This window comes from Acinetobacter johnsonii (assembly GCF_048551975.1).
Taxonomy (GTDB): Bacteria; Pseudomonadota; Gammaproteobacteria; order Pseudomonadales; family Moraxellaceae; genus Acinetobacter; species Acinetobacter johnsonii_A.
The window spans coordinates 57,672-115,342 of record NZ_JBIMCF010000004.1; the positions used below are offsets into that span (position 1 = coordinate 57,672).

Sequence of the window (57,671 nt, forward strand, 5' to 3'; positions counted from 1 at the left end):
TAAATAAAGCGCCGATTGTGGCGCTTTATTTGAGTCGATCAAGTTTTAACTGTATTGAGACTTCAGCTCTCCAATTGCGTGTATTCGACGTTCAATCAGCATTTCACCAATATCAGGGCCTTTGATATCCGCAGGCAGGTCTTGTGCTTTGATATTTCGCACCACATCCATCACCTTTAAAATATATGCAGACTGTGGGTATTCACGATCTTCAAGCCCTAAACGACCACGTGAGTCACATTCACAAGCTTGTACAAAGGCTTCAACCCGTTCTGGACGACGTAGTACATCTAAGCGTTGCAGCAAGCGCCACAAAGTGCCTGGTTTTAAGGTCAGGGCTTGATGACATTTCAAATGTTCTTTACAGACCGTAATTGCGAGCTGCTTCATCTGCGTTGGGACTTTTAGACGCTCACACACTTCTGTCACAGGCTTGACCCCACGTTCTTCATGCATGATATGACGCGGTAGTTCGTCCACAGGTGTCAAAGCTTTGCCTAAGTCATGTACTAAAACAGCAAAACGAACATCCAGTGCGTAGTTGGCACGACATGCTTGCTGCAATGACATCATGGTATGAATACCACAGTCAATTTCTGGGTGATACTCAGGACGCTGTGGAATACCATAAAGTGCCGCGATTTCTGGAAAAAGTACTTTTAAAGCACCACAGCGACGTAGCACTTCAAAGTATTCATCGGCATGATCTTCCATCAGAGCACGTGAGGTTTCTTTCCAAACGCGTTCAGGAGTCAGTGCCTTTAGTTCACCCGAGTCTGCGAGTTGCTGCATTAGTGCCAACGTTTCTTCGGCCACCGTAAATCCTAGGGTTTTATAACGTGCAGCAAATCGTGCAACACGCAGGACACGTAGTGGGTCTTCTACGAAAGCATCAGAAACATGCCTTAAAACACGGAGCTCTAAATCGCGTTGGCCGCCATAGGGGTCATACAGAGTGCCTTCATCATCCATGGCAATAGCATTGATGGTGAGGTCGCGTCGAATTAAATCTTGTTCTAAGGTAACGGTAGTGTCGGTATAAAACTCAAAGCCATGATACCCATGCCCTGACTTACGTTCAGTACGGGCAAGCGCATATTCATCTTTGGTTTCAGGATGTAAAAAAACAGGAAAATCTTTACCTACAGGTTGGAAACCCTTGGCAAGCAGTTGTTCAGGCGTTGCGCCGACAACTACATAATCTTTTTCGTGATAGGGGTGACCCAGAAGCTGATCTCGGACCGCACCGCCTACTAAATAAACTTGCATGAAAAAACCTCTATTCTTGCAGTCATCATGCTACAGAATAGAGGTTTTCTCAAGTCACAAGATACGAGTATAACGACAAACAATTATTCGCCGTTTTTCTCCGCTTCTTGAATTTCCGCTACAGTCAGCGCAGTCATATTCACTAAACGACGTGTTGTTGCTGTCGGTGTCAAAATATGAACTGGTTTCGCTGCGCCAAGTAGGATAGGGCCGATGGTGACATTATTACCTGAAGTTGATTTCAACAGGTTAAATGAAATGTTGGCTGCATCCAAGTTTGGCATGATCAATAGATTCGCAGAACCTTTGAAGCGCGAGTTTGAGTATGCAAAGTTACGGATGTTTTCATCCAATGCCGCGTCCGCATGCATTTCACCTTCAACTTCAAGTTCTGGCGCGATTTGCGTCAAAATCTCAAACACTTTACGCATTTTTTGTGCGCTTGGGTCGGTCTGGTCTGAACCGAAGCTTGAGTGAGATAGTAGCGCTACACGTGGTGTCATACCAAAACGACGCACTTCTTCAGCGGCTAAAATAGTCATTTCAGCCAGTTGTTCAGCCGTTGGATTACGGTTGATGTAAGTGTCAGCAATGAACAGGTTGCGGTCTTCAAGCATTAAAGCATTCAATGTAAAGAAAGAGTTGTGACCTTCTTTTTTACCTATGATGTTTTTAACGAAGTCTAAGTGAATGTCATAGCTTGAATACGTACCACATAGCATACCGTCTGCTTTACCATGTTTCACTAACATCGATGCGATCAAGGTTGAACGACGACGTGCTTCACGTTGCGCATATTCAGGTGTTACACCTTTACGCTGCATAAGCGTGTAGTAGTCATCTGCAAACAATTCGTAGTCAGGATTTTTTTCTTGATCGACAATCGTGATGTTCACACCATGTTCAAGACGTAAGCCTAACTTTTTAATGTTTGCTTCAATAACCGCAGTACGACCGACTAAAATTGGTTTTGCAAGATCTTCATCGACCGCAATTTGTACTGCACGAAGTACGCGTAGGTCTTCACCTTCAGCATAAGCGATACGTTTCGGATCAGATTTTGCTTGAGCAAAAATAGGTTTCATCATCAGTGCTGAGTTATAAACAAACTCAGAAAGACGTTGACGGTATGCAGAGAAGTCTTGAATTGGACGACTAGCAACACCTGAATCCATGGCTGCTTGTGCAACAGCAGGTGCAATTTCTAAAATCAGACGCTGATCAAGTGGGCGTGGAATTAAGTAATCACGACCAAAGGATGCAGATTTTTCACCATAAGATGCCGCATCTGCTTCAATGTGTGCCATACGCGCAATCGCATAGACACATGCAATTTTCATCTCTTCATTGATAGTGGTTGCGCCTACATCAAGAGCACCACGGAAAATGTAAGGGAAGCAAAGTGCGTTGTTCACTTGGTTTGGATAATCTGAACGACCTGTCGCCATGATTACGTCATCACGAACTTCGTGTGCATGTTCAGGCAGAATTTCAGGATCTGGGTTGGCAAGTGCGAAAATAATTGGATCTTTCGCCATCATCTTAACCATTTCTTTGGTTAAGATGCCCGCAGCAGATAAACCGAGGAACATGTCTGCGCCTGCAATCACGTCAGCCAGTTGAGTGCCTTCAACATCTTGTACATAACGTTTTTTAGAGTCGTCTAGACCTTCACGTTTTGTTGTAAGTAGACCTCGTGAGTCTGCAACAATAATATTTTCTTTTTTTGCACCAATGGCACAAAGTAAATCTAGGCAAGACAGAGCTGCAGCACCTGCGCCTGAAGCGACGATTTTAATTTCTTCAATTTTTTTGCCGTTCAATTGCAAAGCATTCAGTAAAGCAGATCCAACGATAATGGATGTGCCATGCTGATCATCGTGGAACACAGGGATATTCATACGTTCACGAAGTTTTTGTTCAATATAGAAGCATTCTGGTGCCTTGATGTCTTCAAGGTTGATACCACCAAAAGTCGGTTCTAATGCAGCAATAATATCGACAATTTTGTCAGGATCATTTTCTGCAATTTCGATGTCAAATACATCAACACCTGCGAATTTTTTAAATAAAACGCCTTTACCTTCCATGACAGGTTTAGACGCAAGTGGACCAATATTACCTAGACCTAAAACGGCGGTACCATTTGTGATTACAGCAACAAGGTTCCCACGTGCAGTATAAAGCGCTGCTTTTGAAGGATCTTTTTCAATTTCAAGACATGGTGCTGCGACACCAGGTGAATACGCCAAGGCTAAATCGTGTTGGTTGACCAGCTGCTTGCTAGGTGTAACGCTAATTTTCCCTGGGGTTGGGAATTCGTGATAATACAAAGCTTGCTGTTTTAATGATTGATCGTCCATCTGAATCTCTTTGTAGCGTGGGTTAGCCAGCGGAGCTGGTAGTTTTTAGTAGACAAGACCGAATATACCATTAGTTGCTGGTATATCCCAGTGATAGCTGGTGCTTTTTAAGCAAACTTAGAGCTAAAACAGTCTGATTTATATTGAGTATGTATACGAGGGTGTGTCGAGATGATCTCTTAAATATTGGGTAGCATCGAGCTGAGGAAGAGGTTTGGAAAATAAATAACCTTGCGCGATATCACATTCTAAGTTTTGTAGGTAACTCAGTTGTTGTTCGGTCTCAATTCCTTCCGCCACCACGGTCATACCCATGGCTTTCCCCATGGCAATCATGGCGCTCACAATCGCTTCTTGTTTGCAGTGTCCAATTTTTGAAATGAAGCTTCGATCAATTTTTAAAGTATCGATAGGGAAGTCTGTCAGATAAGACAGTGATGAATAACCTGTACCAAAGTCATCTAAAGAAATATGAATGCCACGCAATTTGATGGTTTCAAGGAGGTTTTTCACTGCTTCTGAGTTTTCAACCAAAGTGGATTCTGTAATTTCTAATTCGAGGCTACTACCACTGATTTTATATCGATCAAGGGCTTCATCTAAGTCCTTTAAAAGCTGTCCACGTTGTAATTGTTGGGCAACCACATTGACCGAAACACAGATATTATCAAAACCCAATTTATTCCATTCTTTGATTTGCTTAGCGGTTTGTAAAATTACAATGCGACCAATATCTGAAATCAAGCTGGTTTTTTCTGCCATCGGAATGAAGAGACCCGGCGGCACGATGCCTTTGGTTGGGTGATTCCAGCGTACCAACGCCTCAAAACCATAAATTTTCTGATCGTGAAAGTTGATTTTGGGTTGGTAATAAACCACCAACTCATTGTTTTGTATCGCTAGTCTTAAATCACGCTCTAAATAAATTACTTCTTCTAATGCAACGGTATTACTCAAGCTGTAGAACTTGGTCGCATTTCCACCTAAACGTTTTGCTTCACTGAGTGCTTGTTCTGCACAGTTGTTTAAGTAGTCCAGTTGACGACCATGTTCAGGGTACTGCGAAATCCCCATTGAAAGCGTAATAATATGTTCTTGACCAAAAATATCAAAAGGTAGACTAAAGGCTTTGTTAATGCGGTCGATATGTTCCTGAACGGAGGGGCGAATATGAGAGACCTCATATACAATTGCAAAATCGTCACCATTTAAGTGAGCCACCATCAAGGCTTCAGCATTGGTTAAACGAAGGCGCTGGGCAACTTGGCGAAGCAGTTCATCTCCGCCATTATTGCTTAAGAATTCATTCAATGGGCGGAAACGGTCAATATTGAGTCGAATAATCGCCAGTTGTTTAATGCTGTCTTGTTGAGAAACCAAGTACTGATGAAGCTGATAGTTATAGTAAAAACGGTTGGGTAAATCGGTCAGCGTATCGTAGTTTTCTAAATAGGAAAGACGCTGTTCTTGCAATTTACGTTCGGTTAAATCGGACACGATACCAATATAATGCGTGACACGATCTTGCTCATCGGTAATGGCATTCAGATGCATCCAAATACACAGCTCTTTGCCTGACAGGAACTTTTCATTAAGTTCACCGTCGTATTCGCCTTTTTTTAGAAGCTGTCCAATGATTTGGTTATGTGTGCTGCGTTGATGCGACTTATAGTTCGCAACAATATCAAACAGATGCTTGCCATTAATTTGTACAGCCTCAAAACCAGCCAAACGCTCAAAGAACGGATTTACGTCGATATAACGCAGGTCTTCATCTAAGATGAAAATCCCTTGTTCAGCTTGTCCAAATACGCTCGCTGCTAGTCGAAGACGTTCTTGGTTACTTTTTTCATGCTGAATATCGCGTCGAATACCAACCATTTGTAACGGTTTATGACTGATCGGATCGCGAGCAATGACGCGTCCCGTGTCATGTACCCAGTACCATTTCCCGTTATTGTGTTGCACACGGTAAGTGGCTTCATAGCGGTCTGAATGACCCCGTAAATGAATTTTCATTGCAGATTTAAACAGGGCAATGTCATTTGGATGAATTAGGCACTGAAGCTGAAGTTGATGCTCTGTGGAATTTTTAAGTACTTTTTCTTGTTTGTGATTGGTTAGGGAAATGAGCCGATCTTTAATATTCCAATCCCAAGGACGAATACCTGAAATTTCATGGGCAAGCGAAAGGTTTTCTTGCTTATTTTTTAAGTCTTTATTGATTTGATTTACGTCAAAGGTTCGTTCACGTACTTTTTGCTCAAGCAATTGATTATTCAGTTGTAACTGTTGTTCAATTTCTTTGGATTTATTCACTTCGTTTTGTAGCTGTTTGCATAAATCATCGGTCCAAGCGATTTGTTTTTCAGCTTCTTTTTTCAGCTCTCGATTTTTAATTGAGAGACGTGATAAGTGCTGATTAATACGGTTGGTGGCATTGGCACAGAGCAAAATCACAATCAGAATAAAGTTCACAGCAAGGTGAAAAAGAGTGTGATTGGCATCGAAGTTGATAAATTGCGAGAGGACATAAGGGGTGATAGATGGAATAAAAACCAAACAAAAATAATTGATGCGCTGCGTTAAATAGGTGAGGCAAACGGTCTGTGTGACAATCACTAAAAGTGCAGATAAGAGTAGGGCATTTGTATAGTTAAAATTGCCAGATAGGCTGGGTAAGTAGTAGTAGATACAGACGACGCCTGCTGCAACCAAAAGACCAATACTTAAACAGATGCTTTGAATCCAGCGGTGTGCATGTTTGGCAGAGTGATTTTTCGGGTTGAAATACACGGTGTTCACGAGCCAAAAAATGCTGAGAATAAACTCAGAAACAAAGAACCATAGGTTAAAATAAAAAGAATCTTGAGAAAAATTATAGTGATATGCACAGAAAATGTAAAAATTTAGAATCAGTAAACTACTGATGAGGAAACGAAGATGGCTAATGGAATGCGATATTTGCGCAGTCTGCAAGTGCCGATCAAGATTTTCTGTAGAAATATCTGGCATGAATCGCGAAACCTTATTTTTTTTATGACCCAATGGCGTTGTGTTGTGTCTTTTTTCAAATTTAAATACATTGTGTAAAACACAATCAATTTATATTTTGATATAAGTCAAGGGTAATATTGTTGTACATAACAATCAATATATTAACAGAACAAAAGGGTGACTCGGCTGTTTATTTGATTTAAATCACTAAATTGTAGTTGAGGATCGACAAAGCGACGACTGGTGCTGTCTCAGTTCGTAATACACGCTCACCAATACACCAGCTGATAAAACCGTGCTCATTGGCTGTTGTAATTTCAGCATCACTTAAACCACCTTCAGGTCCAATGAGGAGAGTAATGTTTGGTGTCGCATTCGCCAATACATCGAGTTTTTCTTTATTCGGGGCAAGTACAAGTCGCGTCGCAGGTAATTCAGATGCGAGCCATTTGTCTAAGTTGACTGGAGCATGGATAGTGGGAACAATGTTCATGCCACATTGTTCGCATGCCGCGATAGCAATTCCTTGCCAATGATCAATCTTCTTTTGGTCGCGGTCATATTTCAAACGCATTTCACAGCGTTCAGAGGTCAACAGTTGAATCTCTGAGACACCCAGTTCGACTGCTTTTTGAATCGCATAATCCATACGATCACCTTTACTCATGACTTGTCCGAGTAGGATGCGAATAGCAGGAGTGCGATTGGTTGGGTTAAAAGCAGTGACCTGAACTGATGCTGACTTTTTAGCAACGTCACTTAAGGTCACTTCATATTCGCCGCCTTGTCCATTAAACAAGGTAGCCGTTTCACCGACTTGAGCGCGTAAAACTTTGACCCAATGATGAAACACTGTTTCAGTCAGTTCGACAGTGTGATCAACATTGAGTTCTGCTTCCATAAAAAAACGAGGCATTCGGTTTTACTCTCAAATAGGGTGAATCTAGTTTAATTGCTTATGCTAAACCGAGGTCTAGTACAAGCTGACGGGTAGGGTCAGTCGTGTTCATGGTGTAGAAGTGCAAACTCGGTGCGCCACCTGCAATCAGGCGTTCGCAAAGTTTCACAATCACTTCATGACCAAATGCTTTAATACTTGCAGTATCGTCACCATAAGTTGCCAACTGTTTACGAATCCAACGTGGAATCTCAGCGCCTGTACCATCTGCAAAGCGAATCAAGTTGCTGGCATTGGTAATTGGCATAATGCCCGGTGCAACAGGAATGTTCACACCTTCTTTTTGAATGCGATCTACAAAATAGAAGTAAGCATCAGGATTAAAGAAGAACTGCGTTAAACCCGCATTGGCACCTGCATTGGCTTTGTCGCAGAAACGTTGAATGTCTAAATCAAAGCTTTCTGCTTGTGGATGCATTTCAGGGTAAGCGGCAACTTCAATATGGAAGTGATCGCCTGAATGCTCACGAATAAAGCGCACGAGGTCTGTTGCGTATGGCAACTCCCCTAAACCGACTTGTCCAGAAGGTAAATCACCACGTAAAGCGACAATACGGTCAATGCCTTGATCTTTGTAGATATCGAGTAATTCAGCAATACGTGCTTTGTCATCGCCAATACAAGATAAGTGCGGTGCAACTGGTGTACCTTTACCGTTGAATTCGGCAATTGCAGCAAGGGTACGCTCACGGGTAGAACCACCAGCACCATAAGTAATCGAGAAAAACTCTGGGTTTAATAACTGAAGTTCTTGGTGTACTACTTTAAGTTTTTCTGCGCCAGCATCAGTTTTGGTTGGGAAAAACTCAAAAGAAATGGGAACTTTTTTGCTCATCATCAAATCCTTTTTTATAAATGCTATTTTTTGTGTTTGCCCTCATCCCACCCTTCTCCCAGAGGGAGAAGGGGATTCATTACATTGAATAGAGATAACAAGATTTCACTGCTAACATCATTCGGTAATGAAAGTCTCTCCTAACAGGAGAGGTTAGGAGAGGTTAGGAGAGGTTTGCAACTTAGTATTTATAAGCGTCAGATTTGAACGGACCTTCAACAGCTACACCTAAGTAGTCTGCTTGTTCTTGAGTCAATTGAGTCAAGACACCACCAAAACCAGCAACCATTGCCGCAGCAACTTCTTCATCTAATTTCTTAGGAAGAAGTTCTACACGAATCGCCGCTTGTTTTTGATCTTCTGGAAGATCAGCAAATTTTTCAGCGAACAAGTGCATTTGACCCAATACTTGGTTAGCAAATGAACCATCCATGATACGTGATGGGTGACCCGTTGCATTACCAAGGTTAACCAGACGACCTTCAGAAAGAAGAATCAAGTAGTCGCTATCATTTTCAGAACGATAAACTTGGTGAACTTGTGGCTTCACTTCAACCCACTTGTAACCACGTAAGTAGTTGGTGTCGATTTCAGTGTCAAAGTGACCGATGTTACATACCACAGCGCCTGCTTTTAATGAATCAAGCATTGCAGCATCACACACGTGGTAGTTACCTGTTGTTGTTACGATCAGGTCAGTATTTTGAAGAAGGTCTGCATTTACATCTTCTTTTTTACCAGTCTGTACGCCATTTTTGTATGGAGATACAACTTCGTAACCGTCCATGCATGCTTGCATCGCACAGATTGGATCGACTTCAGTCACACGTACAATCATGCCTTCTTGGCGAAGTGATTGCGCAGAACCTTTACCTACGTCACCGTAACCGATCACAAGCGCACGACGACCAGATAAAAGCATATCTGTACCGCGTTTGATGGCATCATTTAGTGAGTGGCGGCAACCGTATTTGTTGTCATTTTTAGACTTCGTTACTGAATCGTTGACGTTGATTGCAGGAACTTTCAAAGTGCCGTCACGAAGCATTTCATACAGACGTTGAACACCTGTAGTCGTTTCTTCAGTTACGCCGTGAATTTTTGCAATCACTTCAGGGTATTTTTCATGAACAAGGAGGGTTAAATCACCACCATCATCCAAAATCATGTTGGCATCCCAAGGTGTGCCATTTACATTGATTTGTTGTTCAAGACACCACATGTATTCTTCTTCAGTTTCGCCTTTCCAAGCAAACACAGGAATGCCTGCAGCAGCAATTGCAGCAGCAGCATGGTCTTGAGTTGAGAAGATGTTACATGAAGTCCAGCGAACTTCTGCGCCTAATTCAACCAGTGTTTCAATAAGAACAGCTGTTTGAATAGTCATGTGGATACAGCCGAGAATTTTCGCGCCTGCCAGTGGTTTTGCAGCAGCATAGCGTTTACGCAAACCCATTAGAGCTGGCATTTCAGCTTCAGCAAGTTTAATTTCTTTACGGCCGTAGTCAGCGAGTGAAATATCAGCAACTTTGTAATCTGTAAATGAAGCAGTAACCGCGTTCATCACGATCTCCTAATATAAAAAATTGATCATTCAGTTCGCGGATGCCGTTGTTGATTCAAAAAGGATTTGAACCGGATCGTCGAGCCTAGCGATTTCACATTTATATACCTGTGAAAAAGTCGCAGCATCCCTCGACTAGCGAAGTATTGTACTTGGAAATTGATTCAGTTCCAACGATGTTTTGTTTATTATGAATACAATCATCTTTTTCGAATTGTGTTATGGCCGTGAATATCCCTGAATCCTTAATGAACCTTGAAGCTAATGGCGGTATTTATGCGGTATGGATGCTACTCCAGCATTTATATATCGATGCGGATATTGAACAGTTGATTGAGGTCTGTGGTTACGATGAAGAAAACGGAACGACAACCATTAGCTTGGCAGTCGGATTAAAGAAATTTGGCTTTGATGTTCAATTTTATACTGATGAAGACTCAGAGCTTCAAGCACAAGAAAAATTGAGTTATGCAGAAGCTGAGCAACTAAAGCTGCCAGTTTTAGCGGCCATCAATTACCAACAAATTCAACAGGCATTTGAGCAAAATAAATTTATCATTGTCTATTACGATACTTTAGAAGGCGTCGGAAACCATTCACTGGTTTATTCTATAGATGAGCAGGAAATCTGTTTCTTTGATAGTTTTGATGCGATGCCTGCATCTGTATTTGAACGGCAACGTCAAGTCGAGGGCATCTGCCGACAAGTGATCGTGCTTGATCATTCAAGCGCTCGTATGGAAACAGCACAATAAACATGAAAAGGATGCATTAAATGAAAAAAATCCTTGGACTATGTGTGTTCATCTCTATGCAGATCAGTGCGAATGACAGCACGGGTTTTGTGGCAACGGGCGGTGTGCAATATCTGAAAAATCCAAAAATCAGTATGCAAAGTGAAGATTTGTTTATCAGTAAAAACATTATTCGGGTGAATTACCAATTTAAAAATCTTACAACTCAAGATATTACGGAAACTGTTTTATTTCCTTTGCCGCGTGTGGGCAGTTCGCGTGAAAGTGATTTTGCGCATACCGAACAATTGATTGAAAGCTTTAAAGTACAAGCCAATGCACAAAAGATTCAGCCAGAAACGCATGTGCGTGCATTTTTACCCGCTTTAACAGCAAGTGGTGACTTCAATTCCAATCGTGACGTCGTTGATGTGACTGCGGGCTTAAAAAAATGTGGTTTTTCAGATCGAGATTTGATGTATCCGTGGTTATTGCAACAAGACTCTACGCTTAATCAGCGTTTGTATCGTTGTCAGGACAAAACAGTGCAGCAGCTTTTAAAGCCCTATCAGGCGGATGATGAAATTTATTGGGAATCACAAATCATTTATAGCTGGCAGCAGAAGTTTAAGGCGAATGCGCTGACCTATGTACAACATGAGTATATGCCATTGGTCGGTGGTTCGGTCTCTTTATATCCTGAAGAGGATGAAAAAACCTATTGTATGGATCAAAACTTCAAAGCGGGTTTGAAAAAAGCCAAGTCGCAATATGCACCTTATCAAGCTTTGGGCTATATCTTAAAAACGGGTGCAAATTGGGCGAAACCTATTCAAAGTTTTAAACTGACCATTGAGCGTGACCCGAATGAGCTGGTTTCATTTTGTTGGAAGAGTCAGGTGAAAAAGATCACTTCGACACAATTTCAAATAACAGAAAAGAATTTTGTGCCGAAGCAGGATTTAGATATTATTTTTGTGCGTAAGTTTTAAGTCTAATTTTTGGGGCGTTCTTTTGTTTCGGCAAAAGAACCAAAAACATTTTTCATCCGAAAAATCTGGTTACTTTCTGAATGTAGAGCGCCTTTTGTTGCAAAACAGTCTATTTTAAAGGCGACTACTTCGTCTTACGCGGCAAATAAAAGCATTGCTTTTATTCTTACTTAGGTTGTGGATGACCCTATGGCGTATCGAATGAAATTTTAAAAATGCCAGTCAGTTTATTCACTAACTGGCATGACATCAAAGGATGGGCTTTTTATTTTATTCCTGTTCTGCGGCATCTGCCTTGTCGTGCCAGTATTTGGCTTTTACTTCATCTGCATCGATACCTAATGCATTTTCATAAATGAAGGCCAAATCACGCATGGCTTGAGCTTCACCCAGTTCCGCTGCTTGTTGTACCAGTTCAATTGACTTAGCGACATCTTTTTCAACCACATCGCCCCGACGGTAAAAACCAGCTAACTCTAATATTGCAGTAGGGTGTTTGAGTTCAGCGGCTTGTTTTAACCAGTGATGTGCATGTCCAAAGTAGGTTTCAGCTTCGCTTGGATCTTCTTCGCGAAGTTCTTTGGCATAAAAAGCATAACCTTCACCCAGCCAATACATGGCTTCTACATGACCCAATGCTGCTGCTTTGAGCGCCCATTCTTCTGCAAGCGTAATGTCATCTTCATTTTCACTTTGCATATACAGTTCAGCAAGTTCAAATTGAGCGTCACTATTACCTGTTGTTGCAAGGTTGACCAATTCAGCAGGAATTTTAGGAGATTTAGGCATACAGATAACCAAAGATTTAAACTGTGGATAGCCTAATGCTTTCAAGTGAAAAAGCCAATCTGAAGATTGGCTTTTAGGTTCAGATCAGGTGCAAAGTTAGGCTGAATATAAATAAGAGTAAAACTGAAACAGCAATATTCTTAATTTTTTGTTCAAAATAACTCAAGCAAAGTCCAACAAACAACGTGGCGAAAGTAATCACGCCCACCCAATAACTGATTTCAGTGCTCCAATGTCCTTGTGTTAAGCAAATGAGCAAAGAAACAATTAGGAGTAACCAACCCACAGTGGTTGCTAAGCGTGTTTGCTGAAGTGTCAGTTCTTTAGCAAAGATTTGCTTTTGGTGCTTAGACATACTGCTGGCAAGTGAAAAAAAACCTAAGGTCGCTAAAGTCCAAATGATCAGAAACCAAATCATGCTTTGGCCTCCTGAATAGCTACTTTCACTTTTTTGTTCGGCAAACCTTGATGTTTTTTCACTTTGTCATAAGCGAAATAGAAAATCACTGCCATTAACCACATGGCTAAATCAACCGATGCAATCGTCCATTGACCCTGCGCGATGCTGTTCCACAAAGCTTGACCGCCTGTCATCAAGTTGACCACTGGCAGCAGGGCGAAAGCGAGTGTTGCCAATAAAAGTAAGTCTAACCATGCTTGGCGGTGGGTACGGAAAGTGGCATATATCAAAGTGAGTAACCATACGGTAAAGAAGCTACGGATCTCCCAGTTTAGACGCATTTCTACATCTGCAGGAATGAAACGGTTGGCATAAAAATATGCCGCGCAGGCCAAAGGCAAACCAATAATGGCTGCAATATTCAGGACTTCCACCAGTCGGAAACCAAACGATTTATAGCCTTGTTTCTGCTGTTGGGGAGCACGTTTTACACACCAAAGAATCAGACCTGTAGCGACCATGAGCGTACCTAAAATACCCGAACAGAATAGCAACCAACGAAGAGCCAAATCGATGCCGCGAGCTTCGTGTAAGACGGTGACCACGTTATAGATGCCACTTGGAATAGATGGGTTTTTTATCCGTATATTTTTATCCGTTTCATCTTGACCCGTGACCCCATTGTAGTTGATGGTTGCATATACATTGCGATGCGCGACGCTTTCAGCACGCAAGGCACGTAACTCAATTTTGGCTTGGTCTGTATTGGGTGAAATAATGCTAATCGAAGCAATTGGATTGTCTTTCCACTGTTGTTGTACCGCTGCCATAATTGGCGCTAAGTCTGTCAGTGGGGCAGGGTGGAGTTCGGGTTTTGAACGTTCCTCATCACGACCTTTTATGTGTTCACCTCGTTGCTGTCCGCGTTCTCCACGATCCGCTCTTTCACCTTCGCGTTGACTTCGATCTTCGCGCTGCACATCTTCAGCTTTTTGGGGCTGCTCAATCATACTGGCCTGTTGGTCACGTAAAAACTGTTGTCGATTTTCATAAGCTTGGTTAATCCCCCAAGGCATTAACATAAACATGAGTAGGAGTAAGCCACTAAAGGTAATCATTAGATGAAAAGGCAATGCAAAGACAGCGGTTGCATTGTGTGCATCTAGCCATGAACGCTGACCTTTGCCAGAGCGAAAGGTAAAGAAATCTTTAAAGATTTTTTTATGGGTAATGATTCCGCTAACAATTGCGACGAACATGAACATGGTGGCAATCCCGACCAACCAACGCGTCCACAGACGCGGTAAACCGTACAATTCAAAATGGAAACGGTACAGGAATCCACCACCACGCGTATCTCGCGGTTCAATCACTTCACCAGTCGCACTGTCTAAAGTGATGCGTGTTCCACCACGACGTGCTTTCGGGTCTTCACCAACGGCACGAATAGTCACTTCAGTTGTGGTTTGGCGTGAGTTTGGTAGCTGAATGTTCCAACTGCCTGCATCTGGGTGGTTTTTCTGTAAATAGTTTAGCGCGATCTGCATCTGTTGCACTTGAGACTGCGCAGGGACAGATTGATGTGTTTCTGGTTTCATCCAAGTTGAAATTTCATTTTGGAAAAAACTTAGGGTTCCAGTCACAAAAATTGCATACAGCAGCCACCCTAAAATGAGACTGGCCCATGTATGCAACCATGACATGGATTGGCGCGGTCCTTCCGCTTTTTGATCAACACGCATTGAAAAACTATCCTAAAAATTTGAGTAGGGCATAAAGTGCAATACATGGCACAGCAATGCCGAGCGTTGCTTTTAAGGTTTTTTGAACCATAAAGACCCAAATAAAGGCAACACAGTTAAGACAAAATGCAATGAGGGTGGCGCTCATGGCCGCATTCACAGGATTTGCAATAAAGATTTTGGCAATCGTTAATGCAGAGAGCGCAGCAAGGAGATAACCTCCAAGCAAGGCAAGTGCAAATCGGTACATCACCATCAGACGGTAGTTAAGTGGTGTGTCGACTTTCTTCTTTTTGGTTGGTTTCGGACGAACTTTTTCCGAATCAATCAAGGCATCAATTTGGGTGGTGCTATTCATGGAAGAGAGTTGGTGCATTAGTAAACAATATTGCAAATGATAACAATTATTATTTAAATAAAATAGATGGTAACTTTATTTATTTTTTCTGTAACGGTAAGTGAGTTTGGTGAACAGAAAAATTTGGATTGTAGTCTCTACCTTTTTAAATCGATTTGATTCTTATTGTTATTTCTCTAAGGAATGGCTACATAGTGTTACCAAATCACGTTATACGCTGTTTTGATCTGCGTTAGTTTCATAGTCAATACTTGGGCGAATTTGGAGGAAAAGATGGCTGCTTTTATTAATGCCGAACAGGCAAAAATTATGTCCAACCAAGCGTATTTAGATATTGAAGTCTATAAATTACGTTTAGCTTCACTCATTGAGGAGAGTGCGAAACAGGGAAATACTGCAGTATTTACAGTTCTGCCAAAACATTTACCCTTAGAAGATATTCGTCATCTTTCAGCAGAACTGACCCAACTGGGCTATCAAGTCCGTTTAGAAGTAGAAGAGTTCTATTACCGTTTAAACGTGTATTGGATTTAAAACTTCGCTTTGATGTCTTGGTTTATATTGTGTGGATAAAATAAAAGCCCGTAGACGGACTTTTATTTTTTAGGATTTTCGAAAACCGATGAAAGGTTATATAGCTGAATACTTAATTTATTATCACACCTAAAACCATAGGAAATGAGGTTTTACAGATGTTTCCATGTGCTAGTGTTTTTAGAATTTAGCTATAGTTGAATATCGGAAGCCTTAGTATTGTAAGGATTCTTTAAATCTAGTGTCTGTTCAAGCTCATGATCAAAAATATCGGTGAGCATACTGTCGAAGCGTTGAGCATTGTAATGAATCAACTGATCGGCTTCCTCAGGGTTGATGAATCCTGTTTCAAGTGCGTGTTGGATATGTGATTCAAAATCTAAGCCTTCAAATTGTCCTTTAGACTCCGCTTTTTTAAACTTCGTCCATAGTGGATCAATCTTTAATGCTGCTTGGAAGGCATTTTCCATACGCCCAAAGACATCATTTGGATCGGTATTGTAAAAAACATGCTGCTTCAGTTGTTCACGGAAAGGATTATTTTCCATGATCGCACGTCCTAATTGTGTTTTTAACTGATCATTTGGTTGCTGGGCAACACGACCAAAGGGGAAACAGATGAACTTGACTACGCAAGCTGCGGCTAGCATAGGAAAGTTTGCAAATAGCCCATCAAATGCATTCTGAATTTGGACAAATGCTTTTTCTAAAGCAAGTTGAGCATGTTGTTGTTCTGCTTCACTACGGTGTCCTTTTTCATAAAACTTCAAAATAGCGGTCGCGATAAATAGATGGGCATGAATGTCGGCTAAACGCCCTGAAAGCATTTCTTTGCGTTTAATATCGCCTGCAAGTAAGCCTAAACAAAGGTCTGCGGTTAAAGCGAAGTTGGCACTGAAACGGTTAATGGTTTTGTAAAAAGGACGTGAGAAAGCATCTGTCTGTGCTGAAGCATCTGAAGGGCCACCGAATATGCCATAACTGAATGAACGTGCTGCGCGGTTAAAAGTATAAGCTAAATGTTTAAAAAGTAGCGTGTCGAAAGGCGCTACAGCTGCCTTTGTATCTTCTGCTTGGAGGAGTTGGAGCTCTTCATATAAATAAGGATGACAGCGCATTGAGCCTTGACCAAAGATCATTAATGAACGGCTTAAAATATTGGCCCCTTCAACGGTAATTGAAATGGGGATGGCCTGATAATTCAGTGCTAAAAAATTGCGCGGCCCCATTTGTACTGCCCGTCCGCCAACGACATCCATCCCATGATTGACAATTTTACGCATGGTTTCGGTGGCATAGTATTTGGCCATAGCTGTCATAACAGCAGGTTTTCCACCTTCATTTAAACCACAGGTCACCATGTAGCGAAAAGCTTCTAACATATATGCACCACTGGCAATATCACTGGTGGCTTCTTGCACGCCTTCAAAATGTCCCACAGAAATTTTAAACTGTTGGCGGACTTTGGCAAAAGCACCGACGCTTAAATAGGCCATTTCAGCAGAAGCAGTGGAGAGCGCAGGTAGGGAAATACCGCGACCTACGGCTAAGCACTCCATCAGCATGCGCCAACCTTTACCTGCATTTTCCACCCCACCAATAATCCAGTCGAGTGGGATAAAAACATCTTTTCCATCGACCGTGCCATTCATAAAGGGTGAACTAGGATTATGGCGTGCACCGACTTGGACACCTGCATGGCTGGCAGGTAATAAGGCGCAGGTGATACCGTATTCAGTTTTGCTTGCATCGCCTAAGAGTCCATCAGGGTCATAAAGTTTAAAAGCGAGACCAATCACAGTTGCAATAGGTGCCAGAGTAATCCAGCGTTTTGAAAAGTTCATACGTAAACCGAGTATTTCTCGGCCTTCAAACATGCCATAACAGACCACGCCTGTATCAGGTATTGCACCTGCGTCTGAACCAGCCTCGGGACTGGTTAAACCAAAGCAGGGGATTTCTTCACCTTTGGCGAGTCCCGGTAGATAGCGTTGTTTTTGTTCCTCAGTTCCATAATGTAAAAGCAATTCACCTGGGCCTAAAGAGTTAGGCACCATACAACTGACGGCAGTGGTTAGGGAACGTGAAGAAATTTTGCTCATGATGCGGCTTTGTGCAAAGGAGCTAAAGGCACGACCGCCGTATTCTTTGGGAATAATTAAGCCCAAAAAGCCTTGTTCTTTGATGTATTGCCATGCTTCAACAGGAAGATCTTTTAAGTGGTGATGAATTTCCCACTCATTGAGTAAACCACAAAGGTGTTCAACTTCATGATCTAAGAAGGATTGCTCTTCAGCAGACAATGTTGGGTAGACATAACCATCAAATTTTTTCCAGTCAGGCGCACCCATAAATAATTCTTTTTCCCACCAACTGGTGCCAGCATCTAATGCTTCACGCTCGGTACTGCTCATACTCGGCATGGCTTTGGCTAAAGTTTTATAGGCAGGTTGAGTGATTAAAGACTTGCGTAATGGATCAATAACCACAATCAGGCTGAGAATAATTAAGGGCAGACCTAGAAGTAATGACCACGGACTGATAAAAATAGCAGCGAAGAGGGACGTAAAAATAATGATTGCAGTTGCCATTAAGCGACTGAGTTCAAAATAAAAAATAGCCCAGAGGATACAGATTAAAAACAGAATGGCGAAAATGAAACCCATTGAAACCTCCCGTTGTTTACACCGTGAGGTCAGTCATACGTTTTATAGAATTCCACGGAAAATAAGGCAAAAACGTAGACTAAAAAGGTGTAATAAAATGAATTTGATGTGATGTGTAGCATCACGATTATTTTAGACTTTGAATTAGATTAGGATGTTTATTGAACAATGACTGTGTTAGAAATGTATGAATACGTAATTGAAAAATATAAAGAACGAAGATCGTAATAAAAAAAGCCCTCATATGAGGGCTTTTAATTTTTGCGTTTTAACTGTTTAACACGAAAGAAAATTAAGCTTCAATCGTTTGAACAGCAATCTTTTTCGCAGGATCTGCTTTGCGACGTACTGCTGGTACAGGTTCACCATAGTATTGGCGGTCAGCGAAGTAGCTTGACCGAACCATCGGTGCTGCCCAAATATTTCTAAAACCCAACTTTTGACCGTGCGCAGTGTAGCGTTCAAATTCTTCTGGTGTAACGAAGCGGTCAATCGGCGCATGCTCTTTTGAAGGCTGTAAATACTGACCAATTGTTACATAGTCAACGCCGTGTGCATGCAAATCATCTAAAAGTGAAATGACTTCTTCTTCAGTTTCACCAATACCGACCATCAAACCACATTTGGTTGGAACGTCAGGGCAATATTCTTTAAACATTTTCAACAGATTTAAAGAGTGTTGGTAGTCTGAACCTGGACGCATCGCTTTGTATAAACGCGGCACAGTTTCAATGTTGTGGTTAAATACATCAGGTGGACACTCAGTCATAATGCGAAGCGCAATGTCCATACGACCACGGAAGTCAGGTACCAAAATCTCAAGTAAAGTATTCGGGCTTAATGCACGTGCTTCTTTAATACAGTCAACAAAGTGTTGTGCGCCACCGTCAAGTAAGTCATCACGGTCTACAGACGTAATCACGGCATATTTTAAACCTAAGTTTGAAATTGTTTCAGCCATGTGACGTGGTTCGTCTGCATCAAGTGCATTAGGACGGCCATGTGCCACATCGCAGAAAGGACAACGACGTGTACAAATGTCACCCATAATCATAAAGGTTGCAGTACCGCCACCAAAACATTCAGGTAGGTTTGGACATGCAGCTTCTTCACAAACGGTATGCAGTTTTTGTTCACGTAGGGTTGATTTAATGCGTTGCACTTCTTCGGGTGCTGCCATTTTCACGCGAATCCAATCTGGCTTGCGTGGCGTTTCAACCGTAGGAATAACTTTTACAGGTATACGCGCGACCTTTTCTGCGCCACGAAGTTTGATACCCTGCTCAGGTTTACGGTTTTCAGACATATTCAACTATTCCACTGTTTTTGACGGGGGAGATGCTAAAAATAGCAGTATTAGTATAGCGGAAATGCGAATTGATAGGGCGGAAATACTATTCATTTGCTAAATGTGGTTATCACTTAATATATGTAAGCTAAATACAGCAAATTGCCTGCAATTACGTCATAATATGCCCAAGATAAGTAATAAGTTTTTGAAGAAGGAGCGTTGAATGCCACGTAAAAAAGAGGTCGTTGGTGGAACTTTCGTTAAGTACGATGCGGTCGTTCTAGGTTCAGGCCCTGCGGGTGAAGGCGCGGCAATGAAACTTGCCAAATCTGGAAAGCGTGTTGCGATTGTGGATGTGCGTGAGCAGCTCGGTGGTAACTGTACCCACGTGGGGACCATTCCAAGTAAAGCTTTACGTCAAACGGTATCGAGTATTATCCGTTATCGCCGTGATCCAATGTTTAAAAAAATGGGTGACTGGCGTCAGTTTACTATGAAGCAAGTGCTTCAAAATGCACATAAAGTGATTCAACAACAGGTTGATACACACTCACGTTTTTATGACCGCAATAAAATTGATATTTACCATGGTCGTGCTTACGTTCAAGACCAAAATACGGTTTTAGTATTTAGCCCTGAAGGCATCAAAGAAACGATCATGTGCAAACAAATCGTGATCGCAACGGGTAGCCGTCCATACCGTCCTGCGGCGCTTGATTTTAACCATCCACGTGTATTTGATTCGGACAAAATTTTAGACCTTGATTATTCGATCCAAAAAATCATCATTTATGGTGCAGGTGTGATTGGCTGTGAATATGCGTCTATATTCATTGGACTAGATCACAAAGTTGACTTGATTAATACACAGCATAAATTGCTGAGTTATCTAGACGATGAAATTTCTGATGCTTTGTCTTATCACTTACGTCAACAAGGTGTGTTGATTCGCCATAATGAGCAGATTGATCATCTTGAAACCTATGATGATCACGTGGTGCTACATTTGCAAAGTGGTAAGAAAATTAAAGCAGATGCTATTTTGTGGTGTAACGGTCGTTCTGGCAATACGGATGGCTTAGGCTTAGAAAATGTGGGTATTACGCCAAACAGCCGTGGACAAATTACCGTCAATGATCAATATCAAACCGAAGTGGAAAATATTTACGCTGCGGGTGATGTAATTGGTTGGCCTTCACTGGCTTCTGCTGCATATGACCAAGGTCGTTGCGCAGGTGCAAACATGAGCGGTGAAGTGGGTGTAGAGCCTGTGGTTGATATTCCGACAGGAATTTATACCATTCCAGAAATTTCTTCGATTGGTAAAACTGAACAAGAGTTAACCGAAGAAAAAATTCCATATGAAGTCGGTCAGGCTTCTTTTCGTCATTTGGCGCGTGCGCAAATTACAGGTGACACAGTGGGTGAATTGAAAATTTTATTCCACCGTGAAACTTTGGAAGTGCTGGGTGTACATTGTTTTGGTAATAACGCTTCGGAAATTATTCATATTGGTCAAGCGGTAATGAATAGTCCAAACAATACCATCAATTATTTCGTAGAAACGACCTTTAACTATCCAACGATGGCTGAAGCATATCGTGTAGCGACCTTAAATGGTATGAATCGTTTGTTCTAATTTTTATACTCTTTTCAGAGGCCTGTAAGTTTAGACTTGCAGGTTTTTTTATATCTAAAATTGCTATTTTTTAATTGCAGGCATATGTAAATGCCTAAAACCTTTTAACGATTTGTGCGGTGGTAGGTGAGTGCAGCAAGTAAGGGGGAGGGAGCAACTTTGCTTATGAGATACAGGTAATTTTGTGGAAACCATATTTCTTAGCGTAGAACATGGAGAGAATGACCAGTGATACGGCATAGCAGATATTTTTAGACATAAAAAAAACCAACAAAGTTGGCTTTTTGAATTGGGCTGCGACGTGAAATCAGTTACAGGATGAACTGATGTAAGAAGTAGGCAGAAATCATCATGCCTAACACAAAAAACATGCACGAATAGGCGTCAAGCTGATAACGCTTTTCTAATTGATGTTCAACATGCTGTATATTTTCTTCTTGCATAATTTTCATGGAAGTTTTTATTCCGATTTAATTATCGTTAAAATCCTATTGCATGTTTGTATTTTTAACATAAAAAAATGCTTAAATAAAGTACTAATTAAAAATAATCAGATCACCACTATACATAATCACTTAAATATTCAAGCTTATGCTGAATTAACTCAGAAGCCAGTAGCTACCAATAAATAACTATTTGAAAGTCATAGAATTTAGGATTTTATTATTCATGGTTAAAATAAAATAATTGAATTTAAGACTGTGGATAAATGTGCTTTTAAATGAATTTAAAATAGCAAGAGATAATAAAATATGTGGATAAATTTTATACAAATGAATTCAAATTAAAATAAAACGTATTTATATAAATAAAGAAGCCAACGCAACCTATACATTGATCTTGAATGGTTTAAGTTGGCTTATTCTTATAAGTTATTGATTTAATGAATAAATATTGGCTTGAATCCAAATATTGCCGCGAATGTATTGTCCGATATTAAAGTTGGCGTACTCTGGGTTTTTAGTGGCAATACGAATCAGTGTCGCAGGTTGGTTGTCTTCATGAATCAAGGCAACATCAAGCAGAGTGTAGTCTTGTTCCATAAATTGCATGCTGGTTTTGCCAACAATATTCCCTTGGAACCATGCTTCATCTTCCTGACCGATCTTTTCGCCATACAAATAAGCAACCATTTTTGAAAAATCGACAGTCACAGGTTCTTTGTCATCATCCGACTTTGGTTCCCACGCATCAATCTGTTCTTGTAGGTTTGCAGGAGCAATGCCATTGTTTGCTGCCAAAATATCGTTCAAGGCACGATGATGTTTAATCGATGCAGGGTCATCAACCACCAGTTGCTCGTGTTCTGCGACTGCTTCTAGTTCATACGCCCATGCATTGAGATGTACAATATAGGTTTGGTCTTTTTGGTATTGAGCATGATTGACGCTATATAAGCTGTCATAAGCGTAGACGATGCTGTTATTACCTAAGTTTAAACGTAAAACGGCTTGTGTATTGGATTGACCACGAATGATGCGTTCAACCACAGCAGACACTTTATAGGGGCTATTAAAGCTTGGAAATGCAGTTTTAACGGCTTTAGGTTTATTGTCTTCAACCGCGATGACTTGAGTCAATTGAACAGCTGCTTGACTTGGGCCTTGAATGAGCCAGCAACCCGCATCCATATCTTGTTCATTCTGGCATAAACCCATCGGCATGATTGGTGCATTTAAAGCTAAACCTAACCATTTAGGGACATCTTGTGCAGGGTTATCGGTGAGTAAATTCCAATGCTCGACGTGGCTACCAAAGTTTTGGTCATCAATGGTGATTATTTCTGGACTATTTTGATTGTTCATATGCACGATTGAATGAGGTTATATATCCCTATTAAATCGAGGGTTATTTCTATATTTCAAGTCCTATATTTTATTTTTACTGGAAAATCATCAAAAAAGACTAAAGCCTTACTTTATTTGACAGATAAAAGATCAAAGTATTTCCTTCTGATACTTAAAAAGTATCAAGCAAACTTTGTATAGGAAGTTTTGAGCGGTTTTATCTATTATGCTCAAGCACTGAGTTTGTTAGACTAAGGCAGTTTCTTTTGTTTATGGATGTGCAGTGCTGCCATTTAAACTCTGGGTCGATGCAGATGCATTGCCTAAAATTTTACGTGAAGTGATTTTACGTGCTTCAGATCGTTATCAGCTTGAAGTGACCTTTGTGGCCAATCAAAATGTCGGGATTACGCCTTCCGTTCGTATAAATTCAATTCAAGTAATGAGTGGGGCCGATGCCGCGGATAAAGAAATCATCGAACGCATGAAAGAGAATGATATTGTGATGACACAAGACATTCCGCTAGCGGCGCAGGTGATTGAAAAGGGTGGAATCGCAATTCACCCACGTGGTGAAATCTATACTACCGCTAATGTCAAAGCGCGCCTACATTTACGTGATTTTATGGATTCATTACGTGGTGCAGGTGTAAACACGGGTGGGCCACCGCCTATTTCTGAGCGTGATAAACGAGAATTTTCTAGTTCTTTAGACCAAACCATTCAAAAGCAAAAACGCAAAACTGCCATTTAGCATCGAGCTGATTATGTCTTCTAAAGCCAATCTGATGGCAACCTATGGATTATTGGTTTTTATTTGGTCCACAACGCCTTTAGCGATTGTGTGGAGTGTGACCGATTTACATATGCTGTGGGCGTTGGTATTACGTTTTTTCATTGCGCTGCCTTTGGCGATTTGTTTGTTATTGGTCTTAAAGCGACAGTTCCCCACCGATAAAGTCGCTTGGCATAGTTATTTGGCCGGTTCTTTTAGCTTGATTGGCTCGCAGTTTTTCACCTATGTGGCGACCAATTATATTAGTTCAGGCATGATTGCATTGATGTTTGGCTTAGCTCCGATTATGGCTGGTCTGATCGGACGTTTTTACTTTAAGACCTATTTGAGTGCGATGCAGTGGCTTGGGATGTGTCTTGCACTGCTAGGACTTTCGATAATTTGCCTTGCAGGTACAGCACAGCATGTCCATCCGTTTGGGATTGGACTGATGTTACTGAGTGTATTTTCTTATGCAGCCTCTATTTTCTGGGTGAAAAAAGTCAATGCGAATATTGAACCCGTTGCACAAGCGACAGGTTCAATTTTGGTGTCGACATTGGCGGCTATATGTATTGTGCCATTTATTTGGCAGCATGCACCGCAGCAAATTCCCGATTTGAAAACTTGTTTGGCTCTGCTATATACGGTCATCATGGCGTCATTGATTGCGATGTTCTGTTACTTTAAATTGGTACAGAAAATTCAACCTACGACTTTATCGCTGACTACTGTAATGACGCCGATGATTGCTTTATTTATAGGTGCTGTGCTGAATCAAGAAAAACTTTCGATGATGGTGATTTTGGGTGCAGTGGTTTTATTGTCAGGTTTGTTCGTTTACTTTTATAAAGATCTTCAGGCAAGTCGTAAACTTGCCCAAAAGTTAAAAAGCCAAAAGTAGTCCAAGGTTTTGGCATTAATGATCTTCGACCGTCAAAGAAATACAGTCGGCCAGTTTGACACGATCTTGCGGGTGCAAGGTAATAAAGTATGCTCCCGTGCGGCACTTGCCATTTTCCTCTTCATTGCTGTACACCACCTGCGCAATCGCTGCAATATGGAAGAAGTTTTCAGGATGGCTCAAGGTTAAGTGGATATAGGTACCATCTTGAATTTGTTTTTCACTATAAAAACTCAAACCACTTTCTGAAAAGTTCACATGTTCAGGCGTAGGTAACATGGTTTGTACAATTGTGTCGTACAAAGAGCCCGTGATCAGGTTTAATTTCTGGTTAAATAGGGATAAGATTCGAGCAATTTGTTGATCTTTTTCAGATAATTGTTCTAATTCGTAGTTTAGTGCATGATCAAATTGATCTAATTCTGCGAGTAGTAGAAAATAGCGCGGTAAAACAAAATTAGGATCGTAAGGGTCATTCAGGGCAACATCATCAGAAATGATCTGATAGTTAATTCTCAAGGCCGCATCGATTCGTGACATCACACGACGTTCTGTTTGAGCGTTTTGATGCTGTAAATTTTCCATAATTATGACCTCGGACTAGATGGTATGTTTAAACCAATCTCGCTGTATATAGGGTTGAGATATACTCGCGCACGGCGTAGCAACCACTTTATTTCTTTTATTGCACTGGTTTCGATGATCGGTCTAACACTGGGTGTGGCTGTACTTATTACAGTCTTATCTGTAATGAATGGTTTCGACCGAGAGCTGAAAACACGTGTACTTGGAATGATACCTCAAGCCACTGTTTCTTCAACACAAATCTTAACAGATTGGCCTGAACTTGCAAAAAAAATTGAGACAAAAGAACACGTCACAGGCGTAGCACCGTTTACTCAATTACAGGGCATGCTTACGGCACAAGGCCAAGTGGCTGGAATTATGGTCACGGGGATCGAACCTCAATATGAAAAAAAGGTTTCGATTATCCAAGATCACATGGTTGAAGGCGGTATTGATAACTTAAAAAAAGGTGAGTTTGGTATTGTTCTAGGCAAACAAATGACCGATGCCTTAGGTTTAGGGTTAAATGATAGTGTGACTTTGGTTTTACCTGAGGCAACACCATCACCAGCGGGTGTGGTGCCGCGTTTTAAACGTTTCAAAATTGTGGGTATTTTCAGCATTGGTGCTGAGGTCGATTCGATGATGGGCTACATTGCCTTGAATGATGCATCAACTTTGTTACGCTTACCTGATGGTGCGCAAGGCATTCGCTTGAAATTGGATGATATTTTTGCAGCACCTAAAGTGGCTGATGAAATTGTCATGGATCTACCAAGCGGTTTTTATGCTTCGAATTGGACCTATACTCACGGCAATTTGTTTAGTGCGATCCAAATGGAAAAGGCCATGGTGAGCTTATTACTCTTCCTGATTGTCTTGGTGGCTGCATTTAATATTGTGTCATCCTTGGTGATGGTTGTGACCGATAAAAAATCGGATATTGCCATATTACGTACTCTTGGCGCCTCACCTGCGACCATTACTCGTATTTTTATGGTTCAGGGCACGATTATTGGTGTGATTGGGACGGTATCAGGCGCGATTCTCGGCATTGTTTTCGCCTCTGGAATTAGTGGTTTTGTGGGTTGGTTAAACAATGTGATGGGACTTCATTTGTTTGATGCCTACTTTATCAATTACTTACCATCGTATCTAAGATGGCAAGATGTATTAACCATTGTGTCACTGTCTTTAGTTTTAAGTTTCCTTGCAACAATTTATCCTGCAATGCGTGCTGCAAAAATTCAACCTGCGGAGGCATTACGTTATGAGTAAAATTGTTTTAGAAGCGCAAAATATTGAAAAACATTTTACCGATGGTAAGTCGACTGTTGAGGTGATTAAAGGTCTCTCTCTACAAGTTAAAGCAGGTGAATTTGTCTCGATTGTGGGGTCGAGTGGTTCGGGTAAAAGTACTTTGTTACATGTCTTAGGTGGTTTAGACCGTCCGAGTTCGGGCCAAGTGTTTTTGCAGGGTAGTCGTTTTGACAGTTTGAATGAAGCTGAGCGTGGTTATTTACGTAACCAACACTTAGGTTTTGTTTACCAGTTCCATCATCTGTTGCCTGAGTTCACTGCTTTGGAAAATGTGGCAATGCCATTGATGTTACGTCAAGGCACCAACTTTAAAGATGTACAAAAGCAAGCTGAATATTTACTCGAACGAGTTGGATTGACGCATCGTTTAACCCATAAACCGGGTGAGCTTTCAGGTGGGGAACGTCAACGGGTTGCATTAGCGCGTGCATTGGTGGCCAAGCCAGCATTAATGATGGCGGATGAACCGACAGGCAACTTAGATCGGAAAACAGCAAGCAAAATTTTTGAGCTGCTGATGGATTTACGTCAGGAGTTCAATATGGCGATGTTGATCGTGACACATGATGAACAACTGGCTCAGTCCGCCGATTCTATTTTGCATATGCAAGATGGTCTTTGGGTCAATGACTAGGCTGAGTGCCAACAAAAATATGAGATAAAGCCACTATCTATTGAAGCCCACTTCGGTGGGCTTTATTATGGCTCCAATAAAAAAATAACTGAATAAAAGAATGAAGTTTTTATATGCTGCTGCTTGGATTGTAGGAATTGCATTGATGGGACAGACCGTCCCCATTCTAAATCATCTTTTTTACCCAGCGCTGATTTTGGTCATCTTCCTTTTGCCTTTACAGCTTTTTCTCTTTAAGCACAAACATGCCCTTATTTTACAGTTTATATGTGGATTGATTTATTCCATGTTGTTTTTAACTGCGGGATATCATTATGCACAATCGGCTTTGCAACAGCGTCTAGCCTATAAAGAAACAAAAGTTGAAGATGCTGAAGTTATTGTTTATATAGAAAAAATTAACCAACTGGGTGCTGAGACTATTCAGCAAGAAATACAGGTCTTGAACCGACATGTGAAACCAGTGCAATGGTTGAGTTTTCAAAAAAGGATCTCAGATCAACAAGAGGTCTTGGAACTTGGGAAATACTACCGACTGACAGGAGAAATTCGTCCTGCGCATAGTTATGCGGTGCAAGGTGTATTTGATGTTGAGCAGTGGTATCTGCAACGTAATCTCATGTCGGGTTTTAAACTCAAGCACATACAACCCTTGTCTGAGTCAGAAATTTCTGCATTAGGCTATACCCATCATTTAAGAAAACAGCAGGGTGTACTCAATAAATTTCAACTGGGTATAGAACATCAGCGATTAAACATTCGTCATTTTATTTATAACCAGCCTTTAAGTCATAGGGGGCTAATTCTAGCGCTCCTGACTGGGGATGAAAGTTTCTTAGATAAGGAGACAACAGCACTTTTTCAGCGCTTTGGCATTAGCCATTTATTAGCGATTTCTGGGCCACATGTGCTGATCTTTGCCGTGATGCTGTGTTGGCTATTACAAAAGGTGCTGAATCGTTATTGGCCACAGATTTTTCTAAAAATCCCACGACCTTATGCATTGTTACTGCCATTTTGTTGCTGCGTATTGCTATATTGTGCCTTTGTTGGTTTTGAGATTCCTGCACTTCGTACTTTACTCAGTTGTTTCTGTTTAAGTGTGTTGATTTTGCTCAGACAGAAAATTTCAGCTTTGACGTTACTGTTATTGAGTGCATCAGTCCTTTTACTGTTTGATCCTTTTTCAATTCTATCAGCTGCCTTTTGGTTGTCCTATGGTGCTTGCTTTGTGCTTTTACGCATTTATCAAATCACTATTCGGCTCGATTTGACTCGCCCGCAGTCTTGGCAGAAAAAACTCATTTTTAGCCTAAAACTTTTGGTTGAGTCGCAGTGGAAAATATTTGTGGCTTTGATGCCTTTGGTGATTATTTTCTTCAAGCAAGTCTCATGGGTGAGCCCGATCAGTAACCTTGTGGCTATTCCACTAATCAGTTTACTGGTTGTACCACTGGAGGTTTTGGCAGCATTTGCTTTTTATCTTTTTGAACCGCTGAGCAGCCTTTTGTTTCAGTTGGCAGATTGGGTGCTGGTATTTTTATTGGGCATACTCAATGTACTGGATGCGCTACTACCGATTAAGTTGTATCCGATTGCGCTCAATACTTGGCAAGTCATTTTACTGATTATGCTCTTAATCATTGTTTTTATGCCCAAACCGAGTCTACCAAAATCATGGCTCGTGCTAGGTTTGCTTCCTTTGCTGGGGTTCAGTAGCCAAAACAGTCCTTTTGAGTTGATCGTACTGGATGTCGGTCAGGGACAAGCAGTGTATATGCAACATGGGCAACAGCATGCCCTGATTGATGTTGGTGGTTCCTATGATGAATCGAAGTTTAGCGTTGCTAAGCAGATTATTCAGCCCTTTTTATCGCAGCAAGGCGTGAGCCAATTAGATCAGCTGATACTTACACATTTGGATCAAGATCATAGTGGAAGTTATGCCACATTAAAAAATGAGTTGTCGATCAATCAAGTTTACTCTAATCAGCAATTGGATGTGGCAACGACGTCAAACTTTAACTATTGCCAACAAGGTCAGATCTGGCGCTGGTCTGAACGAGTAGAAATCAAAATTTTGTCACCGAAAGCCAATCAATTTACACAAGTGCCGTATCAGCAAAATGAGCTATCTTGTGTGGTGTATATACAGGTGAAGGATGTACAGCCTTATCAGTATTTTCTGATTATGGGCGATGCTGGGTGGCAAACCGAGTTTCAATTATTACAAGATTATCCGGACTTAAAAGTTGATGTATTGGTCTTGGGGCATCATGGCAGTCGACATAGTTCAGCCTATGCGTTTTTAAAACATTATCAACCGAAATTAGCAATTGCCTCAACAGGGTTCAATAACCGTTATGGGCATCCAAGTTCAGTAACGCAAGCCCGCTTGAAAGCTTTAAATATCGCACTCTTAACAACAGCAGAGCAAGGTAGTATTGGTTTTATTGCGCAGCCTACAGGGTTTATTGAACTGACGACACAACGTCAGACTCGACAGTGGTTGCAGTCGAATGAATCTGTTGTTCCATACGCAGTTGCTCTAAACGCGTCACAGCCTCATTAAAAGGGAGGTTATACAGTGTTCGAAGCTCAGGATTGGCTTTAAAGCGCTTATAGGTCCAGTGATAATGCTCTGGGTGACGACGAATCAGATCTTCAATGGCTTGGTGAATGACGAAGGTGCCGTCATTGGCTGTACCTTGATAAATACTTTCGCTCATTTCTTCAATGTACATTTCAAAGCCATCGTCATTACGAATAGCATAGAGTAGTAAAGCCTTGGCTTTGGTTTTTTGAATCAGTTTGGCGCTCAGGTTGCTTGAAGCTAAAGGAAAGCCAAAATAAGGAATCATTTCCCCGCCTTGTTTTGGGGTGTGATCAGGTAGAATTACGGTCGTACCCCCTTGTTTTAGTGCCTTAAAAATTTGGCGCACCCCAGATTCATCGGTAGGTACAAGGTGAGCGCCTTCACGACTGCGCGCCTCACGAACAAATAAGTCAGCACCGGGGTCCTTGACCGGTTTATACATAATGGTCATTTCAGTAAATTGGGCAACATAACTATTCATAATTTCCCATGTGCCAAAATGAGGTACGATTAAGACTAAACCTTTCTGAGCAGCAAGTGCTTCATGTATAAGATGCTCACCATACACTTTTTGAATGCGTTCAATATTTTTCTGATTGCTTGAACCCCAAATACTAAAAAACTCAAAATAGGTGGTCAGTTCATTACGCACTGCTTGCTTCGCAATTATTTCACGTCCCTCATCACTCAGCTCAGGCAGTGCAATTTTTAAGTTGAGTCTGAGAGCATCATTGTTTTTACTGATTTTTAAAAGATTGACTAAGCCTGCTAAGACTTTAGCAAAAAAACGTGCAAATTTAATAGGTTGTTTGCTTACAAAACGCAGTAAACGATAAGTCGAGTTTTGCTCTTGTGCTTTAGTCATTCTTTAGAGTCAATGGGACATGTGGATGAAAACATAAAATATTATAGGCTAAAACAAACGGTTTCGACAGTTTTCTACAAATCAGTGTATATAATGAGGGCAATTTTATTCAAGTTTGGATTGTTATATGTCCGATTGGCCACCAAAACCAGAAAATGAAACGCTGAAACAAAAGCCTTTACATGAACAGCCGACAGGAAACGAATGGAAACTTTTAGAGAAAGCAGTTTTAGCTTCCGTTGAAGAACAACGTCGTGCACGTCGCTGGGGTATCTTTTTCAAATGTCTAACTTTTGCCTATCTTTTGTTTATTCTATTTGCCATGACCAAGAGCTGCTCGTCCAGTGGTACGGATGCAACAGCATCTAAACATATAGCTGTAGTTGATATTGTGGGTACCATTGCCGCTGATGAGCAAAGCGTCAACAGTGATGACACGATTAAGTCATTAAAGAAAGCTTTTGAAAATAAACAAAGCCAAGCGGTGGTGCTCAATATTAATTCACCGGGCGGTTCTCCTGTTCAATCGGATGAAATTTGGCAAGAAATTCAATATTTGAAAAAATCGCATAGCGATAAAAAATTGTATGCAGTGATTGGTGATACAGGTGCATCAGGTGCTTACTATATCGCATCTGCTGCGGACGAAATCTTGGTAAATCCTTCGAGTTTAGTGGGTTCAATCGGTGTGATTATGCCGAACTATGGGGTGAATGGCCTCATGCAAAAACTGGGTGTTGAAGACCGCACCATGACCTCTGGTCAAAACAAAGCTTTATTGTCAATGACACAACCTGTTAACCCTGCGCAGCGCGCACATGTTCAAGGTGTACTTGATAATGTACACGAGCATTTTATTAATGCTGTGAAACAAGGTCGTGGCAAGAAGTTGAAGTCAAACGATCCTGCACTCTTCTCAGGTCTTTTCTGGACAGGGGATCAGGCGGTCAAACTGGGTATTGCTGATCGTATTGGTAATTTACATACTTTAAAACGTGAACTAAATACCGATAAGGCGATGGATTATACCGTGGTACATAGCCCACTAGATGCTGTATTAGGCCGTTTAGGTGCATCGATGGGAGCTGGTTTTGCATCTTCACTTTCAAATCAAATGCAATCTGAACAGGCCACGAAACTCCAATGAAACCTTTAATTCATTTTGCGCACGCCAATGGCGTGCCTTCTAAGGTCTATCAAAAATTATTTGATTTACTGTCAGATCAGTATGATGTGATCTATGTCCCTTTATTAGGGCCAGATAAAAACTACCCGATTGATAACCATTGGAAAAGCTTAACTCAGCAAGTGATTGACAGTATTGTTCGTCAGGCACAGGGTCGTAAAGTGATTGGTTTGGGACATTCATTAGGATCAGTGCTGACGTTTCAGGCGGCGTTACAGCGTCCTGATTTATTTGAACAAGTCATCATGATGGACCCGCCTTTGATTATGGGCAAAGCCTCGTTTGTATTACACTTTGCGAAAATGTTGAAGTTAAAAATGGTCGATACTATGTCTCCAGCAGCGCTATCTTTACGGCGTCGTGACCATTGGGAGAGCCGTGAGCAAGCAGCTGAACTTCTACGTCCAAAAGGCTTTTATAAAGATTTTGATTCAGATTGTTTTCAAGCTTATATTGACTATGCTTTAACGGAAGATCGCGTCCGTGGCGGTGTTGAACTTGCGATTGCAAAAATGGATGAAGTTCATATCTTCAGGACCAATCCTTCTTTATGGTGGCGACCTCAGGGTAAACCACAAGTGCCAATGCATTTGCTGATTGCTGAAAAAGGTCCTTTTATTGGTCCTGGGTTTCCACAAATAGTGAAAAAGAAGTTTGGCATTCCTTATCAAATCGTTGAGGGAAGCCATATGTTTCCTTTAGAGCGACCAGAAGAAACGGTTGCTCTGATTAAGACGCTGATTCAAGAAAATGTTTAATAGTAGTTTTTAGCAACCATAAAAAAACGCCTCCAAGAAGGCGTTTTCTATTTTCAAAATTTGCAAAACTGAATCGGCTCGTGCATCAAGGTGTCGCGGTAGAGAACACCTTGGTCTGTATGCTGAATCGTTTGTGTACAAATCCACTCTACCACTTGCGGGTAGATGATATGCTCAAGTGTATGGACACGTTGGACCAAACTATTCACATCATCATGTGAACCAACTTTCAGTACACCTTGTGCTAAAGCTTGACCTGCATCAAGCTCAGCCGTCACGTAGTGCACGGTACAGCCATGCAGTTGATCGCCAGTATTTAGTACGCGCTGATGGGTATGCATACCTTTGTAATGCGGTAGAAGAGAAGGGTGAATGTTGATCATTTTCCCCTCCCAAGCACTGACAAATTTCTCACTTAAAATACGCATAAAGCCAGCAAGAACCACCAAGTCCACATCCCAATCGAGCAATTGTTGATGCATGACATCATCAAAAGCTTCACGATGAGGATACTGTTTGTGTTCAATGACTGCTGTTGCAATACCTGCATTTTCAGCACGCTGTAGCGCATACGCTTCAGGTTTGTTGGAAATGACACCCACAATTTGCCCTGATAGATTGGCATCAATCAAGGCTTGAAGGTTTGATCCACTTCCTGAAACCAGAACAGCAATTTTAATCATATGGCTTAAGCGAATATCACGCGGATTTTTTCGTCTGCGCCTTCAACTGACTCAGCATTGTCAGCGATATGTCCCATAGTGAACGCTTTTTCACCAAGGCTATTGAGTCGTTCAACTGTTTTATCCGCATCAGCAGCTTCAACAACCAAGACCATACCTACGCCACAGTTGAATGTGCGGTACATTTCAAACTGTTCAACACCACCTTCACGTTGAAGAAGTTTAAACAATTCTGGCCATTCCCAAGATGCTTCATTCACAACAGCTTGAGCACCATTCGGCAATACGCGTGGTAAGTTACCTGGTAAACCACCACCAGTAATGTGCGCCATTGCGTGTACATCAACTTCTTTTAAAAGTTGAAGAATAGGCTTCACGTAAATACGTGTTGGTTCCATTGCAACATCAGCAAGTGGACGACCATCAACGATTTGCGTCAAGTCAACGTTTTTCACGTCTAAAATTTTACGAAGTAGAGAATAACCATTTGAGTGAGCACCACTTGATGCAACACCAATTAAAACGTCACCCGCTTTGACTTTAGAACCATCAATAATTTTGCTTTGCTCAACTACGCCTACACAGAAACCTGCCAAGTCGTAATCTTCGCCTTCATACATGCCTGGCATTTCGGCAGTTTCACCACCAACCAATGCACAACCAGCAAGTTCACAGCCTGTACCGATACCCGTAACTACGTTTGCAGCTACATCTACATTAAGATGGCCAGTTGCATAATAGTCAAGGAAGAATAATGGCTCAGCGCCACATACAAGAAGATCGTTTACACACATTGCAACTAAGTCTTGACCAATTGTGTCATGACGGTTCAAATTCAATGCTAAACGTAATTTTGTACCAACACCGTCTGTGCCAGATACGAGAACAGGTTCTTCATAACCTTTAGGGATTTTACAAAGTGCACCGAAGCCACCTAATCCGCCCATTACTTCAGGACGAGTAGTGCGCTTCGCGACAGATTTGATACGATCGACTAACGCGTCGCCCGCTTCAATGTCGACACCTGCATCTTTGTAGCTTAAACCAGTGTTTGGGGTAGAAGTTGAGTTGCTCATAATGAAGTCTCCGCATTCGCGGGGCGATTATACCTGAATATACTAAACACATATGTTATTTCTGCGCTAAAATGTTATCTTTACTAAAATATTTTTCTCAATAACGATTAAATCTGATAAAGGCGAGATTGCATGCAAGATCGTACACTTAAACGTATTTTTATTTTGGCAGGAATCGCGCTCATACTCTGGGTGTTGTATCTACTCAAGCCTGTTGTTTTACCTTTTATTGGTGCATTTTTAGTCGCTTATCTGTTTAGTCCACTGGTCGATAAACTGCATAAAATTGGCTTACCACGTTGGTTATCTATTAGTGCTGTTTTTATCGGTATTGGCGTTGTCATTACATTAGCATTTTGGTATTTGGTTCCACTTGTGTGGGAACAGCTGATGTATGCAAAGAACAGCATTCCTTCAGGTATACATTGGGCGAATTATAAATTCCTTCCTTGGTTATCTGACAGTTTTAATTTGGTCCCAATGGAATTAGATGTTGATCAGATTTCAGCTGCGATTATGGAATATGTACAGACCAACTATAGTGCTGACAGTATTCAGGCGATGATTGCCAAATTGGCTCAGTCTGGACTCAACTTCATTCAGATTGGTGGTACGGTTGTACTGATTCCAATTATTGCATTCTATTTTTTATTAGATTGGGATCGCATGCTGGACAATTTCCGTCGTCTTATTCCACGGCGATATGAAGAACAGACCTTAGTCATTGTTAAAGAATGTCATAGTGTACTTGGTGCTTTTGTCAAAGGTCAGTTCTTGGTTATGGTGCTCTTGGGCGTGGTCTATGCTGTTGGTTTACAGCTTATTGGGCTTGAGGTTGGTTTAATTATCGGTATGGTCGCAGGCCTATGTAGTATTATTCCTTATTTAGGTTTTGCTGTTGGCATTATTGCAGCAGTTATTGCAAGCTTATTCCAATTTGGTATTGATTGGATGCAATTACTCTTGGTTGGCGTGGTCTTTATGATTGGTCAAGCTGTAGAAGGCTATATCCTGCAACCGTTCTTGCTAGGCGATAAAATTGGGCTGTCTCCAGTGGCAGTTGTATTTGCGGTTCTAGCAGGTGCTCAGTTGGGCGGTATTTTAGGGATGTTGATTGCGTTGCCTGTGGCTGCTGTGATTGTGGTCTTATTAAGACATGCACGTGAGTTTTATGAAAATAGCCCTATGTATGGAGCACCAGCACTGATTTCACAAGATTCGACAACAGGTTCAATTAGCATTGAAACTGATCAGGTTGAAGTTGATATTGAACTAAAAAATCAAGCGGTAAAAGCTCAGCAAGCATCTGAAAATTCAAGTAAGATTGATCAGATAGACCATAAAGAAATTTAGGATACACAAACCAGCATGCGTCAATTGCAACTAGATATTGAACCCCAACTCGATGCTCGAATCAGTGATTTTTCTGGGCCGGGATGGGGGCCTGTTATCGATGCGATTCGTCAGTTACATGCAGGTTTAATGAATCGTTTTTATGTGTATGGTGGTGCGGGTTCTGGGAAAAGTCATTTACTTTCAGCGATTTGTGATTCTTATTTAGATGTAGGTAAAACAGCGATTCAAGTTTCACTACTTGAGTTGCTGGATGCACCAACAGAAGCAATTACCTCTTTAGAGCGTTTTGACCTTGTCGCTTTAGATGACATTGAAGCCATAAGCGGTGTGCCGCATTGGCAGAAAGCTGTTTTTCACCTGATCAACTACAATAATGAAGAAGGCGGACAGTTGGTGTTCTCTTCTCGTGTTGCGCCGATTGAATTAAAACTTGAACTACCTGATTTACAATCTCGCCTGACGCAGGCTGTAAGTGTGAAAGTACCAAACGGAAGTTTGTATGCCGATCGTTCTACATTGGTGATGTCGGTTTTATCGCGTCGCGGGATTCATATCGATCAACAGATTATTGATTATTTGCTCACGCATGGGCCACATCAAACTTCGGTGTTATTGCAAAGTTTAGAACAACTGATTCAACTGTTAAAAGGTGAGAAAACCAAATTGAGTAACGCAAATCTCAGACAAATTTATGCGTTAATTGACGAATATCGGTAAATCATAATATTACTTGAGAATTTATTGGAGCTGTGACAGAGTACGAAAAATTGTTAGATATTGCAGGGATTTTGCAATCTAAGAATAAAAAGAAAAGATAAAATAAAAGCAAGGAGATCGTTATGCTCAAGAAGAGCATAGGTGTAGCTACGCTATTGGTGGCGAGTCATGCCTATTCGGACAATATTAAGGTGACCATCACTGACGATATTGTCAAAAATGACACGGAATGTTCACTTCGCGAAGCTATCGACTATATTAATCAAGGTATGCCTGAGGCGGGTTATTATGGCTGCGGGGGCAAAGATGCGATTTCCACCGTCATGCTTGAGAAAAATAAAACCTATTTGCTAAATACCCATCTCGCGATCAAAAAAGATTTAACACTCAGAACAAGTTATGACAGTTCTGTGGGGGAAGAAACTGTTCAGGGTTTAAGTAATGCCATCTTAAAAATGAATGGTTCTGACAACTTGTTAAGGGTTGATAATGCTGAGAATGCTTTAATTCGTGTGTTAGTAAAAGAAGTTACTCTACAGGGCTGTGCGAAAGACTGCGGTGTGAATCGAGGTGGTTTAATTTATAACAATGAATATTTAGGTCTTGAGTACGTCAAATTAACAGGTGGTTTTGCAGGGAAAGGGGGGGCGATTTACAATGTCGCAACCTTGCTCGAAGATGGTACCAGTCGTAGTCTAGTCGAAATTCGCTCTACTCTGGTTGAGCAAAACCAAGCGGCACAAGGTGCTATTTTGTATGGGGACGCGCCTTCTTTTAGGATTTATAATTCAGTTTTCAAAGAAAATAAAACAACAGATGCAAGCAGTGCCAATATTTACTCTGTCAATAATGCAGCTGTTAAAGAAGATACAACCTTATCCAGTTTAGCATCACGTCTGGTCAGTAGTACCTTTGTGAAAAATACAGGTTATGTCGTCAATATTCGAGATGGCATGGCTTTGAATAACTTAACGGTGGTGGGAAATAGTAAAGGGATTTATTTCAATCCATCTACAAACTTGGCTTATCTGGCCAATAGTATCGTTTTAGGGAATGCTGAAAATACCATCACACAAAACTGTGCTGGAGATTTAAGTAAAGCAGTTCTTCAGAACAACTTAGTCACACAAAGTGACTGTGGCAGTGGTGCGAGTTATTATCCGAATGAGTTTTGGTCTGGCGCTTTGATTGCAGGCAGTGATGTGGTGGGTGAGTGTAAGACCATGTCTGCAGATGCTGAAAGTTTATTGTGTCCTTATATTGTTCCCAACCAAAAATTTTTAGGCTATATCCGTCCACGCATTTTAATGAGTCAGACACATTGGTTAGATTCTCCAATTGTGAACAAGGGTAAAGTCGTTGTAAACACAACGGATTCTTTAATTGGCTGTGAAAATTCAGATCAACGTGGTGTGAATCGAAATACGAATAATACCTTTTGTGACCGTGGTGCAATCGAGATTGAAGTCCCAACCACGATTAGTTTAATTGGTGAGGACCTCATTGCGGGGCAAGTAGCTAAACTTTCAGTTGCAGATCTGCTTGGAGATAGTGACCTACTGTCCAAAACCGAATGTGCAAGCTTGTTCAAATCGGCTAAAGCGCCAAATGGTGAAGAATGGCAACCGGGTTGTATGCGGGTGCAGCAGACGCAAACGGTATCCAAAGGCAAAGTGGTGATTGATGAACTAGGAAATATTACTTACACGCCAAATGGAGCATGGCATGGTGCTGATATTTTCAGGTTACAGCTGGTCACAACCACGACACGTTTTGATGAACATATTCCGTTCGTTGAAGTGAATGTACAAATTGTACAGGAACCGCAAAATCATATGGAAAGTGACAAAATTAAAACCTCTGGAGGAAGCACGGGTATTCTGAGCTTACTGGGGTTATTTGCTTTAATTTTGCTGCGTCGAAAATAAAAAGAAAAGGGCGAACATGAAACACTTTAAAAAAGGACTATTGGGTGTCATGGTGGTAGCTGCTATGACATTAATAGCTGCAGAAGATAGAACAATTCATGTCAACACATTTGATGATGAAGATAATGTGAACATGAATCAATGTTCACTCCGTGAGGCAATTAAAACAGCTAGTTTAAATAAGGCTTATGGCGGCTGTAGTGCTGGGAATACGGGTTCAGGTCAAACCGATTATATTCAGTTAGCAGCCGGGACGTATAAGCTGAGTAAGGAAATTGTTCCCGAGTCTAAAGTGGTGGTTTTTGGGAAAAGCCCTTATTTAGATCGTGAAAAAAATCCCATCACTTTTAAGTATCCAGCGCTAGGTGAGCTGACTTCAAGGATTGATGCGGGTGGAAAGTCACGTTTATTTAATACCATTACCAAGACCAGTTTGACGCTAGAGAATGTCATTCTAGAAAATGGTTATTCGGCAGATGAAGGCGGTGCTTTACTGGTCGGTGGAGCATTAACCTTAAATAATGTACAAATTCTAAACTCAAAGTCGGATAAAAAAGGCGGAGCACTCTATCTCGTTGGTTCTGGTGAGCATCAGGTGACTGTAAATAATAGTGTATTACAAGGTAACCAAGCGACTGTAGGTAGTGTGCTTGCAATGCAATGTTATGCAGGGCTGTTGGATGTAAAAACGAATATAGAGTTTAGAGCGAATAGTATTATTTCAAATGGTCAGATATCGAATCTAAATACATTCGATTTTTGTGGTAACCCAAAAGTTGCTATGGCGAATAATACGATCGCAAAAAATACTGTGAATACTCTAAACGGGAGCATCTTGTATGCCGTTAATAACCGAGAGCATAATCTGAGTCTTGAAAGTAGTTTCTTATTTTCAAATAACACCATTGTAGAAAACAGTGCCGCGAGCGTTTTGGATTATGATGATTTTGGTATGAAGTCGTTGTATTATAATGTGCTTGCATATAATGGGAACACATCATGCCGCTATGTCGGTTCTCAGACACTATCCGACAAATATGATGCAGGTGTGACAGCAGGTTACAATGCGTTTGATACGCTGACCAGTCAGTGTGAACTGGCAGCAAGTGCACGAATACTGGATGGTACGACAGATACTAATATTGATGTGAAAAATGTGGCTATAGGAAGTCTACTCAGTTCCTTAACTTCGCCATCAAAATATAATTTATTCCGCCCAATGTATTTTCCGAAAGTGAATAGTGGAGGAGTTGATTTACTCGATACCAACAGTAAATTGAGCTGTAATGATAGTGACCAGCGTGGTCTAGACCGTATTGTCGACGGAACATTGATGTTAGCACCTGCGGAAGCCAACAGTTGTGATATTGGATCGGTTGAGTTACGTCGTTTAGCAGCAGCGGATATTGCTGATTTGAAAAATACCTCGCAGGCAGAACGTCTTCAGGCATATGAGAATAATATTAAGGAATTGGAAGAATTAATCGCCGATAAAAACACCAATCCAGACTTTTTGATCGAGTTTAATGAAGAGTTAAAGCGTTATAAGGAACTTCTAACTTCGACAAAGTTACATCAAAAATATCGCGCGATTTATGTCGATCCCTTCCAGTTTGTCTTGCAAGATGAGGCTGTGGTCAACACTGCTGATGGAACGTCGGCTTTAAAAGAAATGAACACTGAGAATTACACCATTACAGAAACTCAGGTATTGGGTGTAGGTGTACTCAGCGCCAAAGATGGTGTGCTGGATACCTCAAAACTTAGAGCGGACCCAACTTTACGTTGTGAGTGGAAGGATGATTTAAAACAAATCATGATTTATCGCACCGATGGTAAGCCTACAACCAGCACGGAATATGTCTATTGCCAATATAGTGTGAAGAGTAAGGCTACGCAGGCAACCTCTTCGGGGATTTTAAAAGCGGAGTTTAGCAATATACAACCGATTGCCAAAATGGATGAATACACCCTGAATTATGGTGGAACTTTAAAACTCAATGTAAATCCACTGTCAAATGATAGTGATGATGGTGATGGGCTGATGAGTACAATCGAGGCAGAACATCAGCGTCCAGCATTTCACCGTGATGCGAATGGAAAGGACCTTGCTATTCGTATAGTACGTCAGGATGCAGGCATTAATATTAAGCCAGAGCGTACAGGTTCTTGTCCAGGAGAATATGAAAAATATGTATGTTATGGCGGCAATATTGAAGTTGAAGTCCGCAATAATTTCAGTCCATTCCCTTATGAAATTGAATACGTGATTTATGATGCAGAGGCTGAAGAGTCTAAATCTGCGATGATGTATTTTACGAACACCGCTAAAAATACCAATACGGAATCGAGTGGCGGTGGTGGCTCAATTGGTGGCCTTGGGGTGCTTGGATTGTTGTCATTAGCGTGGTTTAGACAGCGACGAAAAATATAAATGTAGTCATAAAAAAAATGCCTCACATGAGGCATTTTTTTTATGGGTGTTTCTAAAGTATTTATATCCAACTAGGAAGAATCTTAATGTGTAGCAGTGTTGATATGGATGTATTTATTGATATATTCATTTCGAATATTCACACGTTCATCTGCATCTGCCTTTTGCATACGTACACGTAAATCACGTCGTTCTTGGGTGCTCATCTGTTGCCAAGTGTCACGCATTTTTTGCTTTTCTTGTTCAGGTAACTGAGTAAACCAGTCCATACGTTGTTGCAGGGCTGCACTTTGCGCATCGGGCAGTTCTTTTAGTGACTGGTAACGTTGAATCAAGGCACGCTGTTCTTCTTCAGACAACGATTCCCATGTTTCAGACACTTGGGTATCTGCATCTTTGGAAAAAATCCAAAAACGATCAAAACCTGCAAAACTGGTTTGTAAAAAACCTAGCGTGCAAAGTGCGAAAGCGACACGTTTAGCTGCCATGTGGAACAGTGTCCTCACCTAAAACCAATAACATTTCTAAATCTTCAACCATTTGAGGTGAAAGTTTAGGAGTCGAAACCACTTGGTTATGTGATTTTTCATCAAGGGTTACAGAGTTCGGAAGTACGACAAAGCCAGCAATAGCCGCAGCTAAAGCAAAACCTGACATTTTCCAAAGGCCATAACGTGAGGACTTTTGATCTTGAATGTCATCAAGAACATGTTGCATCACCACGGGTTTGTTGTTGTGGTGTTGCGCGAGCCCATCAAGTTTGGAGGTTACTTGCTTTAAGAAATCATCTTTCATTCGGATGATCCTCCTAGATGTGGATTCAAATGTGCGAGAGCATTGCGTAAGCCTTGAATCGCACGGTGGTAATGAGTTTTAACACTGCCTTCAGAGCAATTCATGATTTGCGCAGTGGTTGCAGTATCAAAACCTTCCCATGCACGTAACATAAATGCTTGCTGCTGACGAACAGGAAGACCTGCAATGGCTTCTTGAATTTCATCCGCAGTGACAGCTTGACTTAAAAAGTCTGAAGGATTCAGCGCTCTTTCATCGACCACCTCATTGACTTCAAAATCGTCATCATCAAGACTGACTTTTTTAAAGAAAGAAAACGGTTGTGCTCGACGTGCTTCTTTACGACGCCAATCCTGTAATTTGTTGGTTAGAATGGTATAGAACAGGGGATACCATTCTTCCGTAGATCGATCAGAATAAGATTTATGTAATGAAATAAAGGCTTCTTGCACCAAATCCATGGCGATACCCTGCTGGTTTTGGGTGGCACTTTCCATCATTACTAACGCACGACCAGTCACTTCTTGCATGAAGTTTTTTAGGCGAGACTCAGCTGTACTCTTGAGAGTACTAGAATCCTGCGTTTTAGACTGTTTGGGTGCTAAATCCATAGAGATGGAAAATCCTGTCATCGGATACCCACCATTATTTCCTCAATCATGTGCCTATAACGTTGGAAATAATGGTTTGGTTGACAACACAAGTAATTATTTTTTCTAGTGTAATCTATTTTTTCTGCTGAGCCGACTTTAGTTAATATAACTTAACGATTTTAAAGTCGTTGACGCACCATTTCAAAAAAGCAGATTGAACCCGCAATAGCGACATTGAGAGATTCTTGGCCACCGGGCTGTGGGATGCTCAGTGCTTGAGCATGTGCTAAAGCAAAGTCAGAAACCCCTTGGCCTTCATTGCCTAAGATCCAGACACAAGCTTGTGTTAAATCTTTTTGATATAAACTTTCAGCCTGATGCGAGCTAGTCACATACACTGGAATTTCAAAGCGTTCGAGTACATCTTCGATGGCAATGTTTTCATAGGTATTAAGTGAGAAGTGTGCACCCATGCCTGCGCGTAATACACGTGGTGACCAGAGTGCTGCAGAACCTTTGGTACAAATAACTTGCTTGATACCTGCTGCTGCTGCAGAGCGGAGTAGTGTACCTACATTGCCTGGATCTTGAATGTTTTCCAAAATCAAGGTATCCAAGCTAAAGTCTACACTTTGGCTTGAACTTGGTAAGTCTACAACTGCCAAGAAGGGCAAAGTGGTTCCTAGTGTGCTTAAATCACGATATAGGCTTTCAGCAATGACAAAAACAGCACCCTCATATTCATCTAGAATATCGCAAATATCAGGGTGTTCGAGTGCATTTTCAGTGGTGAAAATAGAATTGAGTTTCTTCTTTTTTTCAACCCAAGCTAAGCCTAAGTGTGTCCCTTCAAGCACAGTTTGACCTTGCTTTTTACGGTAGCTACTTTGCTCTATTAAACCGCGCAGATGTTTAATCTTTGGGTTGTCTTTTGATTCAAGAAAAACGATTGACATGGGAGAGACTCGTGCGCATAACGCTTCAGATGGCTATGCGCATTTAAAAAAATTAGTTGTGGTAGCTGGTCACTAAATTGACTTCGTTTTTAGAGCCAATAATCACAGGAACACGTTGGTGTAGGTCAGTTGGTTGGATGTCTAAAATACGAACACGACCTGTTGTTGATGCACCACCAGCTTGTTCAATTAGCATACTCATTGGGTTTGCTTCATACATTAAACGCAAGCGACCTGATTTTTTCGGATCTTTGAGGTCGTATGGATACATGAAAATACCGCTACGGCAAAGAATACGGTGAATGTCGCCCACCATACAAGCCACCCAACGCATGTTGAAGTCTTTCTCACGTGGACCTGTTTTACCTGCGAGAAGTTCTTCAATATAACGTTTTACTGGGTTTTCCCAGTGGCGTTGGTTTGATGAGTTAATGGCATATTCTTTGGTATCTGCTGCCACTTGAATATTTTCAGAGGTGAGCAAGAATTGTTGAGTTTCTGGGTCAAAGGTAAAGAACACCGTACCTGCGCCGACTGTTAGTGCCAACATGGTTGATGGGCCATAAAGTACATAACCCGCAGCAACTTGCTGGTTGCCTGCTTGCATAAAGTCTTCAGCTTGTGTAACTGCATTTTTTGCAGGCAAGATTGAGAAAATAGTACCCACACACATATTGATGTCGATGTTGCTTGAACCATCAAGTGGGTCAAATAAAACTAAATATTTGCCATTTTCTTGAGCTGGAGTGAATTCATCCAATTCTTCAGACGCTAAACCACCAACTTGTGGGTGGATTTTTAGAGCATCAATCAAATAATTATTTGAAATCACATCCAGTTTTTTCTGTTCTTCACCTTGCACGTTTTCATGCTGCGCGCTACCTAAGACACCAGCTAAAGCACCTTTTTGTAAAGCTTGATCGATGGTTTGGCAAGTAGCAGCAATGGTGCTAATTACTTGTGCCAATTCAGGCGTAAGATTTCCCGTTTGTTGTTCTAAAAATTGGGACAGATTGAGATATGACATAAGGGGGAGGACTCCACTAAAACTTGAATACGTAACAAAATCAACATTGCGCTATATTTTAGTCGAGAACGAGACAAAAGAACAATTAAACTCGACTATTTGCTGTGATTTTACCCTTGCAAGTCTTGTGGAAAGTGCTATGTTGATGGAAGGAATATCAGGTAAAAATAGGAGCACAACAATGACAACGCAAAAATTTGATGCGACTCCAACGCCGAGCGAAGGGATTAACTTAGATGATATTTCAGACGATAGCGTGAAAAAAGCGTGGCAAGACTACGAAGCAAAAGCTGAGTATAAAAAGTTCAATAAACATGACATGATTGAATCTATGCAACATGCTGAAGAATCTGATGAAAATCCCAAGCCTGAACAAGTTTAAGTCATAAAAAAGCGCTCATCGAAAGAAGCGCTTTTTTTATTTCAGTTGTGATACCAGCATTATTTTAAAAGTGGTGGTACTGCTTCGTAGTTAATTTCTACGCGACGGTTTTCTTTCCATGCATTTTCGTCATGGCCTGCATTGATTGGCATTTCTTTACCATAACTAACAGCTTCAAGTTGGTTCGGACTCACACCTGTGGTGATTAAGAAACTTTCAACCGCTTTGGCACGACGTTCACCCAATGCCATATTGTATTCACGTGTACCGCGCTCATCAGTATGGCCTGTTAACGCCACACGCGAATTTGCATTTGCCATTAAGAACTGCGCATGGGCTTGTAGCGTTTGGTAATCATCATTGCTGAGGTCGCTACTGTCATAGTCAAAATGCACAACGCGTTTTGCTAAAAATGCTTTGTTTGCTTCAGTTACGCCTTTTGCTGATGCACCTGCAAGATTTTGTGCATTTAAAGCAGCATCTTCACTTAGACCTTGAGTATTGACTGTGGTTGAGCCATTTGGGTTTTGACCCGCTTCAATTGTTGCAGCAGGTTTACGGCTCGCACAACCTGTAACTACAAGAGCAGTCGCTAAGATTGGAAGGGCTAAAAGTTTGATCGATTTCATTCTTCATCTCCATGAAAATTGATGATTATTAAATGACTAGTCATTAAAAAGGTTATTTAGGTGCCCAAGCGGGTTCACGGACTTCACCTTGTTCACTTGGTAAATTCATACGGAAACGGCCATCCAGTGACATGATCGACAACAACCCACGTGAACCTTCACGCGTTGCATAGACCACCATCTGCCCATTTGGTGAGAAACTTGGTGATTCATCCAAACTGGTTGGCGTTAAAATATTGGTGACACTTGAGTTTAAATCTTGAATAGCGACTTTATAGTTACTACCACTTGGACGGTGTACCAGTGCTAGCTTTTTGCCATCGGCACTGAGCGTACCACGTGCATTGAACGCTCCACGGAAGGTCAGACGGTTATAACTGCTATTTGCCAAGTCATAACGGTAAATTTGTGCAGAACCACCACGGTCAGAAGTAAAGATAAATGACTTACCATCTGGTGCATAACGCGCTTCAGTATCAATAGCACTGTCGTTGGTCATACGTTGCAATTGACGGGTTTCCAAGTTCATTTGGTAAATTTCTGGGTTGCCATGCATAGAAGCGGTGAACAACATACTTTTCCCGTCTGGTGAGAAGCTTGGCGCGCCATTTAGACCACGGAAGCTAGCAAGCTTTTCACGCGCACCTGTGGAAAGGTCTTGGACATAAATTGCAGGGCGTTTGGTTTCAAACGACACATAAGCGATTTTCTTGGCATCTGGCGTCCAAGCAGGTGATAAAATGGGGTCGCGTGAGGTTAAAATTGTACGTGGTTGCTCACCATCAGTATCCGCTATTTGTAGTGTATAGCGTTGCTCTGGTATAGCAGGATTACGTAGCACATAAGCAATACGACCACTGAAGTCCCCAGGAATACCAGTTAATGCTTGATAAATAGCATCACTTATCATGTGTGCAGCAGAACGAACGCGTGATGCTGGAACAGTTAATAATTCATTTAAAAGATATTGTTGTTTTTGGACATCATACAGTTGGTAATGAACCTCGTAGCTACCATTTTCAGTGGTTTTTACTGTTCCTGTAACAACATATGGAACACCTGCTGCTTGCCAGTTGGCTGCGTTCGGATTATTTATGCTAGCCGTTGCAGGTAAATTTTTTGAAGCGCTGGTAAATTTCCCTGAGCGGTTTAAATCCGTTTCAATAATAGGATAGAGGCTACTGTCATTGCTAAAAGGTACGATTGCAATTTTAGGCGCTTCTTCAGGTGCTTTTGCAATTTCTAAATGAAGCTGAGCATGCGCTTGAGTCACTAAGACTGGGCTGAAAGTAGTTAAAATGGCTAGGCTAAGAAGGTGTTTACGCGTCATTTCCATCATTCGTTATTTACTCAAACAAACGGCTTTTATTGTGGGTTTAATTGTTCTACATAATGGCATGATTTTCTAATATTAAAAGCATGAAATTATGACTGATCTGTTATAACACTGTGAAAAATGAGTAAGAATTAAGTCGTTGAAGCGTAAATACAAAAACGCGTAGGTAGATCTGTGTGATAAGGGGCAGTGGCGACTCGGTTGTATGGAGTGAAATATCGACTGAAATTAAAGACTCCACATCGATTACTATTGAACATGGATACAGATTAAACGTATTTAAAATAAGCTATAGTCAAGCTACTTTATTATCCATACAGTATTCAAGAAAAATCGAAATAATTCATCGACTTATTTGTATTGTTTCTATAATGATTTGACTATATTTGAGTATATAAAAGTACTGAGATTTAGGCTAAAAAAATCCCCCTGACTGTTCAGAGGGATTTGAGTTATTTCGCAGTAAAGGATGAGGTAAAGCTTTGTGCTTGCCGGCGTGCTTCTGGATCTGAAGGCATTGGATAGGGTGCCGCAGAACGAACAGCTGCTTCGACGCTGGCTTTCATGTCAGGGTCACTGGAGCTTACGATAACAGATCGTACAGCGCCACTATCCGAAAGCGTCACACGTGCAGTCGCGGTTTTACCCGTTGAACCTGCTGGAGTATCCCAAGCACGCTTAATTTTATTTTCAAAGTCGCGCTTAGCCGTTGAAGCAATTTGCTTTGCTTCTGCTTTCTTTTGTGCGGCTTCTTCGGCAGCTTGTTTCGCAGATGAAGCACGTGCTTCTTCAGCCGCACGTTCTTTCGCTTCAGCATCAGCTTTACGTTTTGCATCAGCGGCAGCCTTGGCTTTTTCTGCATCTACTTTGGCTTTTGCCTCAGCATTTGCCTTAGCTTTATCCGCATCAGCCTTACGTTTCGCATCAGCGTCAGCTTTGGCCTTCGCTGCATCTGCTTTAGCTTTAGCATCGGCATCTGCTTTAGCTTTCGCATCAGCGGCGGCTTTCGCTTTGTCCGTATCGGCTTTACGTTTTGCATCAGCGACAGCCTTGGTTTTATCTGCATCTGCTTTGGCCTTTGTATCGGTGTCTTGCTTCTGCTTTTTAGCGAGATCTGCTTTCTTTTGTGCCTCTAGCTTTGCTTTTTGCACTGCCTCTGCTTTTTTCAATGCTTCTAAGTTTGCTCGGCGTTTGGCGTCTGCTTCGGCTTTCGCCGCTGCATCTGCTTTGGTTTTCTCAGCATTTTTAGCTTGCTCCGCTACACGGGCTGCAGCACGTTCTTGCTGAGCTTGTAGTTTTTCAGCTTCAGCCTTTGCACGTGCCTCAATCTGCTGCTGTAATTCAGCTTTACGCGCTGCCGCTTCAGCGGCTTTGGCATCCGCTGCTGCTTTTTGAGCTTCGACTTTTGGCACAACGGGTGTTATAGGTGGTCCTGTTGGAATAACAGGTGCAGGCTCTACACCGGGCGGAGCCGTTTGTGTAATTTCTTTGGCTACATTTTCATGTGCTGTTTCAGTAAATTCTGTTTCTTCAAGTGTAACAGGCTTTAGGTCCTCGGGTTTAATCAGAACAGTCTTGATCTGCTTCGGTGGCTCAGGTGGTTTACTCATACCAAGATAAAGTAAGCCAACAACAGCAATCACATGGACACCAAAGGTAAATCCAAGCGCGATGGCTTTTTGTTTAAAAGGTGGCTTTTTAAAATCTTTCATAAATTACTTTAATGGCTCTGTGAGTAATCCAACTTGGCTGAGACCCGCTTCTTGTAGGCTGTTCATGAGCGACATGACTTCGCCATAAGAGCGTGACTGTTCACCTTCCACAACAACGGTTAAAGTTTTATTTTCAGCCTGAGCTTGTTGCTGTGCTTCACTTAAAATAGAGGTCAATTCAGATAAAGCCAAAGGTTCAGCTGAACTATGTGTTTTATATTTAAGGAAATAGCGGCCTTCTTTATCTAAGCTGACCATTGCAGGTGCATCTTTTGATTCAATGGGGTTGCCATTGGCCTGAGGAAGATCGACATTGATGCCGCTGGTAATCATGGGAGCAGTCACCATAAAAATCACTAATAATACGAGCATGACGTCAATATATGGGACGACGTTCATCTCACTTTTTAGTGGTTTCTTAATGCGCTCGAAGCGTCCTGAACGTTGAATTGCCATTAGTCATGTTCCTTAGTTTCACCCAAAGACTGACGTTGTAATAACGCAACCATTTCTTCTGCAAATAAAGCACGGTTGGAGTAAACCGTTTCGCCTTTTCCGGTGTAATGGTTAAATGCCAATACTGCAGGAATCGCTGCAAATAAACCAATCGCTGTAGCGATGAGGGCTTCAGCAATACCAGGTGCAACAGTTGCAAGGGTGACTTGATCTACGTCTGCTAAACCGATGAATGCATTCATGATGCCCCAAACAGTACCAAATAAGCCAACATACGGGGCAACAGAACCAATGCTGGCCAAAGCACCTAAGCCTTGTTCAAGTTGGCTTTGGTCACGACTTAGTCCTACACGTAAAATACGTTCTGTACCTTCAATGGTTTGTGCTGGTGCAGCATTGCGTTTTTTTAGTTTTAAAAACTCTCCCAAACCTTGATAGAAAATGTCTTCAAGGCCGACACGTTTGGAGTTAAGTTGCGCATTGTTATATAGCGTATTCAGCTCAGCACCCGACCAAAAAATTTTTTGGAAATGCTCATCGTCTGCCTGTGCTTTTTTATAACTCATGTGTAACTTGGCAATCAGATACCAGCTAAACAGCGAGGCCAAAAGTAAAGCCAGCATTATCAGTTGTACGACAGGGCTTGCTTGTAAAATTAGATCTGAAACTTGAAGAGATGATTCGAGTTGAGTTGCCATAGTTACTACATGTGCCAATAATTTTTTTAGTCTTGTCCTAATTCCTTCAGAATCAGGTTACGAATTTCATCTGGCAGGCGACGTGGTTTCATTTCTGAACTGATACATGCCAATTCGACTTCGCCAGATGCAAGCATGATTTCACCACGATAAATATTTTGTTGCAACACAAATGACGTAGCCTTACACGAAACAACACTTGCTGTAACAGTAATTAAATCATCCATTAAAATTGGACGTGAATATTTCACATTTATTTTGTGTACAACGAAGTTATAGTCTTTTTGATGCCAGTAATGATCTACACCAGAAGCTCGTAACCACTCTGTACGGGTACGCTCCATAAAGCGAATATGATTGGCGTGGTAAACAATGCCGCCTGCATCAGTATCTTCAATATAGACACGAATGTTGAATTCAAATTTATTCGCCATGAGAGTATTCCGTTTTTCCAGTTGTACGAGTCGATTTAGATTGACTTGGCGCTTTTATATTTAAGCACAGGATCTTAAATTGATGCACGTCAAAGCACTAATGCGTCGCAGTTTAGCATTATGAGATTTCACTCCAATGGCACAAGATGTCAAATATTGTGATTCATGGCTGTTGCGGGAGTTAAGCGCTGTATGGCTATAGAAATATAAGGATGAGGGAATGAATGGTTGTTTTAAGCTGCTGCTTTTTTTGGCTGTGGCATTTGCGTTGTGGACATATTGGCTTAAACCTGAGCAAGGAAGCAGAAGTTTAGAGTTATATTCAACGACTGAAAATGTACAGCAAGTTGAAGGCTACAGCATTAGCCCCTTAGAACCATATGCAGGAAAGTTTCGTGTGTTGTCGCGTGAAAACTATAGGATGGGCCGTGAAGCAGATCTAAGTCCTGTGGATTTTGCTTTGGGTTGGAATGAGATGGCGAAGCCAGAGGTCTATAAGCAACTATCTATTGCACAAAGTAATCGTTGGTATTATTGGCGTTATGAGAACAATCCACCCATTCCTCTAAATGAAATTGCTTCGAGTAGTGCCAATACGCATTTGATCCCAGCCAATAAAGTTGTTGCAAAAAAGCTTGCAGATATTGATGTGGATGACATGGTTTATTTAAAAGGGCAACTGGTTGAAGTCAAATCGGCTGATGGTTGGACATGGCGCAGTTCACTGAGTCGGACAGACACATGAAATGGGGCGTGTGAGTTAATGTTGGTGGAGGAGGTGAGAGAAATTTCTTCTTTATAAGCATTAGCTAGTTTTCTAGTCTCTTTAAAGTTCAGTATGATAAAGTCACTTGATAAGTTAAAAATAAGTGTAGTGTATGGCAGAGCAAGATTCTAATAGCATTGGAATTCAACTGTCCTTGGACAGTGCCTCAACAACCGAGTGTGCAAACGATAGTATTACAGCAGCCTGCTAAAACACATATGGAATTAAATGCTTCTACAGACAAAACGGCTATTTCGTCTTTTGCACTTTCTGTTGTGATTGCATTAGCTTTAGGTGGCTTAGCTACTTGGTTGGCATATTGGTATGGACGAAAAAGTTTTGATTTAACGAAGCAGTCTTTTGATGTCGTATTGGAATAAATAATTTCGAGTAGGCAAGAAGCGGAACGTCTTCATAAAATAACAATGGAACAAATTTATGCAAATATTGAGTCTAATAAAGAAACATCAAAAAACCAATTGGAAATAATGTTTAAAGATTTGCATCTAAAAAGGACTTTAAATATTTTTGAAAGTTTACAAAATGAATTTTCAACATTCTTTAGCTTATTAGATGACGAAATTTTAAAAATATTTAATTTCAGAGATCGCTTTAATCAAAAGTTTAGAGGTGGTTTGCATATACGAGATGCAATAGCTCAATTTGAAAAGTATTCTGAAATTTACAATCAGTATATGGAACTGAAAAATAAAAGATTTACTCTTAGAAATACAATGGAAAGAATTAATATCATGTTAGATCAAGATGATCCAAACCAAGTAGATATTTCTAATAGATTGGTAAACATTTTCGAAGGGTATGATAAAATTTCAAATGCTGTGTTTGACGGTCAAAGACCTGAGCAAAATTTTATAGAATTTATAGAAATTTTCGAACAAGACACAAAAACATTAAAAATTGCTGTGAATAAATTGATGTCGTCGGAAATGCAAAAATTAAGCAGTAGCGCTCTTTAATTGATTTAATATAAAGTACTACTAGTCCGTAGAAAATAAGGGAGAGTAACTCTCCCTCTAAAATTATTTATTTGTCTTTCTGTTCCGGCGGTGTCATACCAAACTGCAAATACGCCATATTGGTGGCAATACGACCACGGGCTGTCCGCATGACATAACCTTGTTGAATTAAATACGGTTCAATCACATCTTCTAATGTGCCCGAGTCTTCAGCCATCGCTGCTGCCAAAGCTTCTACACCACCAGGTCCGCCATCAAAACGTTCAAGTAAAATACTCAAATAACGACGGTCTAAAGTGTCTAAACCATCTTTATCGACATTCAGCATATCGAGGGCACGCTGAGCCATGTCTTGTGTCACTTCACCAGTACCTTTGACTTGTGCATAGTCACGGACTCGACGTAGTAAGCGGTTTGCAATACGTGGTGTACCACGTGAACGACGTGCAATTTCTGCTGAACCTTCACGTGTAATAGGTACATCCATCAAATTGGCAGAACGAGTCACAATATGCGTTAAGTCGGTGACTGAATAGAATTCAAGGCGTTGCACAATACCAAAACGGTCACGTAAAGGAGAGGTGAGGAGTCCAGCACGTGTGGTTGCGGCAACTAAAGTAAAAGGGGGTAAGTCGAGCTTAATTGAACGAGCCGCAGGACCTTCGCCAATCATAATGTCGAGTTGATAGTCTTCCATGGCTGGGTAAAGAATTTCTTCAATCACGGGGGAAAGACGGTGAATTTCATCGATGAATAGCACATCACCTTCTTCAAGGTTGGTCAGCATGGCTGCCAAATCCCCAGCCCGTTCTAGTACGGGGCCTGAAGTCGACTTGAGGTTTCCACCCATTTCACGCGCAATAATATTGGCAAGTGTAGTTTTACCCAGTCCTGGTGGACCAAAAATTAAGGTGTGATCGAGGGATTCACCACGACCACGTGCTGCGCCAATAAAGATTTCCATTTGTTCACGAACCACGGGCTGACCGATGTAGTCATCGAGTGAGGTCGGGCGGATAGCACGGTCGGTATGATCTTCGGGTTTTTCGGAACCACCGATGAGACGGTCTTGCATATAGTTAAATCAATCTCTGGCTGAAGTTTCGAGGCACAGCCTCAAATTATGATTTGTGTTTAGGTATCATTGTGTAGGCATTGCCTTACTTTTGAAAGATCAAAAGTAACAAAAATCTTATGTTGGATTGAGGATATGTCCTTATATCCCAATCTAACATGGCGACATCCATGTCGCCTTCGTGTATCCAATTTAGGTGTATTGGTGTGTCTATTTGAATTATTTATTCATGGATTTGAGAGCAGCACGGATGATGTCACTTGCTTCAGTAAAATCACCTTTTGCAGCATTGACCAATTTCTGTGCTTCTAAAGGTTTGTATCCTAAAGATTGTAAGGCCGCTTCAGCTTCTGCCACGGCAGAGTTGCCTGTGAACTGGATTTGTTCAACGGTTGAGTTGCTTGGTACTGTGCCTGAAGACATCGCTTTAAAGCGATCGCGTAGTTCGATCATGAGGCGTTCAGCAGTTTTTTTACCCACGCCCGGTACTTTAACCAGTGTATTGATATCTTCATGTTCGACAGTATGAATCAACATGTCGACACTGAGCGTGGAAAGAATACCTAAAGCCATTTTAGGGCCGACACCGTTGACCTTTAACAGGGTACGAAAAATGATTTTTTCTTGTTGATGTAAAAAGCCATAAAGCAGTTGAGCATCTTCACGCACGGCAAGGTGCGTCCATAAGGTGATTTTCTGGCCTTTTTGTAGCTGGCAGAAGGTTGTCAATGGTGTATCAATTTCATAACCGACACCATTTACATTTAAAAGTACGGTGGGTGCTTCTAGTGCGAAGACTTCACCAATAAGACATCCGATCATGTTGTGTGATTCACTTTTTTATCAATGGTTGCATAGTAGTGAGCATTGCGCAGAAAGGCAAAAGGCTCACGGAAAATTGAGTTCGGATTGATGGCTTTATCATCAAACTGGATGTTGATGACTTATTTAAATCAATCCTACCTTATTGCCTTGTAACTCTTGAGACAAGTTATACGCTTGGTGGTCTGAAAACTTAGAAATAATATCTAAGACTTGCATGATATTTTCATAATGGTTGCTACCAAAGTGCGCACCAGAACGATATAAAATAGCCATTAAGCGTTGTTCTTTAAAACTTAATGTTTTATGCGGTGTAGTGAGCGGAATAAAGGCATCTAAGATATTTTGCAAACTTTGATGAGCAATAATTTCCAAACCAGCTTTTTGTGGGTGTTCAAATATTTTATCGCGGGCTAAATTCTTCGCACGATTAATGCCTAACTCAATATCAGCAGCACAGTATTGCAATAAACTGCCAGCCAGTTGTCCACTTAAAATTTCAAAATGATGCTTGGCAAAAGCGGATGTGACTTCTTCAACCAGACGTTTCATCACCCGTCCGCGTAACGCTGCAATTTTTTGCTGCCACGTCGTATCTGGCATAGAGAGTTCTACTGGCGCACTATATTCACCAAGCAAGCTTAAAAAAATCGGTTCAACTTCTTCATAAGACAGCATGTTTAAAATGATGCCATCTTCAAGGTCAATTAGCGCGTAGCAAATATCATCTGCGGCTTCAAGTAAATAAGTCAGTGGATGACGACAATAGTGATATTCACCCAGTTGAATCAGTCCGAGTTGCTCTGCAATTTGTTGCAGGATTTCTTTTTCTGCTTGATAGCAGCCAAATTTGGCACGTTTACTGGCAGGGGTATTGCCTTGTGATTCGATGGTTTTAGACAACCATGGATATTTTAAGTAAGCCCCAAGTGTTGCATAAGTCAGACGCATGCCACCATCATTAGGGTGATAGTCAATTTTAGTCAGTAAGCGTAGACCTTGGGCATTACCTTCAAACTGACGCACATCGGCTTGTTCTTCTGCGGAAAGTTTCTCCAAAAAGTTGCCGTGTGATGCATCGTCAAACCATTCACGAATGGCATATTCCCCTGCATGGCCAAACGGTGGGTTCCCAATATCATGTGCTAAACAAGCCGCTTGAATAATAGCTCCAACATCGGCAGGGGAAATCCACATTGGTAGTTCATCTTTGATCTTTTCCGCTGCCAGCATGCCAAGAGAGCGGCCAATACAGGAGACTTCGAGCGAATGCGTTAAACGAGTATGAATGCCATCGTGTTGAGTCAGTGGATGGACTTGGGTTTTTCGGTTCAGTTGGCGAAAACTTTGGGAAAAAATAATTCGATCATAATCTTTGTGAAATGGGCTACGTGCCAATTCGGTATTTTGTTTTTTACTTCCAATACGAACTGTTGAGAGCAGTTCCAACCAACGCATTTGCATCATTTATCGTTATTCAGTGAGTTATTGGCTTCATCATGCCAAAAAAGTGTGACGAGCTCTAGAGGGCTGCGACATAAGTTGTCTTTTAATTTATGACTTTTGGTTTTCCCTATACTTTTCACCATTATTCTGAAAAAAAATGGATGTTGAAATCATATAAATTCATTTCAATCATCTGCCATTTATTTCGTGCTGAAAGGGGGGAAACAATCATGATTATTCTAAATTCACTCTGTTTTAATCAAGTATGACTAATTAGACCTAACCATATTGATTTTTTAAATAAACTAACTACGGACGGTATGCCAAAACTCCTATGTAAGTGTAATACGATTATTTTTTTAGGGGAAATACCTTGCCTACACGAGTAATCTTATATTTCAGATCAAAACTATGATCAATATTCAGCACAAATTGATGCGGAAGAATTATATAAAGATTTGAAATCAGTTATTTTATATCTTGAGTGTAAACGACTATTGATTTTCCACAATGGATGGGATCCAGAACCTATTTATTATGAGCCTGAGAAAAATATGAATAAAAGCTTATTATTAGCTATCAGTATCTTGTTATCCGCTTGCAGCCAACCTAATCAAAATAAACAGATGACTGCATCTGAAAAAGTTGAATCAAAAGTTTCTCAAGTTAAACCAAACTTATCGGTTGAAAATAAAGTGATCCAAGATTTACCTATCGCTACTTTTGCCTTTCAACAAGAGGGCGATCAGTTCATTGCTAAAAATTGTATTTGGACAGATGCCCCACGCGCAGAGGGGAAAAATTATTGGGCGATTTTGCTCAGTAATGAAATAAATGGTAAATCTAAATTTACCAAAGAAGAGCTTCAATCCGAAAAAGTTAAAATTGGAAAACCAATTAAAAACTGTAATAGTGGCTCAGAGGATGAAAATCAAAAATATTCCTATGAAATTGATAGAGAAGGTGATTTAGTTAATTTTGTATCATTGAAAAATGATCGAATAGTACAAAATTCTGATCACACCTTTAGCATTGACCTGAATAAAAACGGTACACCTGAGCAAATCTATGTTTGTTATAACATGGAAAGTTTAGATGCATTTTTTATCGAACCAGCTTTTGATCATCCTTATTTAAAGCGAGTTAATGTGCAACTTTCTTATGCAATAGATGGTGAAATTGATGAAGAGCTTCAATGTGGGAATATGTTTTATAAAAAGAACGGCATCATTGCTAAAGAAGATCCGAAAACAGGCGAGTACATATATTCAGTCAAGTAAATCAATTGTTACTAATCATGTTTAGCAGCGAAAGTCAAAGAAATTCGGACATTTAAAACCACGATTTCAGCATATTTTAAATCTGATATGACTAGCTCAAAACTTGCATTCACAGTAGAATATGCGCTCTCTTCAAGTCACATTGAGGTAGGTTGTCTAGACCTGCCCGTGGAGCCAAAAACAGCATGTTTATCGTTGCCGGTGCACCTGCACACTCTTCTTTTAAGCAAACACAACTTTTAACACGTCTATCGTCTATCAGTTCTGTTCAATCAATAGAAAGCCAATGGGTTTACCTTTTCGACCAAGCGCTCGACGAGCAACAACAGCAATCTGCTTTGCAGCTATTAAATGATGGTGCAACCTTCCAAGTTCGCGAAGCGACAAGTGATGAAGTTCAAGTCCTTGTTACGCCACGTGTAGGCACAATCTCGCCGTGGTCATCAAAGGCAACGGATATTTTTGCTAACTGTAATACCCCGATACACCGCTTAGAACGCGGTGTTTTGTTTACTTTAAAGGGTATTTCTGAAGTATCGGATGCAGTAAAACAAGTTTTACATGACCGTATGACTGAAAGTGTGTTCAATCAAATTGAAGACGCTGCTGCATTGTTCTCTGAAACGGCTGCAAAGCCTTTAAATGCAATCGACATTTTAGGTCAGGGTAAAGATGCTTTAGTAAAAGCGAACTCTGAGTTTGGTTTTGCACTCTCTGATGAAGAAATTGATTATTTAGTTGCTGCTTTTAACAAGCTCGGTCGTAATCCGCACGATATTGAATTGATGATGTTTGCTCAGGCAAACTCAGAGCACTGTCGTCATAAAATTTTTGGTTCTGAATGGACAATTGATGGTGAAAAACAGCCATTGTCATTGTTCCAAATGATTAAAAATACTTATAAAGAATCACCAACAGATGTATTGTCGGCATATAAAGACAATGCTTCGGTGATCGTTGGTTTTGATACTCAGCGTTTCTATCCAAAGAAAGATGAAGCGACAGGTCATCACGTTTATAAATACAAGAGTCAAGCGGCTCACATCTTGATGAAAGTGGAAACGCATAACCACCCAACAGCAATTGCACCATTTGCGGGTGCTGCGACTGGTTCGGGCGGTGAAATCCGTGATGAAGGTGCAACAGGTCGTGGCGGCAAGCCAAAAGCAGGTTTAACTGGCTTTACAGTGTCTAACTTGAACATTCCGGGTTTTGAACAGCCTTGGGAAGAAAACTACGGCAAGCCATCTCGTATGGCATCTCCGCTTCAAATCATGATTGAAGGACCTTTGGGCGGCGCTGCGTTCAACAATGAGTTTGGCCGTCCTGCGTTAAATGGTTACTTCCGTACTTTTGAACAAAACGTGAATGGCGATGTGAAAGGCTTCCATAAGCCAATTATGATTGCGGGTGGTTACGGTAACATCCGTCCAGATCACGTAGAAAAAGATGCGATTCAACCGGGTGATTTACTGATTGTTCTTGGTGGACCTGCAATGCTGATTGGTTTAGGCGGCGGGGCGGCATCTTCTGTAGACAGCGGTAAACTGGGTGAAAACCTAGATTTCGC

At 41.1% G+C, this 57,671-nt stretch carries 53 protein-coding genes (1 of these 53 only partly in view); 21 read left to right on the forward strand and 32 right to left on the reverse strand.

Annotated features, from left to right (window positions below; translation table 11 throughout):
- Positions 1-45: 45 nt before the first annotated feature.
- The 6 genes from ACG9ZB_RS05200 to ahcY all read right to left on the reverse strand — a co-directional run bounded on the left by ACG9ZB_RS05200 (position 46) and on the right by ahcY (position 9,986).
- Positions 46-1,269 (reverse strand): multifunctional CCA addition/repair protein, encoded by a 1,224-nt coding sequence (locus ACG9ZB_RS05200; protein WP_419324600.1) that lies wholly within the window; start codon positions 1,267-1,269, stop codon positions 46-48.
- 83 nt (positions 1,270-1,352) lie between these two features.
- Positions 1,353-3,632: an NADP-dependent malic enzyme gene (locus ACG9ZB_RS05205; RefSeq protein ID WP_419324602.1), complete on the reverse strand. Its 2,280-nt coding sequence runs from the start codon at positions 3,630-3,632 to the stop codon at positions 1,353-1,355.
- Between the two features lie 138 nt (positions 3,633-3,770).
- Positions 3,771-6,647, reverse strand: coding sequence for an EAL domain-containing protein (locus ACG9ZB_RS05210; RefSeq protein WP_419324604.1), 2,877 nt, complete (start codon positions 6,645-6,647; stop codon positions 3,771-3,773).
- Positions 6,648-6,828: 181 nt separating this feature from the next.
- Positions 6,829-7,545 (reverse strand): 16S rRNA (uracil(1498)-N(3))-methyltransferase, encoded by a 717-nt coding sequence (locus ACG9ZB_RS05215; protein WP_419324606.1) that lies wholly within the window; start codon positions 7,543-7,545, stop codon positions 6,829-6,831.
- 40 nt (positions 7,546-7,585) lie between these two features.
- Positions 7,586-8,422 (reverse strand): methylenetetrahydrofolate reductase [NAD(P)H], encoded by an 837-nt coding sequence (gene metF, locus ACG9ZB_RS05220; protein WP_242760307.1) that lies wholly within the window; start codon positions 8,420-8,422, stop codon positions 7,586-7,588.
- A 181-nt stretch (positions 8,423-8,603) separates the two neighbouring features.
- On the reverse strand, positions 8,604-9,986 hold the full coding sequence (ahcY, locus tag ACG9ZB_RS05225) for an adenosylhomocysteinase (protein ID WP_419324608.1): 1,383 nt from the start codon (positions 9,984-9,986) through the stop codon (positions 8,604-8,606).
- A 221-nt stretch (positions 9,987-10,207) separates the two neighbouring features.
- On the opposite strand from ahcY, the gene ACG9ZB_RS05230 reads away from it, so the two are divergent.
- On the forward strand, positions 10,208-10,741 hold the full coding sequence (locus ACG9ZB_RS05230; protein ID WP_419324610.1) for a cysteine peptidase family C39 domain-containing protein: 534 nt from the start codon (positions 10,208-10,210) through the stop codon (positions 10,739-10,741).
- Positions 10,742-10,761: 20 nt separating this feature from the next.
- Positions 10,762-11,712, forward strand: a complete 951-nt coding sequence (locus tag ACG9ZB_RS05235) for a DUF4424 family protein (RefSeq protein ID WP_419324612.1) — start codon at positions 10,762-10,764, stop codon at positions 11,710-11,712.
- A gap of 270 nt (positions 11,713-11,982) precedes the next feature.
- On the opposite strand, the gene ACG9ZB_RS05240 is transcribed toward ACG9ZB_RS05235, so the two are convergent.
- The 4 genes from ACG9ZB_RS05240 to ACG9ZB_RS05255 all read right to left on the reverse strand — a co-directional run bounded on the left by ACG9ZB_RS05240 (position 11,983) and on the right by ACG9ZB_RS05255 (position 15,001).
- Positions 11,983-12,501 (reverse strand): tetratricopeptide repeat protein, encoded by a 519-nt coding sequence (locus ACG9ZB_RS05240; protein WP_201703814.1) that lies wholly within the window; start codon positions 12,499-12,501, stop codon positions 11,983-11,985.
- Between the two features lie 79 nt (positions 12,502-12,580).
- Positions 12,581-12,919 (reverse strand): DUF3325 domain-containing protein, encoded by a 339-nt coding sequence (locus ACG9ZB_RS05245; protein ID WP_419324614.1) that lies wholly within the window; start codon positions 12,917-12,919, stop codon positions 12,581-12,583.
- Positions 12,916-14,643: a PepSY-associated TM helix domain-containing protein gene (locus tag ACG9ZB_RS05250; RefSeq protein ID WP_419324616.1), complete on the reverse strand. Its 1,728-nt coding sequence runs from the start codon at positions 14,641-14,643 to the stop codon at positions 12,916-12,918. Before ACG9ZB_RS05250 ends, ACG9ZB_RS05245 begins: the two co-directional genes overlap by 4 nt.
- A gap of 7 nt (positions 14,644-14,650) precedes the next feature.
- Entirely contained in the window at positions 14,651-15,001 is a 351-nt protein-coding gene (locus tag ACG9ZB_RS05255) for a hypothetical protein (protein ID WP_419324796.1), read from the reverse strand.
- A gap of 273 nt (positions 15,002-15,274) precedes the next feature.
- On the opposite strand from ACG9ZB_RS05255, the gene ACG9ZB_RS05260 reads away from it, so the two are divergent.
- Positions 15,275-15,535, forward strand: a complete 261-nt coding sequence (locus ACG9ZB_RS05260; RefSeq protein ID WP_004980661.1) for a hypothetical protein — start codon at positions 15,275-15,277, stop codon at positions 15,533-15,535.
- A 191-nt stretch (positions 15,536-15,726) separates the two neighbouring features.
- Here the strand turns inward: ACG9ZB_RS05260 and ACG9ZB_RS05265 are convergent, their stop codons facing one another.
- Entirely contained in the window at positions 15,727-18,201 is a 2,475-nt protein-coding gene (locus tag ACG9ZB_RS05265; protein ID WP_419324618.1) for an acyl-CoA dehydrogenase, read from the reverse strand.
- Positions 18,202-18,493: 292 nt separating this feature from the next.
- Positions 18,494-19,507, reverse strand: coding sequence for a lipoyl synthase (lipA, locus tag ACG9ZB_RS05270; RefSeq protein ID WP_004693928.1), 1,014 nt, complete (start codon positions 19,505-19,507; stop codon positions 18,494-18,496).
- 208 nt (positions 19,508-19,715) lie between these two features.
- Between lipA and sthA the strand changes: the two genes are divergently transcribed.
- Positions 19,716-21,131: a Si-specific NAD(P)(+) transhydrogenase gene (gene sthA / locus ACG9ZB_RS05275; protein WP_004693926.1), complete on the forward strand. Its 1,416-nt coding sequence runs from the start codon at positions 19,716-19,718 to the stop codon at positions 21,129-21,131.
- Positions 21,132-21,442: 311 nt separating this feature from the next.
- On the opposite strand, the gene ACG9ZB_RS05280 is transcribed toward sthA, so the two are convergent.
- Positions 21,443-21,583: a hypothetical protein gene (locus ACG9ZB_RS05280; RefSeq protein ID WP_004693924.1), complete on the reverse strand. Its 141-nt coding sequence runs from the start codon at positions 21,581-21,583 to the stop codon at positions 21,443-21,445.
- Between the two features lie 420 nt (positions 21,584-22,003).
- Complete coding sequence (locus ACG9ZB_RS05285) at positions 22,004-22,936, reverse strand: hypothetical protein (RefSeq protein WP_419324620.1); 933 nt, start codon at positions 22,934-22,936, stop codon at positions 22,004-22,006.
- Positions 22,937-23,201: 265 nt separating this feature from the next.
- Between ACG9ZB_RS05285 and ACG9ZB_RS05290 the strand changes: the two genes are divergently transcribed.
- Positions 23,202-23,672, forward strand: coding sequence for a YaiI/YqxD family protein (locus ACG9ZB_RS05290; protein ID WP_004693920.1), 471 nt, complete (start codon positions 23,202-23,204; stop codon positions 23,670-23,672).
- A 13-nt stretch (positions 23,673-23,685) separates the two neighbouring features.
- Positions 23,686-24,597: a DMT family transporter gene (locus ACG9ZB_RS05295; protein WP_419324622.1), complete on the forward strand. Its 912-nt coding sequence runs from the start codon at positions 23,686-23,688 to the stop codon at positions 24,595-24,597.
- A gap of 15 nt (positions 24,598-24,612) precedes the next feature.
- On the opposite strand, the gene ACG9ZB_RS05300 is transcribed toward ACG9ZB_RS05295, so the two are convergent.
- On the reverse strand, positions 24,613-25,182 hold the full coding sequence (locus tag ACG9ZB_RS05300) for a PilZ domain-containing protein (RefSeq protein ID WP_234962762.1): 570 nt from the start codon (positions 25,180-25,182) through the stop codon (positions 24,613-24,615).
- Positions 25,183-25,206: 24 nt separating this feature from the next.
- On the opposite strand from ACG9ZB_RS05300, the gene ACG9ZB_RS05305 reads away from it, so the two are divergent.
- From ACG9ZB_RS05305 to ACG9ZB_RS05315, 3 genes are all read left to right on the forward strand, one after another.
- The gene (locus ACG9ZB_RS05305) at positions 25,207-26,442 is read left to right on the forward strand and encodes a lipoprotein-releasing ABC transporter permease subunit (RefSeq protein WP_004980646.1); all 1,236 of its coding nucleotides are present in this window, start codon (positions 25,207-25,209) and stop codon (positions 26,440-26,442) included.
- Positions 26,435-27,118, forward strand: coding sequence for a lipoprotein-releasing ABC transporter ATP-binding protein LolD (lolD, locus tag ACG9ZB_RS05310; protein ID WP_004693913.1), 684 nt, complete (start codon positions 26,435-26,437; stop codon positions 27,116-27,118). The genes ACG9ZB_RS05305 and lolD overlap by 8 nt, the downstream gene beginning before the upstream one ends.
- A gap of 100 nt (positions 27,119-27,218) precedes the next feature.
- Positions 27,219-29,690 (forward strand): DNA internalization-related competence protein ComEC/Rec2, encoded by a 2,472-nt coding sequence (locus tag ACG9ZB_RS05315; RefSeq protein ID WP_419324624.1) that lies wholly within the window; start codon positions 27,219-27,221, stop codon positions 29,688-29,690.
- Here ACG9ZB_RS05315 and ACG9ZB_RS05320 read toward each other — a convergent pair.
- Positions 29,590-30,579: a lysophospholipid acyltransferase family protein gene (locus ACG9ZB_RS05320; RefSeq protein WP_419324626.1), complete on the reverse strand. Its 990-nt coding sequence runs from the start codon at positions 30,577-30,579 to the stop codon at positions 29,590-29,592. The genes ACG9ZB_RS05315 and ACG9ZB_RS05320 overlap by 101 nt on opposite strands.
- 127 nt (positions 30,580-30,706) lie before the next feature.
- On the opposite strand from ACG9ZB_RS05320, the gene sppA reads away from it, so the two are divergent.
- Together sppA and ACG9ZB_RS05330 are read left to right on the forward strand one after the other, a co-directional pair.
- Positions 30,707-31,726 (forward strand): signal peptide peptidase SppA, encoded by a 1,020-nt coding sequence (sppA, locus tag ACG9ZB_RS05325; protein ID WP_419324628.1) that lies wholly within the window; start codon positions 30,707-30,709, stop codon positions 31,724-31,726.
- Positions 31,723-32,523, forward strand: coding sequence for an alpha/beta fold hydrolase (locus ACG9ZB_RS05330; protein WP_419324630.1), 801 nt, complete (start codon positions 31,723-31,725; stop codon positions 32,521-32,523). The genes sppA and ACG9ZB_RS05330 overlap by 4 nt, the downstream gene beginning before the upstream one ends.
- Positions 32,524-32,576: 53 nt before the next feature.
- Here the strand turns inward: ACG9ZB_RS05330 and purN are convergent, their stop codons facing one another.
- Together purN and purM are read right to left on the reverse strand one after the other, a co-directional pair.
- Positions 32,577-33,206, reverse strand: coding sequence for a phosphoribosylglycinamide formyltransferase (gene purN, locus ACG9ZB_RS05335; protein ID WP_333640372.1), 630 nt, complete (start codon positions 33,204-33,206; stop codon positions 32,577-32,579).
- Between the two features lie 5 nt (positions 33,207-33,211).
- Entirely contained in the window at positions 33,212-34,282 is a 1,071-nt protein-coding gene (gene purM / locus ACG9ZB_RS05340) for a phosphoribosylformylglycinamidine cyclo-ligase (protein WP_419324632.1), read from the reverse strand.
- 132 nt (positions 34,283-34,414) lie between these two features.
- Here purM and cxpE point away from each other — a divergent pair, with 132 nt between their 5' ends.
- From cxpE to ACG9ZB_RS05360, 4 genes are all read left to right on the forward strand, one after another.
- The gene (cxpE, locus tag ACG9ZB_RS05345) at positions 34,415-35,635 is read left to right on the forward strand and encodes a chloramphenicol efflux transporter CxpE (protein WP_419324634.1); all 1,221 of its coding nucleotides are present in this window, start codon (positions 34,415-34,417) and stop codon (positions 35,633-35,635) included.
- 15 nt (positions 35,636-35,650) lie between these two features.
- Positions 35,651-36,355 carry a DnaA regulatory inactivator Hda gene (hda, locus tag ACG9ZB_RS05350; protein ID WP_419324636.1) on the forward strand — a complete coding sequence of 235 codons (705 nt, stop codon included), beginning with the start codon at positions 35,651-35,653 and terminating at the stop codon, positions 36,353-36,355.
- Between the two features lie 122 nt (positions 36,356-36,477).
- Positions 36,478-38,283 carry a rhombotarget A gene (rbtA, locus tag ACG9ZB_RS05355; protein ID WP_419324638.1) on the forward strand — a complete coding sequence of 602 codons (1,806 nt, stop codon included), beginning with the start codon at positions 36,478-36,480 and terminating at the stop codon, positions 38,281-38,283.
- A 16-nt stretch (positions 38,284-38,299) separates the two neighbouring features.
- Complete coding sequence (locus ACG9ZB_RS05360) at positions 38,300-40,717, forward strand: CSLREA domain-containing protein (protein WP_419324640.1); 2,418 nt, start codon at positions 38,300-38,302, stop codon at positions 40,715-40,717.
- Between the two features lie 83 nt (positions 40,718-40,800).
- Here the strand turns inward: ACG9ZB_RS05360 and ACG9ZB_RS05365 are convergent, their stop codons facing one another.
- The 5 genes from ACG9ZB_RS05365 to ACG9ZB_RS05385 form a co-directional block, all read right to left on the reverse strand.
- Positions 40,801-41,205 carry a DUF3106 domain-containing protein gene (locus tag ACG9ZB_RS05365; protein WP_125281481.1) on the reverse strand — a complete coding sequence of 135 codons (405 nt, stop codon included), beginning with the start codon at positions 41,203-41,205 and terminating at the stop codon, positions 40,801-40,803.
- On the reverse strand, positions 41,195-41,512 hold the full coding sequence (locus tag ACG9ZB_RS05370) for a hypothetical protein (protein ID WP_419324642.1): 318 nt from the start codon (positions 41,510-41,512) through the stop codon (positions 41,195-41,197). Before ACG9ZB_RS05370 ends, ACG9ZB_RS05365 begins: the two co-directional genes overlap by 11 nt.
- Positions 41,509-42,123 (reverse strand): RNA polymerase sigma factor, encoded by a 615-nt coding sequence (locus ACG9ZB_RS05375; protein ID WP_004693886.1) that lies wholly within the window; start codon positions 42,121-42,123, stop codon positions 41,509-41,511. Before ACG9ZB_RS05375 ends, ACG9ZB_RS05370 begins: the two co-directional genes overlap by 4 nt.
- Positions 42,124-42,284: 161 nt before the next feature.
- The gene (locus ACG9ZB_RS05380) at positions 42,285-43,061 is read right to left on the reverse strand and encodes a TrmH family RNA methyltransferase (protein WP_125281482.1); all 777 of its coding nucleotides are present in this window, start codon (positions 43,059-43,061) and stop codon (positions 42,285-42,287) included.
- Between the two features lie 52 nt (positions 43,062-43,113).
- Positions 43,114-44,088, reverse strand: coding sequence for a class 1 fructose-bisphosphatase (locus ACG9ZB_RS05385; RefSeq protein WP_419324644.1), 975 nt, complete (start codon positions 44,086-44,088; stop codon positions 43,114-43,116).
- A gap of 181 nt (positions 44,089-44,269) precedes the next feature.
- Here ACG9ZB_RS05385 and ACG9ZB_RS05390 point away from each other — a divergent pair, with 181 nt between their 5' ends.
- A complete protein-coding gene (locus ACG9ZB_RS05390; protein ID WP_004980614.1) occupies positions 44,270-44,470 on the forward strand; it encodes an NF038105 family protein in 201 nt (66 codons plus the stop codon).
- A gap of 59 nt (positions 44,471-44,529) precedes the next feature.
- Here ACG9ZB_RS05390 and pal read toward each other — a convergent pair whose 3' ends face one another.
- The 6 genes from pal to ybgC form a co-directional block, all read right to left on the reverse strand.
- Positions 44,530-45,099 (reverse strand): peptidoglycan-associated lipoprotein Pal, encoded by a 570-nt coding sequence (gene pal / locus ACG9ZB_RS05395; RefSeq protein WP_004693879.1) that lies wholly within the window; start codon positions 45,097-45,099, stop codon positions 44,530-44,532.
- 52 nt (positions 45,100-45,151) lie between these two features.
- On the reverse strand, positions 45,152-46,435 hold the full coding sequence (gene tolB / locus ACG9ZB_RS05400) for a Tol-Pal system beta propeller repeat protein TolB (protein ID WP_419324798.1): 1,284 nt from the start codon (positions 46,433-46,435) through the stop codon (positions 45,152-45,154).
- A gap of 452 nt (positions 46,436-46,887) precedes the next feature.
- The gene (gene tolA / locus ACG9ZB_RS05405) at positions 46,888-48,147 is read right to left on the reverse strand and encodes a cell envelope integrity protein TolA (protein WP_419324646.1); all 1,260 of its coding nucleotides are present in this window, start codon (positions 48,145-48,147) and stop codon (positions 46,888-46,890) included.
- A gap of 3 nt (positions 48,148-48,150) precedes the next feature.
- A complete protein-coding gene (gene tolR / locus ACG9ZB_RS05410; RefSeq protein ID WP_004693872.1) occupies positions 48,151-48,603 on the reverse strand; it encodes a protein TolR in 453 nt (150 codons plus the stop codon).
- A complete protein-coding gene (tolQ, locus tag ACG9ZB_RS05415; RefSeq protein ID WP_419324648.1) occupies positions 48,603-49,301 on the reverse strand; it encodes a protein TolQ in 699 nt (232 codons plus the stop codon). Before tolQ ends, tolR begins: the two co-directional genes overlap by 1 nt.
- A 26-nt stretch (positions 49,302-49,327) precedes the next feature.
- Complete coding sequence (gene ybgC, locus ACG9ZB_RS05420) at positions 49,328-49,735, reverse strand: tol-pal system-associated acyl-CoA thioesterase (protein ID WP_183173807.1); 408 nt, start codon at positions 49,733-49,735, stop codon at positions 49,328-49,330.
- A 220-nt stretch (positions 49,736-49,955) separates the two neighbouring features.
- Here ybgC and ACG9ZB_RS05425 point away from each other — a divergent pair, with 220 nt between their 5' ends.
- The 3 genes from ACG9ZB_RS05425 to ACG9ZB_RS05435 all read left to right on the forward strand — a co-directional run bounded on the left by ACG9ZB_RS05425 (position 49,956) and on the right by ACG9ZB_RS05435 (position 51,478).
- Positions 49,956-50,480, forward strand: coding sequence for a hypothetical protein (locus ACG9ZB_RS05425; protein WP_419324650.1), 525 nt, complete (start codon positions 49,956-49,958; stop codon positions 50,478-50,480).
- A gap of 200 nt (positions 50,481-50,680) precedes the next feature.
- On the forward strand, positions 50,681-50,881 hold the full coding sequence (locus ACG9ZB_RS05430) for a hypothetical protein (RefSeq protein ID WP_419324652.1): 201 nt from the start codon (positions 50,681-50,683) through the stop codon (positions 50,879-50,881).
- A gap of 45 nt (positions 50,882-50,926) precedes the next feature.
- Positions 50,927-51,478: a hypothetical protein gene (locus ACG9ZB_RS05435; RefSeq protein ID WP_419324654.1), complete on the forward strand. Its 552-nt coding sequence runs from the start codon at positions 50,927-50,929 to the stop codon at positions 51,476-51,478.
- 67 nt (positions 51,479-51,545) lie between these two features.
- On the opposite strand, the gene ruvB is transcribed toward ACG9ZB_RS05435, so the two are convergent.
- The 3 genes from ruvB to ACG9ZB_RS05450 form a co-directional block, all read right to left on the reverse strand.
- Positions 51,546-52,553 carry a Holliday junction branch migration DNA helicase RuvB gene (gene ruvB, locus ACG9ZB_RS05440; protein WP_419324656.1) on the reverse strand — a complete coding sequence of 336 codons (1,008 nt, stop codon included), beginning with the start codon at positions 52,551-52,553 and terminating at the stop codon, positions 51,546-51,548.
- Positions 52,554-52,772: 219 nt separating this feature from the next.
- On the reverse strand, positions 52,773-53,375 hold the full coding sequence (ruvA, locus tag ACG9ZB_RS05445; RefSeq protein WP_125280477.1) for a Holliday junction branch migration protein RuvA: 603 nt from the start codon (positions 53,373-53,375) through the stop codon (positions 52,773-52,775).
- A gap of 126 nt (positions 53,376-53,501) precedes the next feature.
- Entirely contained in the window at positions 53,502-54,842 is a 1,341-nt protein-coding gene (locus ACG9ZB_RS05450; RefSeq protein WP_419324658.1) for a deoxyguanosinetriphosphate triphosphohydrolase, read from the reverse strand.
- A gap of 437 nt (positions 54,843-55,279) precedes the next feature.
- Here ACG9ZB_RS05450 and ACG9ZB_RS05455 point away from each other — a divergent pair, with 437 nt between their 5' ends.
- Both ACG9ZB_RS05455 and purL read left to right on the forward strand, forming a co-directional pair.
- Positions 55,280-56,101, forward strand: a complete 822-nt coding sequence (locus ACG9ZB_RS05455; RefSeq protein WP_419324660.1) for a hypothetical protein — start codon at positions 55,280-55,282, stop codon at positions 56,099-56,101.
- A gap of 185 nt (positions 56,102-56,286) precedes the next feature.
- A protein-coding gene (gene purL, locus ACG9ZB_RS05460) for a phosphoribosylformylglycinamidine synthase (RefSeq protein ID WP_419324662.1) crosses the window boundary here: on the forward strand, positions 56,287-57,671 show its 5' end (the start). It continues 2,452 nt past the right edge of the window; 1,385 of the gene's 3,837 nt are visible here — the first part of the coding sequence; its start codon is at positions 56,287-56,289; the stop codon falls past the right edge of the window.

Bases quoted from the DNA above. Each gene is read 5' to 3' on its own strand.
- ACG9ZB_RS05365 (WP_125281481.1), bottom strand. From the start codon at position 41,205: ATGGCAGCTAAACGTGTCGCTTTCGCACTTTGCACGCTAGGTTTTTTA.
- ACG9ZB_RS05255 (WP_419324796.1), bottom strand. From the start codon at position 15,001: ATGAATAGCACCACCCAAATTGATGCCTTGATTGATTCGGAAAAAGTT.
- ACG9ZB_RS05435 (WP_419324654.1), top strand. From the start codon at position 50,927: ATGGAACAAATTTATGCAAATATTGAGTCTAATAAAGAAACATCAAAA.
- ACG9ZB_RS05295 (WP_419324622.1), top strand. From the start codon at position 23,686: ATGTCTTCTAAAGCCAATCTGATGGCAACCTATGGATTATTGGTTTTT.
- ACG9ZB_RS05385 (WP_419324644.1), bottom strand. From the start codon at position 44,088: ATGTCATATCTCAATCTGTCCCAATTTTTAGAACAACAAACGGGAAAT.
- ACG9ZB_RS05285 (WP_419324620.1), bottom strand. From the start codon at position 22,936: ATGAACAATCAAAATAGTCCAGAAATAATCACCATTGATGACCAAAAC.
- lolD (WP_004693913.1), top strand. From the start codon at position 26,435: ATGAGTAAAATTGTTTTAGAAGCGCAAAATATTGAAAAACATTTTACC.
- tolQ (WP_419324648.1), bottom strand. From the start codon at position 49,301: ATGGCAACTCAACTCGAATCATCTCTTCAAGTTTCAGATCTAATTTTA.
- sthA (WP_004693926.1), top strand. From the start codon at position 19,716: ATGCCACGTAAAAAAGAGGTCGTTGGTGGAACTTTCGTTAAGTACGAT.
- ACG9ZB_RS05300 (WP_234962762.1), bottom strand. From the start codon at position 25,182: ATGGAAAATTTACAGCATCAAAACGCTCAAACAGAACGTCGTGTGATG.
- ACG9ZB_RS05315 (WP_419324624.1), top strand. From the start codon at position 27,219: ATGAAGTTTTTATATGCTGCTGCTTGGATTGTAGGAATTGCATTGATG.
- ACG9ZB_RS05305 (WP_004980646.1), top strand. From the start codon at position 25,207: ATGTTTAAACCAATCTCGCTGTATATAGGGTTGAGATATACTCGCGCA.
- ACG9ZB_RS05205 (WP_419324602.1), bottom strand. From the start codon at position 3,632: ATGGACGATCAATCATTAAAACAGCAAGCTTTGTATTATCACGAATTC.
- ruvB (WP_419324656.1), bottom strand. From the start codon at position 52,553: ATGCAAGACCGTCTCATCGGTGGTTCCGAAAAACCCGAAGATCATACC.
- ruvA (WP_125280477.1), bottom strand. From the start codon at position 53,375: ATGATCGGATGTCTTATTGGTGAAGTCTTCGCACTAGAAGCACCCACC.
- pal (WP_004693879.1), bottom strand. From the start codon at position 45,099: ATGAAATCGATCAAACTTTTAGCCCTTCCAATCTTAGCGACTGCTCTT.
- tolA (WP_419324646.1), bottom strand. From the start codon at position 48,147: ATGAAAGATTTTAAAAAGCCACCTTTTAAACAAAAAGCCATCGCGCTT.
- ACG9ZB_RS05380 (WP_125281482.1), bottom strand. From the start codon at position 43,061: ATGTCAATCGTTTTTCTTGAATCAAAAGACAACCCAAAGATTAAACAT.
- ACG9ZB_RS05215 (WP_419324606.1), bottom strand. From the start codon at position 7,545: ATGCCTCGTTTTTTTATGGAAGCAGAACTCAATGTTGATCACACTGTC.
- ACG9ZB_RS05360 (WP_419324640.1), top strand. From the start codon at position 38,300: ATGAAACACTTTAAAAAAGGACTATTGGGTGTCATGGTGGTAGCTGCT.
- ACG9ZB_RS05425 (WP_419324650.1), top strand. From the start codon at position 49,956: ATGAATGGTTGTTTTAAGCTGCTGCTTTTTTTGGCTGTGGCATTTGCG.
- lipA (WP_004693928.1), bottom strand. From the start codon at position 19,507: ATGTCTGAAAACCGTAAACCTGAGCAGGGTATCAAACTTCGTGGCGCA.
- ACG9ZB_RS05375 (WP_004693886.1), bottom strand. From the start codon at position 42,123: ATGGATTTAGCACCCAAACAGTCTAAAACGCAGGATTCTAGTACTCTC.
- ACG9ZB_RS05265 (WP_419324618.1), bottom strand. From the start codon at position 18,201: ATGGGTTTCATTTTCGCCATTCTGTTTTTAATCTGTATCCTCTGGGCT.
- ACG9ZB_RS05330 (WP_419324630.1), top strand. From the start codon at position 31,723: ATGAAACCTTTAATTCATTTTGCGCACGCCAATGGCGTGCCTTCTAAG.
- ACG9ZB_RS05250 (WP_419324616.1), bottom strand. From the start codon at position 14,643: ATGCGTGTTGATCAAAAAGCGGAAGGACCGCGCCAATCCATGTCATGG.
- ACG9ZB_RS05240 (WP_201703814.1), bottom strand. From the start codon at position 12,501: ATGCCTAAATCTCCTAAAATTCCTGCTGAATTGGTCAACCTTGCAACA.
- sppA (WP_419324628.1), top strand. From the start codon at position 30,707: ATGTCCGATTGGCCACCAAAACCAGAAAATGAAACGCTGAAACAAAAG.
- purM (WP_419324632.1), bottom strand. From the start codon at position 34,282: ATGAGCAACTCAACTTCTACCCCAAACACTGGTTTAAGCTACAAAGAT.
- ACG9ZB_RS05235 (WP_419324612.1), top strand. From the start codon at position 10,762: ATGAAAAAAATCCTTGGACTATGTGTGTTCATCTCTATGCAGATCAGT.
- ahcY (WP_419324608.1), bottom strand. From the start codon at position 9,986: ATGAACGCGGTTACTGCTTCATTTACAGATTACAAAGTTGCTGATATT.
- ACG9ZB_RS05320 (WP_419324626.1), bottom strand. From the start codon at position 30,579: ATGACTAAAGCACAAGAGCAAAACTCGACTTATCGTTTACTGCGTTTT.
- metF (WP_242760307.1), bottom strand. From the start codon at position 8,422: ATGAGCAAAAAAGTTCCCATTTCTTTTGAGTTTTTCCCAACCAAAACT.
- ACG9ZB_RS05280 (WP_004693924.1), bottom strand. From the start codon at position 21,583: ATGAAAATTATGCAAGAAGAAAATATACAGCATGTTGAACATCAATTA.
- tolR (WP_004693872.1), bottom strand. From the start codon at position 48,603: ATGGCAATTCAACGTTCAGGACGCTTCGAGCGCATTAAGAAACCACTA.
- ybgC (WP_183173807.1), bottom strand. From the start codon at position 49,735: ATGGCGAATAAATTTGAATTCAACATTCGTGTCTATATTGAAGATACT.
- ACG9ZB_RS05450 (WP_419324658.1), bottom strand. From the start codon at position 54,842: ATGATGCAAATGCGTTGGTTGGAACTGCTCTCAACAGTTCGTATTGGA.
- cxpE (WP_419324634.1), top strand. From the start codon at position 34,415: ATGCAAGATCGTACACTTAAACGTATTTTTATTTTGGCAGGAATCGCG.
- purN (WP_333640372.1), bottom strand. From the start codon at position 33,206: ATGATTAAAATTGCTGTTCTGGTTTCAGGAAGTGGATCAAACCTTCAA.
- rbtA (WP_419324638.1), top strand. From the start codon at position 36,478: ATGCTCAAGAAGAGCATAGGTGTAGCTACGCTATTGGTGGCGAGTCAT.
- ACG9ZB_RS05370 (WP_419324642.1), bottom strand. From the start codon at position 41,512: ATGAAAGATGATTTCTTAAAGCAAGTAACCTCCAAACTTGATGGGCTC.
- ACG9ZB_RS05245 (WP_419324614.1), bottom strand. From the start codon at position 12,919: ATGATTTGGTTTCTGATCATTTGGACTTTAGCGACCTTAGGTTTTTTT.
- ACG9ZB_RS05230 (WP_419324610.1), top strand. From the start codon at position 10,208: ATGGCCGTGAATATCCCTGAATCCTTAATGAACCTTGAAGCTAATGGC.
- tolB (WP_419324798.1), bottom strand. From the start codon at position 46,435: ATGGAAATGACGCGTAAACACCTTCTTAGCCTAGCCATTTTAACTACT.
- hda (WP_419324636.1), top strand. From the start codon at position 35,651: ATGCGTCAATTGCAACTAGATATTGAACCCCAACTCGATGCTCGAATC.
- ACG9ZB_RS05260 (WP_004980661.1), top strand. From the start codon at position 15,275: ATGGCTGCTTTTATTAATGCCGAACAGGCAAAAATTATGTCCAACCAA.
- ACG9ZB_RS05200 (WP_419324600.1), bottom strand. From the start codon at position 1,269: ATGCAAGTTTATTTAGTAGGCGGTGCGGTCCGAGATCAGCTTCTGGGT.
- ACG9ZB_RS05390 (WP_004980614.1), top strand. From the start codon at position 44,270: ATGACAACGCAAAAATTTGATGCGACTCCAACGCCGAGCGAAGGGATT.
- ACG9ZB_RS05210 (WP_419324604.1), bottom strand. From the start codon at position 6,647: ATGCCAGATATTTCTACAGAAAATCTTGATCGGCACTTGCAGACTGCG.